Source organism: Rhodococcus sp. 05-340-2 (assembly GCF_002258915.1).
Taxonomy (GTDB): Bacteria; Actinomycetota; Actinomycetes; order Mycobacteriales; family Mycobacteriaceae; genus Rhodococcoides.
In genome coordinates this window covers 1-57,671 of record NZ_NOYU01000010.1, presented here as the reverse complement: position 1 = coordinate 57,671, position 57,671 = coordinate 1, and the positions used below count along the sequence as shown (strand labels likewise).

Annotated in this window: 52 protein-coding genes (1 of these 52 running past the window's edge); 33 read left to right on the top strand and 19 right to left on the bottom strand. The window is 65.0% G+C overall.

Annotated elements, in window-relative coordinates; all coding sequences use genetic code 11:
- Window positions 1-26, top strand: the 3' portion of a protein-coding gene (locus CH271_RS04610; RefSeq protein ID WP_094632827.1) for a pyridoxal phosphate-dependent aminotransferase. Its footprint begins 1,225 nt before the window's first position; the window shows 26 of its 1,251 coding nt (coding positions 1,226-1,251); its start codon lies off the left edge, out of view; its stop codon occupies window positions 24-26.
- Between the two features lie 230 nt (window positions 27-256).
- Window positions 257-1,615 carry a YibE/F family protein gene (locus CH271_RS04605; protein WP_094632826.1) on the top strand — a complete coding sequence of 453 codons (1,359 nt, stop codon included), beginning with the start codon at window positions 257-259 and terminating at the stop codon, window positions 1,613-1,615.
- Between the two features lie 15 nt (window positions 1,616-1,630).
- Here the strand turns inward: CH271_RS04605 and ald are convergent, their stop codons facing one another.
- Window positions 1,631-2,713, bottom strand: coding sequence for an alanine dehydrogenase (gene ald / locus CH271_RS04600; RefSeq protein WP_037194034.1), 1,083 nt, complete (start codon window positions 2,711-2,713; stop codon window positions 1,631-1,633).
- Window positions 2,714-2,829: 116 nt separating this feature from the next.
- Between ald and CH271_RS04595 the strand changes: the two genes are divergently transcribed.
- Window positions 2,830-3,354: an Lrp/AsnC family transcriptional regulator gene (locus tag CH271_RS04595; protein WP_170945762.1), complete on the top strand. Its 525-nt coding sequence runs from the start codon at window positions 2,830-2,832 to the stop codon at window positions 3,352-3,354.
- Window positions 3,355-3,360: 6 nt separating this feature from the next.
- Here the strand turns inward: CH271_RS04595 and CH271_RS04590 are convergent, their stop codons facing one another.
- Together CH271_RS04590 and CH271_RS04585 are read right to left on the bottom strand one after the other, a co-directional pair.
- Window positions 3,361-5,241: an Hsp70 family protein gene (locus tag CH271_RS04590; protein ID WP_094633157.1), complete on the bottom strand. Its 1,881-nt coding sequence runs from the start codon at window positions 5,239-5,241 to the stop codon at window positions 3,361-3,363.
- Between the two features lie 175 nt (window positions 5,242-5,416).
- A complete protein-coding gene (locus CH271_RS04585; protein WP_143546005.1) occupies window positions 5,417-6,853 on the bottom strand; it encodes a hypothetical protein in 1,437 nt (478 codons plus the stop codon).
- Window positions 6,854-7,121: 268 nt separating this feature from the next.
- On the opposite strand from CH271_RS04585, the gene CH271_RS04580 reads away from it, so the two are divergent.
- The 12 genes from CH271_RS04580 (at window position 7,122) to CH271_RS04525 (ending at window position 21,543) form a co-directional block, all read left to right on the top strand.
- On the top strand, window positions 7,122-7,379 hold the full coding sequence (locus CH271_RS04580; protein WP_037194242.1) for an acyl carrier protein: 258 nt from the start codon (window positions 7,122-7,124) through the stop codon (window positions 7,377-7,379).
- A 4-nt stretch (window positions 7,380-7,383) separates the two neighbouring features.
- Complete coding sequence (locus CH271_RS04575; protein WP_037194029.1) at window positions 7,384-8,538, top strand: acyl-CoA dehydrogenase family protein; 1,155 nt, start codon at window positions 7,384-7,386, stop codon at window positions 8,536-8,538.
- Window positions 8,538-9,485 carry an amino acid--[acyl-carrier-protein] ligase gene (locus CH271_RS04570; RefSeq protein ID WP_037194027.1) on the top strand — a complete coding sequence of 316 codons (948 nt, stop codon included), beginning with the start codon at window positions 8,538-8,540 and terminating at the stop codon, window positions 9,483-9,485. The genes CH271_RS04575 and CH271_RS04570 overlap by 1 nt, the downstream gene beginning before the upstream one ends.
- A 44-nt stretch (window positions 9,486-9,529) precedes the next feature.
- Window positions 9,530-11,302, top strand: coding sequence for an alpha/beta fold hydrolase (locus CH271_RS04565; protein WP_256986274.1), 1,773 nt, complete (start codon window positions 9,530-9,532; stop codon window positions 11,300-11,302).
- Window positions 11,299-12,999 (top strand): lipopolysaccharide biosynthesis protein, encoded by a 1,701-nt coding sequence (locus tag CH271_RS04560; protein ID WP_179274817.1) that lies wholly within the window; start codon window positions 11,299-11,301, stop codon window positions 12,997-12,999. The genes CH271_RS04565 and CH271_RS04560 overlap by 4 nt, the downstream gene beginning before the upstream one ends.
- The gene (locus CH271_RS04555) at window positions 12,996-14,276 is read left to right on the top strand and encodes a hypothetical protein (RefSeq protein WP_094632824.1); all 1,281 of its coding nucleotides are present in this window, start codon (window positions 12,996-12,998) and stop codon (window positions 14,274-14,276) included. Before CH271_RS04560 ends, CH271_RS04555 begins: the two co-directional genes overlap by 4 nt.
- Entirely contained in the window at window positions 14,273-14,977 is a 705-nt protein-coding gene (locus CH271_RS04550; RefSeq protein ID WP_052047957.1) for a DUF998 domain-containing protein, read from the top strand. Before CH271_RS04555 ends, CH271_RS04550 begins: the two co-directional genes overlap by 4 nt.
- Window positions 14,974-15,945, top strand: a complete 972-nt coding sequence (locus CH271_RS04545) for a glycoside hydrolase family 16 protein (RefSeq protein ID WP_230596395.1) — start codon at window positions 14,974-14,976, stop codon at window positions 15,943-15,945. The genes CH271_RS04550 and CH271_RS04545 overlap by 4 nt, the downstream gene beginning before the upstream one ends.
- Window positions 15,946-15,993: 48 nt before the next feature.
- On the top strand, window positions 15,994-17,280 hold the full coding sequence (locus CH271_RS04540; protein WP_094632823.1) for a glycosyltransferase family 2 protein: 1,287 nt from the start codon (window positions 15,994-15,996) through the stop codon (window positions 17,278-17,280).
- Window positions 17,261-19,513 (top strand): hypothetical protein, encoded by a 2,253-nt coding sequence (locus tag CH271_RS04535; protein WP_094632822.1) that lies wholly within the window; start codon window positions 17,261-17,263, stop codon window positions 19,511-19,513. Before CH271_RS04540 ends, CH271_RS04535 begins: the two co-directional genes overlap by 20 nt.
- Window positions 19,514-19,726: 213 nt before the next feature.
- Window positions 19,727-20,584 (top strand): glycosyltransferase family 2 protein, encoded by an 858-nt coding sequence (locus CH271_RS04530; RefSeq protein WP_094613278.1) that lies wholly within the window; start codon window positions 19,727-19,729, stop codon window positions 20,582-20,584.
- Window positions 20,581-21,543 carry a glycosyltransferase family 2 protein gene (locus CH271_RS04525; RefSeq protein ID WP_037194019.1) on the top strand — a complete coding sequence of 321 codons (963 nt, stop codon included), beginning with the start codon at window positions 20,581-20,583 and terminating at the stop codon, window positions 21,541-21,543. Before CH271_RS04530 ends, CH271_RS04525 begins: the two co-directional genes overlap by 4 nt.
- A 43-nt stretch (window positions 21,544-21,586) precedes the next feature.
- Here the strand turns inward: CH271_RS04525 and CH271_RS04520 are convergent, their stop codons facing one another.
- Together CH271_RS04520 and CH271_RS04515 are read right to left on the bottom strand one after the other, a co-directional pair.
- Window positions 21,587-24,007 carry a glycoside hydrolase family 2 protein gene (locus CH271_RS04520; protein ID WP_094632821.1) on the bottom strand — a complete coding sequence of 807 codons (2,421 nt, stop codon included), beginning with the start codon at window positions 24,005-24,007 and terminating at the stop codon, window positions 21,587-21,589.
- Window positions 24,004-25,008: a DUF1839 family protein gene (locus CH271_RS04515; RefSeq protein WP_094632820.1), complete on the bottom strand. Its 1,005-nt coding sequence runs from the start codon at window positions 25,006-25,008 to the stop codon at window positions 24,004-24,006. The genes CH271_RS04520 and CH271_RS04515 overlap by 4 nt, the downstream gene beginning before the upstream one ends.
- 358 nt (window positions 25,009-25,366) lie before the next feature.
- On the opposite strand from CH271_RS04515, the gene CH271_RS04510 reads away from it, so the two are divergent.
- Window positions 25,367-26,305 carry an endonuclease/exonuclease/phosphatase family protein gene (locus CH271_RS04510; RefSeq protein ID WP_094632819.1) on the top strand — a complete coding sequence of 313 codons (939 nt, stop codon included), beginning with the start codon at window positions 25,367-25,369 and terminating at the stop codon, window positions 26,303-26,305.
- Window positions 26,306-26,327: 22 nt separating this feature from the next.
- On the opposite strand, the gene CH271_RS04505 is transcribed toward CH271_RS04510, so the two are convergent.
- Window positions 26,328-27,686: an Hsp70 family protein gene (locus CH271_RS04505; protein WP_094632818.1), complete on the bottom strand. Its 1,359-nt coding sequence runs from the start codon at window positions 27,684-27,686 to the stop codon at window positions 26,328-26,330.
- Between the two features lie 144 nt (window positions 27,687-27,830).
- On the opposite strand from CH271_RS04505, the gene CH271_RS04500 reads away from it, so the two are divergent.
- Entirely contained in the window at window positions 27,831-28,340 is a 510-nt protein-coding gene (locus tag CH271_RS04500; protein WP_082323784.1) for an arsenate reductase/protein-tyrosine-phosphatase family protein, read from the top strand.
- A 90-nt stretch (window positions 28,341-28,430) separates the two neighbouring features.
- Complete coding sequence (locus CH271_RS04495) at window positions 28,431-28,811, top strand: hypothetical protein (RefSeq protein ID WP_094632817.1); 381 nt, start codon at window positions 28,431-28,433, stop codon at window positions 28,809-28,811.
- 23 nt (window positions 28,812-28,834) lie between these two features.
- On the opposite strand, the gene CH271_RS04490 is transcribed toward CH271_RS04495, so the two are convergent.
- Genes CH271_RS04490 through CH271_RS04480 form a run of 3 tightly spaced genes read right to left on the bottom strand, consistent with a single transcriptional unit; the run spans window position 28,835 to window position 31,474 of the window.
- The gene (locus tag CH271_RS04490; RefSeq protein WP_094632816.1) at window positions 28,835-30,622 is read right to left on the bottom strand and encodes an ABC transporter ATP-binding protein; all 1,788 of its coding nucleotides are present in this window, start codon (window positions 30,620-30,622) and stop codon (window positions 28,835-28,837) included.
- A 39-nt stretch (window positions 30,623-30,661) separates the two neighbouring features.
- A complete protein-coding gene (locus CH271_RS04485) occupies window positions 30,662-31,117 on the bottom strand; it encodes an ATP-binding protein (protein ID WP_094632815.1) in 456 nt (151 codons plus the stop codon).
- Window positions 31,118-31,138: 21 nt separating this feature from the next.
- Window positions 31,139-31,474, bottom strand: coding sequence for an STAS domain-containing protein (locus CH271_RS04480; protein WP_371828454.1), 336 nt, complete (start codon window positions 31,472-31,474; stop codon window positions 31,139-31,141).
- Between the two features lie 125 nt (window positions 31,475-31,599).
- On the opposite strand from CH271_RS04480, the gene CH271_RS04475 reads away from it, so the two are divergent.
- Both CH271_RS04475 and CH271_RS04470 read left to right on the top strand, forming a co-directional pair.
- Complete coding sequence (locus tag CH271_RS04475; protein ID WP_094632814.1) at window positions 31,600-32,004, top strand: fluoride efflux transporter FluC; 405 nt, start codon at window positions 31,600-31,602, stop codon at window positions 32,002-32,004.
- The gene (locus tag CH271_RS04470) at window positions 32,001-32,366 is read left to right on the top strand and encodes a CrcB family protein (protein ID WP_094632813.1); all 366 of its coding nucleotides are present in this window, start codon (window positions 32,001-32,003) and stop codon (window positions 32,364-32,366) included. The genes CH271_RS04475 and CH271_RS04470 overlap by 4 nt, the downstream gene beginning before the upstream one ends.
- 10 nt (window positions 32,367-32,376) lie before the next feature.
- Here CH271_RS04470 and CH271_RS04465 read toward each other — a convergent pair whose 3' ends face one another.
- The 7 genes from CH271_RS04465 to CH271_RS04435 all read right to left on the bottom strand — a co-directional run bounded on the left by CH271_RS04465 (window position 32,377) and on the right by CH271_RS04435 (window position 38,440).
- The gene (locus CH271_RS04465) at window positions 32,377-32,952 is read right to left on the bottom strand and encodes a YdcF family protein (protein WP_094632812.1); all 576 of its coding nucleotides are present in this window, start codon (window positions 32,950-32,952) and stop codon (window positions 32,377-32,379) included.
- A 50-nt stretch (window positions 32,953-33,002) separates the two neighbouring features.
- Window positions 33,003-33,209 (bottom strand): hypothetical protein, encoded by a 207-nt coding sequence (locus CH271_RS04460; protein WP_037194008.1) that lies wholly within the window; start codon window positions 33,207-33,209, stop codon window positions 33,003-33,005.
- Between the two features lie 76 nt (window positions 33,210-33,285).
- Window positions 33,286-34,023 (bottom strand): MerR family transcriptional regulator, encoded by a 738-nt coding sequence (locus CH271_RS04455; protein WP_037194220.1) that lies wholly within the window; start codon window positions 34,021-34,023, stop codon window positions 33,286-33,288.
- Window positions 34,024-34,103: 80 nt separating this feature from the next.
- A complete protein-coding gene (locus CH271_RS04450) occupies window positions 34,104-35,639 on the bottom strand; it encodes a flavin-containing monooxygenase (RefSeq protein WP_094632811.1) in 1,536 nt (511 codons plus the stop codon).
- Window positions 35,636-36,556 carry a hypothetical protein gene (locus CH271_RS04445; protein WP_037194003.1) on the bottom strand — a complete coding sequence of 307 codons (921 nt, stop codon included), beginning with the start codon at window positions 36,554-36,556 and terminating at the stop codon, window positions 35,636-35,638. Before CH271_RS04445 ends, CH271_RS04450 begins: the two co-directional genes overlap by 4 nt.
- A gap of 1 nt (window position 36,557) precedes the next feature.
- On the bottom strand, window positions 36,558-37,436 hold the full coding sequence (locus CH271_RS04440) for an SDR family NAD(P)-dependent oxidoreductase (protein ID WP_037194001.1): 879 nt from the start codon (window positions 37,434-37,436) through the stop codon (window positions 36,558-36,560).
- Entirely contained in the window at window positions 37,433-38,440 is a 1,008-nt protein-coding gene (locus CH271_RS04435) for an alpha/beta hydrolase (protein WP_306437404.1), read from the bottom strand. The genes CH271_RS04440 and CH271_RS04435 overlap by 4 nt, the downstream gene beginning before the upstream one ends.
- A 115-nt stretch (window positions 38,441-38,555) precedes the next feature.
- Here CH271_RS04435 and CH271_RS04430 point away from each other — a divergent pair, with 115 nt between their 5' ends.
- The 11 genes from CH271_RS04430 (at window position 38,556) to CH271_RS04380 (ending at window position 50,068) form a co-directional block, all read left to right on the top strand.
- A complete protein-coding gene (locus tag CH271_RS04430; RefSeq protein ID WP_094633154.1) occupies window positions 38,556-39,644 on the top strand; it encodes a ferredoxin--NADP reductase in 1,089 nt (362 codons plus the stop codon).
- Window positions 39,644-40,465, top strand: coding sequence for an MlaE family ABC transporter permease (locus CH271_RS04425; protein ID WP_094632810.1), 822 nt, complete (start codon window positions 39,644-39,646; stop codon window positions 40,463-40,465). The genes CH271_RS04430 and CH271_RS04425 overlap by 1 nt, the downstream gene beginning before the upstream one ends.
- Before the next feature lies 1 nt (window position 40,466).
- Window positions 40,467-41,333: an MlaE family ABC transporter permease gene (locus CH271_RS04420; protein ID WP_037193998.1), complete on the top strand. Its 867-nt coding sequence runs from the start codon at window positions 40,467-40,469 to the stop codon at window positions 41,331-41,333.
- Between the two features lie 8 nt (window positions 41,334-41,341).
- The gene (locus CH271_RS04415) at window positions 41,342-42,619 is read left to right on the top strand and encodes an MCE family protein (protein WP_094632809.1); all 1,278 of its coding nucleotides are present in this window, start codon (window positions 41,342-41,344) and stop codon (window positions 42,617-42,619) included.
- Window positions 42,616-43,641 (top strand): MCE family protein, encoded by a 1,026-nt coding sequence (locus CH271_RS04410; RefSeq protein ID WP_094632808.1) that lies wholly within the window; start codon window positions 42,616-42,618, stop codon window positions 43,639-43,641. Before CH271_RS04415 ends, CH271_RS04410 begins: the two co-directional genes overlap by 4 nt.
- A complete protein-coding gene (locus CH271_RS04405) occupies window positions 43,638-44,648 on the top strand; it encodes an MCE family protein (RefSeq protein ID WP_082898755.1) in 1,011 nt (336 codons plus the stop codon). Before CH271_RS04410 ends, CH271_RS04405 begins: the two co-directional genes overlap by 4 nt.
- Entirely contained in the window at window positions 44,645-45,745 is a 1,101-nt protein-coding gene (locus tag CH271_RS04400; protein WP_094632807.1) for an MCE family protein, read from the top strand. The genes CH271_RS04405 and CH271_RS04400 overlap by 4 nt, the downstream gene beginning before the upstream one ends.
- A gap of 11 nt (window positions 45,746-45,756) precedes the next feature.
- Window positions 45,757-46,890: an MCE family protein gene (locus CH271_RS04395; RefSeq protein WP_143546004.1), complete on the top strand. Its 1,134-nt coding sequence runs from the start codon at window positions 45,757-45,759 to the stop codon at window positions 46,888-46,890.
- Window positions 46,887-48,041 carry an MlaD family protein gene (locus CH271_RS04390; RefSeq protein ID WP_094632805.1) on the top strand — a complete coding sequence of 385 codons (1,155 nt, stop codon included), beginning with the start codon at window positions 46,887-46,889 and terminating at the stop codon, window positions 48,039-48,041. The genes CH271_RS04395 and CH271_RS04390 overlap by 4 nt, the downstream gene beginning before the upstream one ends.
- A gap of 37 nt (window positions 48,042-48,078) precedes the next feature.
- Window positions 48,079-48,657, top strand: coding sequence for a hypothetical protein (locus tag CH271_RS04385; protein WP_094632804.1), 579 nt, complete (start codon window positions 48,079-48,081; stop codon window positions 48,655-48,657).
- A 61-nt stretch (window positions 48,658-48,718) separates the two neighbouring features.
- Complete coding sequence (locus tag CH271_RS04380; protein ID WP_373453602.1) at window positions 48,719-50,068, top strand: ABC1 kinase family protein; 1,350 nt, start codon at window positions 48,719-48,721, stop codon at window positions 50,066-50,068.
- A gap of 6 nt (window positions 50,069-50,074) precedes the next feature.
- On the opposite strand, the gene CH271_RS04375 is transcribed toward CH271_RS04380, so the two are convergent.
- From CH271_RS04375 to CH271_RS04365, 3 genes are all read right to left on the bottom strand, one after another.
- On the bottom strand, window positions 50,075-50,842 hold the full coding sequence (locus CH271_RS04375) for an SDR family NAD(P)-dependent oxidoreductase (protein ID WP_094632803.1): 768 nt from the start codon (window positions 50,840-50,842) through the stop codon (window positions 50,075-50,077).
- Between the two features lie 32 nt (window positions 50,843-50,874).
- Window positions 50,875-52,611, bottom strand: coding sequence for a hypothetical protein (locus CH271_RS04370; protein WP_094632802.1), 1,737 nt, complete (start codon window positions 52,609-52,611; stop codon window positions 50,875-50,877).
- Window positions 52,612-52,814: 203 nt separating this feature from the next.
- Entirely contained in the window at window positions 52,815-53,966 is a 1,152-nt protein-coding gene (locus tag CH271_RS04365; protein ID WP_094632801.1) for a PucR family transcriptional regulator, read from the bottom strand.
- A gap of 160 nt (window positions 53,967-54,126) precedes the next feature.
- On the opposite strand from CH271_RS04365, the gene CH271_RS04360 reads away from it, so the two are divergent.
- Window positions 54,127-55,719, top strand: a complete 1,593-nt coding sequence (locus tag CH271_RS04360) for an AMP-binding protein (protein ID WP_094632800.1) — start codon at window positions 54,127-54,129, stop codon at window positions 55,717-55,719.
- Window positions 55,720-55,748: 29 nt separating this feature from the next.
- Window positions 55,749-57,560 carry a hypothetical protein gene (locus CH271_RS04355; RefSeq protein ID WP_143546003.1) on the top strand — a complete coding sequence of 604 codons (1,812 nt, stop codon included), beginning with the start codon at window positions 55,749-55,751 and terminating at the stop codon, window positions 57,558-57,560.
- Window positions 57,561-57,671: the final 111 nt, after the last annotated feature.

Here is a 57,671-nt window from a genome sequence, read left to right as displayed (position 1 = left end):
ACTTCCTCGCGTCGTACAAGCAATGAGACGCGAAGTTACCGCAAAGTAGTTGAAAGTGATGCACAAAACATCGGGGTGCTCACGCCTGAACGGCGAATGATCTGTACATTGGCGGACGGCACTTCGGTGCCCGCGAGCCCTGGTCGTACCCCTCCCCCCCGGGTCGGTCAGGTGGTGGCGGGGGACGCCCCCCCTGCTCCCCGCCACCGAGCTCCTCGCATCGGGCAACGGCCCGGCCCCGTACTAGCCTGGCACCGTGGAATCAACCGGCAATACTCCCGACGGCAGTAGGCCGAGCCTCGGATCTCATGTGGGTCACGGTCATGGGCACGGCCACAGCGACGCACCGGTGCCGTTGGGACCGGTGGCAGCCAAGGTCGTCGTCGGACTGTTGGTCGCCATAGCCATTGCCGTGATCGGCGGTGCCATCGCTCTGTGGCCCAGCCAGCAGAACGTCGATATCCCGCTGCCGTTCCAGACCTCCGGCGGAGGTGCGGTGTCCACCGAGGCAGGCACCATCACCTCGCAGAGCATAGGGACCTGCGGCAGCCCCGACGCCGGTCGAGCGTTCACCGGCAACCCGACACCCGCCGTCAACGACTCGTACGAATGTCAACGCAGCATCGTCGACATCACCACTGGCGAGGACGCAGGCAAACGGACGGTACTCGAGATCGCGCCGGGCCCCGGACAACCGACTCTGAGCGCAGGCGACGACATCCGGCTGGTCCTCCAGACCGATCCGTCCGGTGGTGTCCGCTACTCCTTCAACGACTACTCCCGCGGCCTGCCGCTGGCGTTGATCGTCGGTGTGTTCGCCGTGGTCATCTGCATCGTCGCCCGCTGGCGAGGGTTCCGCGCGCTGGTCGGTCTGCTCATCGCGTTCGCCGTGCTGGTGGTGTTCATGCTGCCCGCACTGCTCGACGGTGCACCCGCCATTCCGGTCGCCCTCGTCGCCGGCGCGGTGATCCTCTACGCCGTGCTGTATCTGGCGCACGGGGTGAATCTGCGCACCAGCTCGGCACTACTGGGCACTCTGACCTCGATGGCGGTGGCGGCAGTGCTGTCCTATGTCGCCATCCGCATGACCCACCTGACCGGGTTGTCCGAGGAACAGAACACCGCCGTCCAGACGTACATCGGCAACGTCAGCGTCACCGGTCTGTTGTTGGCCGGCTTCATCATCGGCTCGCTCGGCGTACTCAACGACGTGACGATCACCCAGGCGTCGGCGGCCTTCGAGCTCGCCTCGGTCGACCCGACTGCATCGAGACGCGAGATCTTCACCGCCACGATGCGGGTGGGGCGCGATCACATCGCCAGCACCGTCTACACCCTCGTGCTCGCCTACGCCGGTGGTGCGCTCCCACTGCTGTTGCTCTTCAGCGTCGCCGATCGGTCCATCCAGGACGTGCTCACCGGCGATTCGGTGGCCATCGAGATCGTCCGCTCCGCGGTGGGCGGCGTGGCGCTGGCGTTGTCGGTTCCGCTGACCACGGCGATCGCGGTGCTACTGGCGCGCCCCATCACCGTGACCGGAACCTCGAACCGCGCCGAGCGCCGGGCCGCGGTACCCACCCGCAAGACCCGGGGCTCCGGCCGCCACAGTGCGTAGAGCCGCTGCCGCTCGTCAGGCGAAGGCAGCGGCGACGGTCTCCGAGAGCAACGCACCGTTGTGCGTGCTCAGCCCGGCTTTGAGACCCGAGTCCGCCTCGCAGGCAGCTTCCCAACCCTTGTCGGCGAGTGCGACGACGTACGGCAGGGTCGCGTTGGTGAGCGCGTAGGTGGAGGTGCGCGGTACGGCACCGGGCATGTTGGCGACGCAGTAGAACACCGACTCGTGCACCTTGTAGGTGGGATCGGCATGGGTGGTGGCGTGCGAATCCTCGAAGCAGCCGCCTTGATCGATGGCGATGTCGACCAGAACCGAACCCGGCTTCATGCGCTGAACCAGGCTGTTGGACACGAGTTTCGGTGCCTTGGCTCCGGGCACCAGCACTGCGCCGATGACGAGATCTGCTGCGAGAACGGCCTGTTCGAGTTCGTACGCATTCGACACCAGAGTCTTGACGGCACCGCGGTACTGATCGTCGATGGCGCGCAGCGCCTTCACGTCGAGATCGAGCACGGTGACGTCGGCGTGCATGCCGAAAGCGATTGCGGTGGCGTTCTTTCCGGAGACTCCGGCTCCGATCACCACGACGTTGGCGGGTCGCACTCCGGGAACTCCGCCCATCAGAACTCCGCGGCCGCCCTCACTGGACATCAGGTGGTAGGCACCGGCCTGCGGGGCGAGTCGTCCGGCGACTTCACTCATCGGCGCGAGCAGCGGCAGCGAACCGTCCGGCGCAGTGACGGTCTCGTAGGCGATGGCGGTGGTACCCGACTCCAGGAGCGCATCGGTGCACGCCTTGGACGCCGCGAGATGCAGGTAGGTGAACAGCACCTGCCCCTTGCGCAGGCGTGAATACTCTTCGGCGATAGGTTCTTTGACCTTCAGCAGCAGCTCGGCCGATTCCCAGACCTCGGCGGCATCGGTGAGGATCTGCGCACCGGCGGCCTTGTAGTCGGTATCGGTGAACGACGAACCGGCTCCCGCTTCGGTTTCGATGATCACTTCGTGTCCTCGCGAGACCAGTTCGTGCACGCCCGCCGGGGTGATGGCTACCCGGTATTCGTGGTTCTTGATCTCGCGTGGAATTCCGATCTTCATGGCGGCCTCCTCGGTGGTGGGTGACGTGAAGCCGTGGCTCCATCCGTGTAGGCCAACTATGAATTATCTACGAAATACCTGCAACGGATGTGAACAAAATTCTGTACGATCGCCGAATGGCGAGCAATAGTTCATTCGAGACGGGTGGAGCGGGCACTCAGCCGAACGATGTTCGGTCGATTCCACTGGACCGGATCGACCACATCCTGCTCGACGAGCTCCGTCGCGACGCTCGCACACCCAACAACGCACTCGCCGCTGCGGCCGGTATTGCACCGTCGACCGCACTGGCGCGGGTTCGCGGGCTCGTCGAGCGCGGCGTCATCCGCGGCTTCCACGCCGAGATCGATCCCGAGGCACTCGGCCAGGGCATCCAGGCCATGATCTCGGTTCGGCTGCAAGCAGATGCTCGCCGACGCATCAGCGAATTCGGATCGAAGATCGCCTCACGGAAGGAAACGCTGAACATCTACTTCATTGCCGGTGCGGACGACTTCCTGGTGCATGTGGCGACCGTCGACACCGCCACGCTTCGTGATTTCGTCGTCGAGAATCTCAGCGCCGACCCCGCTGTGGCCGCCACCGAGACCATCCTGATCTTCGAGCACATCCGACCGCGAAACACACACGCGGACAAGTGAGTTCGATCAGGGTGCAGCAGGAGCGACCGGTGGGAACACCGGCAACGTGAAGTCCGGGAAACCCGGGATCAGAGGAGGCGGCTGCTGCGTCGTCGGAGGAACGCTCTCGACGGGCGGCGGAGCAGGCTCGGCCGTCGTCGTGGTCGGCTCCGGCGTCCACGGCTCCTGGTAGACCTCGGTCTCCGGCGGCACCGTGGTCGGTTCGACGGAAGTGGTCGGTGCCGGCGCGGGCGGCGGCAGGACAGGAGCGGGTGTGACCGACGTGGGCGGTGCCGTGGTGGTGACAGCAGGAGCTTGGGTCTGACTGCGACTGACCGAGGTGTCGACCACCTGCGGTGTGTTCTGCTGGGTGAGCATGAACGCCGAGACGCCCACCACCAGCGCGAGACCGAGCGCGAGAACGCCTCCGGTGCGGAGCTTGCGCCGAGCCCGGGTGCGATCGTCCTCGCCGTCGTCGTCGTCGTAATCGGCGTCGAGCCAGTAGACGTTCTTCAGCTGGAACGGAACCGGCTTGCCGTCGTCTTCTGCCTCGGTCCGGGCAGCAGAGCCCTCGGCAGACGGATCCCCCGTGTTCGCGCTCACCGCAACGACCTCCCCGTCGACCCGCGCCCCCTGCACGTGGTCGTCGAGAACATCTTCCACTACCGGTGACGTGTCCGGAACCGAATCGACTGCAACGGATTCGGCGGAGTCGGTGAATCTGGAGGATGCGAACCCTGCCGCCGTACCGGCGGGCTCGACCGGCATCTCGGAAACCGTGTCCCGAGAATGCGAGCCCTCGGTGAGCGGTGCCTCGACCTGCGCCGCCGCGATCCAGGGCCGGGCGGGGACAGGACGCGCTGCCGTGGGAGCCGGAACCGGTCGGACCGGCGCGGGTAGCGGAGGCGGCACTGGAGTGGACACCGGCTCCGAGCGCACCCGCGATGCGGGTTCGGCTGCGATCGACGTTGTGGACTCCACCGGCCGACCGGCGTCCGGTACGCGTCGCGTCACGGTGCGTGTGCGCGAATGCGGCCGAGCGGCCAGTGCCGCTCCACGTGCCGCGACGGTCTCGGGCTCGGTCGGCACGATCGACGGCAGTTCGAGCAGCGGTCCGACTCGTTTCTGCACGATCGGCATGCGGGCACCGCCGCCGATCAGGACGACGGCGTCGATGGGAACGTTGGCCCCGATCATCACCTCGCGCGCGAACTCGACGGCCTCGTCGAGCAGGTCGGTGATCAGCAGCTCGAAGTTCTCACGCGAGAGCAGGATCATGCCGCTCGCATCCGGCAGACACACGGCGTCCTGAGTGGACAGGCGTTCCTTGGCGATTCGGCATCGCTTCTCGAACAGGGAAATGTCGGGGTCGGTCGACTGCTTGCCGAGGCGTTGGAGCTGATTGTTGCGCACGTAGGCGTCGAACAGATCCCCGCTGTACTCACCGGATCGCTGCGAGGCGATGACGGTGCGTTGCACCAGGTCCACGACGCTGACGGTCAGTCCGGAACTTCCGAGGTCGAACAGGGCGACGGAGCTGCAGTTGCGCGCTTCGCCCGTTGCGGCCAGGTATTCGACGACAGCTTCCACCTCGTGGACCAGGTGGTAGTTGTGCAGGTGCGCCCCGGCGAGGGCAGCATGCAGCGCGTCGGCCTGGCGGGGGTCGCGGTACGCGACGCCGGTGGAGAGTTCGGGCTCGGTTTCGGCTGCAGCACCGATCGATTCGGCGGCCAGATGCGGAAGGTCTCCGCCGACGCTGTCGATGAGTTCGTTGCGGAAGAACAGAGGCCGGTCGATGTCGGTGACCAGGCCCGAAGGGTCGGCGACGGGTGCCCCGAACTGCTCGGCTCGGGGCTGCGCCGTGCGCACGGCCCGGGTCCCCATGGACACCCCAAGCAGCACAGTCACGGTCTTCGGCCTCACTTCGATCGGCAGTTGTCTTGGGACGCGAAACAGCTCGTCCAGAGCGCCAGGCTACCGCTTCGGCCGAATCGGCGGGGCGCGCGCCCCGGAGGCGGGCGCACCCGGACGTGACGAAACCCGTCTCGCTCCCCATAGGGCCGGCACGAACCGAACCCGCGGTCTATTCCGGCAGCTCCGCATCGACAGCCGGTAAGTACAACTCGCCGTCGTAGGTGAACACCCGCTCGTACAGGTCCGCGTCGGACAGTCGGGCCGGCCCCAGGACGGGCAACTCGGCGGGACCGGGAGCGGCCCCGTCGGCCGGACCGGCGGCGGCGGAGAGCTGCGCGGCGAACGTGGAATCCACGGGAACCTGCTGCTCGATCAAAGGAGTGGGCGGCGGCGTGTTTCCCCTGGTGAACACCAGTCCCACCACCGCAACGATCAACAGGCTCACGGCAGCGAGCACGGACGCATCACGCACCGACCAGGTGCGTGAGCCGCGGCGAACCGGCTCGGCGACGACACCGGGCTCGGGTGAGGGTTCGAGAACCGCGGGTTCGAGAACATCGGGCTGCAGGAGTGCAGGTTCGTCGAGGTCGACGGCTGCCGGGTCCGTATCGAAGGTGGTCGACGGGATCGTCAGATCCTCGGTCGCGAGCTGGTCGACGGTCAGGCCGTCGACCATCCACTCCTCGACGGTGTCGAGGCCGGTCGTCTCCGGTGCATCGAGTGTGTCGGGTGCGGCGAGGGTGTCTGGTGCGGCGAGCACCTCGGGCGCATCGAGCAGTTCCGACGCATCGTCCGGGACAGTGATGATTCCCACATCGGCGTCGAGGGGGGCTTCGACGGGTCTTTCGTCGAGTGCCGCCCCCTTGGCGACGGCCATCGCAGGCGCGTCGGGCACGTGGACGGGAACGTTCCACTTGTCTTCGATTATGGTGCGCACCGCGGGAATGCCTGCACCGCCGCCGATCAGCAGTACTGCGTCGGGGGCCTGCTTGGAGGCCCAGTCCAATGCATCGGAGACGAGCGGGGTGATCTCTCGCTCGAATTCTTTACGGCTGAGCAACATCGGACCGCGGTTGGGTGCCCGGACGCCAACCGACGAGCTGACCAACTCTTTGAGCTCACGGAAGAAGGCCTGATATTCCTGATCGCCCTCGGGTCCGACCGGAGCAGGGAGGATGCCCTTGGCCATCACGATGCCTCGAACCACTTCGTCGAAGCGGTCGCCACTGATGTCGACGGTGCGTGCGGTCCACTCGACGTACTCGCCCGCGACATCGAGTGCGGTTGCCGAGAGCCCCTTCTTGCCCAGGTCAACGACCAGCACGTAGTCCTTGTCGGCCAGTTCCGGAACGGTGCGGGCGTAGGCGAGCAGGGCGCGGGACTCCTCGACCATGCGGGCTTTCGGAACAGTGCCGTCGCCGAGGGTCTCCAGCAACGCCGTCACCGCTGCGGTGTCCCATCCGGCCAGCACGATGTCTTCGAACGGCCCGAGGTCGACGAGCTTGCCGGGCAGCAGGTCGTGTGCGCCCTCGGCATCGATGGAGTCCTCGAGGCGGCGGCCGTCGGCGATGTACGCGATGCGCACGGCACCGGTACCCACTGACACCCCGCAGACTCCACCCATCGACCAGACAGTCCTTCACAGATTGTGTTTCGACGCCCGATCCGGCGCCCGTACGAGCCCCCGCTCCACTCGAAGTGTACGGCGGTCCAGAAGCCCGATGCGGGCATCCCGGTAACGCTACTAAACAATCTACGATATTGTTTGGAGGGGTCTGGGGAGACTTTGGGTCGAAAAGGCGCACAGCCAGCCGACCCTGAGTCGACGACGAGGCCGTCCGGTCTCGTGGTTAACGCGATCGGTGGAGGTTTCGATGCAGACGCTCAATGCTCACGACGTGGTTCGAGTGCGAACCGTGCTGGAGAAATTCGGAAAGCTTCCGGTTCCCGTGGAGGGCATCGACGAGGCCGCCGATCTCTACGACAGCGGTCTCACCTCGCACGCCAGCGTCAACGTCATGATCGCGCTCGAGGACGAATTCGACGTCGAGTTCCCCGACACCATGCTGCAGAAGTCGACGTTCGGCAGCATCAGCGCGATCGCCGCGGCCATCGCCCAGCTGACGGACTGAGGCCATGACCACCGTCTACGAGAGCTCGATCGACCAGTCGATCACCGACGTGCTGGCCGTACTGCGGACCTATGCCGACGAGGTCGACCGCGATGCCCGTTTTCCCACCGAATCGGTGGATGCGCTGCGCGACGCCGGCCTGCTCGGGGTCGGAATTCCGCGGGAGTTCGGCGGAGGCGGGGCAACACTGACCGACATCGCCCGGATCTCGCGCGCCCTCGGTGCCGAGTGCGCATCGACGGCGATGATCTTCGTGATGCACCAGTCGCAGGTGCTCAGCATCGTCCGCCACGGCAAGTCCGACGCCATGGCAGACCTGCAGCGTCGCATTGTGACCGATCGCATACTGGTGGCGTCGGCCACCACCGAGATCAACATCGGTGGCGACGTCCGTTCGAGCAGCTGTGCGGTGGAGTACGACGGTGAGCAGATCACGCTCAGCAAGAACGCACCGGTCATCTCGTACGGCGAGTACGCACAGATCGTGTTGGCGACGGCGCGGCGCAGCGTCGACAGCCCGCCGAGCGATCAGGTGCTCGTGGTGTGCGAGAAGCCCGACGTGACGCTCGTCAAGACCGGCACCTGGGACACCCTCGGCTTCCGTGGCACCTGCAGCCCCGGCTTCATGCTGGACGCACGCACCACGACGTCGAACATCCTGGGCGACAACTACGGCGATATCTCCGCTCAGACCATGCTTCCGGTTGCGCACGTGCTGTGGGGATCGGCGTGGCTCGGCATTGCCGACGCGGCGGTCACCAAGGCCCGCAAGTCGGTACAGAAGGCCGCACGCAAGACTCCGGGAACGCCGCCGCCGAGCGCGCTTCGCCTCGCGGAGCTGATGGTGGTGCACGAGCAGTTGGTGGACACGGTGTTCGGTGCCGCAGCCAAGTTCGAGGCCGTCGCCGACAGTCCGGCCGAGCTCGGAGCCATCGGCTTCGCGCTCAAGATCAACAACGTCAAGGTCACCGCGTCGACGCTCGTCATCGACATCGTCGGCAAGGCACTGCAGATCTGCGGCATCTCCGGGTACCGACAGGACGGCGAGATGAGCATCGGCCGTCATCTTCGGGACGCGCACGGGTCCGCGATCATGGTCAGCAACGAACGCATCCTGGGGCACAACGCCCAGCTCTCCCTCGTCTACAAGGGAAAATAATGACCACCACACACTCCGCACCGGAGACAGACATCAGCGAACTCGACTCCGCCCGAGCGTCTTTTCGCGCCGAGCTGATCGACGCCGGCTTGCTGGTACCCAGCTCGATCCCCGGTTTGTACGGGCGCAGTGGCGAATTCGAGGACATCATCGAGTTCGTCGACGCCCGCGTCACCGAGGCCGGGGTCGCCGAGCACGGCCGTCAGGCCACGCGGTTCCGATTCGCTCCGGTCTTCCCCCGGGAAGCGTTCGAGCGCACCGACTACATCGCGTCGTTCCCCAACCTCACCGGTGCCATCAACACGTTCGAGGGCGACAACAAGGAACATGCAGCGTTGTTGGCGGAGAGGTCCGACGGAAAGGACTGGGATCACTTTCTGCATTCGGCGGGCACCATGCTGGTCTCGGCCGCCTGCCATCCGTCGTACTCGATGCTCACCGGCACGCTGCCCGAAGAGGGCACGCTGATGGACATCTACGGCTACTGCTTCCGGCACGAGCCCGCGGTGGATCCGGCTCGGATGCAGGCATTTCGGATGCACGAGTTCGTTCGAGTCGGCACTCCCGACGAGGCGGTCGCACACCGCGAACGCTGGGTACCGCGCGGCCTCCAGGTACTGGCAGATCTGGGACTGGAAGCCGAGGCGGTCATCGCCAACGACCCCTTCTTCGGTCGCGCCGGACGCATGCTCGCGGCGAACCAGCGCAACGAGAATCTCAAGACCGAGCTGGTCGTCAAGCTCTACGGAGATCTCGACGAGGGCACCGCGGTCGTCTCGTGCAACTGCCACCGTGATCACTTCGGGCACACCTTCGGCATCGAGACCGCCGACGGCGAACCCGCCCACAGCGCATGCGTCGGTTTCGGTATGGAGCGCATCGCACTGGCGATGCTCCGCACCCACGGACTCGATCGGTCGGGCTGGCCTGCCGCACTGCGCAACTGACCGACACCGCTTTACCCGTGTACGTACACGAAGGACTCATTGAAGTGAACTTCTCCCGCACCGCGCCCCGGCGCATCGGCTCAGTTCCCGCCGAGTCCTCTTCGCGTACGGCGGGCGGCAAGTACCCGATGTGGTTCGGCCCGTCCGACTCACCGCTGTTCGGCACCGTCCACGTGCCGTCCGGCGGTCGGGCACGCGGCGGGGTCGTCCTGTGCCCGCCGCTCGGCAAGGAGCAGGTCGACTCGTATCGCGGCATGACCCTGCTGGCGCAGAAGCTCTGTGCGCAGGGACTTCTGGTGCTGCGGTTCGACTACCGCGGTACCGGTGATTCGTGGGGCGATCAGGATCAGCCCGGCGCGGTCGCACACTGGCAGCGGAGCATCGTCGAGGCCGTCGACTACGTTCGCGGTTGCGGGGTGACCGAGGTCGGCCTCGTCGGTCTGCGCGTCGGTGCCTTGTTGGCGTGTTCGGTCGCCGCCGAGTGCGGGCCGCTCACCGCGATGACGCTGTGGGATCCGGTCGTCAAAGGACGGTCGTATCTGCACGAGCAGCGCGCACTGTATTCGGTGAGCGTGACCACCGACTCCGACGCAGATCCCAGGGTGTCGATCATCGGCGCTGTGCTGCATCCGGATTCGGCCGCGGACTTCTCCGCGCTCGATGCCGCGAAGACGAAGACGGATGCGCCGGTGCTGGTCGCCACCCGCGCCGAGCGAGGCGATACCAAGCCGGTACGCAAGCTCGTCGAGGCTCTCTCGGCTCAGGAGCACACGCTGACCGCGCACGACGACTTTCTCGAGCCGAGCGACTTCGAGGTCATCATCCCGACGTCCGACATCGCTCACCTCGCGACGTGGACGGCGTCCAAGTTCCCGGCGGTACCCGCCGCCGAGCTCGAGGTGAAGCGTCGGTCGCGGTTCGTGGTCGACGGAATTCACGAGAACATCGAATATCTGGGCGACCAACAGCTTTTCGCGATTCGGTCCACCTCGGATCGATGCCGGGCCGGTGGACCGACCGTGGTGCTGTACCCCACCGCCAACGAGCACCGCGTCGGTCCGGTGCGCATGTGGGTGGAACTGGCCCGGCTCCTGCCTCGATTCGGGGTCTCCACGGTGCGTTTCGATCGACGCGGCACCGGCGAGAGCGGCAGCGTCTGCGACGGCGAGTTGACCCGGCTCTACAGCGACGAGGGCAACGAGGACGCTCTCACTGCCGTCCGACAGTCCGGAACCACCCCGGACAACGTCCTGGTGGCCGGAATGTGCTCCGGCTCCTGGTATTCCAGCTTCGCCGCCCGGGAACTGGGGGTTCGTTCCGCGGTCTTGCTCAACACCCTCGACTGGACCACTCGTCGTCTCGAATTCGTCAAGCGCTCGTCGATGCACACAGAGGAGACGGGACTGCGGGCTCGCGCACTCGATCGTCTGCACCACTGGGGTGTGGCGACCAAGAATGCACTGCAGCCGCGGATTCCGTATGCCCTGTGGATCTGGCTCGGGCGACGCGGACTGATCCAGGTTCCCGAGATCTCGCTGCGCATTCTCAGCGACCGTCAGGTGCAGACGCGAGTTCTGCTCTCCCCCAGCGACACCGCCTGGTTCGAGACCAACCGCGGCCCGGAGGGAATGCGCCGGCTCCAGCGCCGATCGTCCGTACCCACCGTCACCTCCTTCGAGTCCGGTGATCACTCGCTCTACGGTCGCGATCTGCGAGAGAACGTGCGCGCCGAACTTCTCGCGGCCACTGCTGCTGCCTTCGACATCGAGATCGCCGCACCGTCGCCTCCCGTGCCGGTGGGGAAGGTTCGATTGTGAAGCACCGCGCTCCCAGGATCCTGCCGCCCAAGCACGAACAGCTCGAACAGCTTCGGTGGTATCCGGTCGAGCCGGCTCGGTTCGACCTGGGTCTGATGAACAGCCCGACGATGCCGGTGCAGACCGTGCCTCGGCACGATGCCGTGCACTCGGTCGACGTATCTCCGGTCGCCGAGGAGGCCACCCGGCACCCGGCACCCGAGACGGGGCCGGGATCGAAGGCGTCCGATCGCAACCTCGCGCTCAATTCGATGGCCCTGATGCTCTCGACGGCCATCACCGGCGCACTCGGCCTGCTGTTCTGGGCTGCGGCCGGCCGGCTCTATCCCGTGGCGGAGGTGGGCAGCGCGTCGGCGGTCATCACCTCCGCGGTGATGCTCTCGACGCTGTCCAATCTGAGCCTCGGTTCGATGTACGAGCGGTTCCTGCCGATCTCGGGCCGGTTGGCCAAGACGTTCATCGTGCGCGGCTACCTCACCGTCACCGCGTTCGCGTTCGTGCTCGGCGGCGGCTTCCTGCTGGTTGCGCCGGTAGACGAGATGTTCACCAACACCGCGGAGATCGTCTCGTTCCCGTTCTTCGTCGCCGTGCTCGCGGTGTTCGCGCTGCAGGATCAGACGTCGTCCGGCCTGGGCGTCGCTCGCTGGGCGGCTGCCAAGAACGTCTTCCACGCCGTCTTCAAGTTCGTCATGCTGTTGGCGCTCTTCGCAACCGAGCGCAGTACCTCGATCATTTCTGCCTGGGCGGTCCCCGCGATCGTGGCGTCGATCTTCGTCCTGCGCGCGATCATGAAGAACGTCCGCACCGAACAGCGGTACGCCGGCAAGCCGGATCTGCCGCCCCGGCGTGAGATGTGGGCCTACTTCGGCTCGGCGTACGGCATCACCGCGCTGGGATCGCTCGCTCCGCTGCTGGTGCCGATGATCGTCGTCGCCACCCTCGGCGCCGAGCAGAACGCCTACTTCTCGCTCACCTGGTCGATCGTCAGCGCTCTGTACATTCTGATCAGCGTGTTGATCGGACCGTACGTGGCCGAGGTCGCCGCCCACCCCGAACAGTTCCACCGCCTGACCAAGCGGTTCATGACCCTGGTGTGCATCGTCGCGGTGGGTGGGTCGATCTTCCTGGCCTTCTTCGCACCGTTCGGTCTGGGGTTGATCGGCCAGGGCTACCGCGACCAGGGCACCATAATCGTGCAACTGGCCGCGCTGACCATCCCGCTCTCGGTTGTCGGTTCCCTCTACGACGGTTTGGCGCGGGTCCGTCGACGCATGCGATTGGCCGTGATCGTGCAGGTCGTGGCCACCTCGATCATCATCGGCGGATCGATCGGCCTGTCGTCGTCGATGGGCATCGCGGCCGTCGGCTGGGCGTACCTCGCCGCAGAGGCGTTCGGTGCCGTCGTGCTGATCGTGCCGCTCGTGCGCTGGATCCGCGAGCTGTCCGCAGGCAGCTCCGGCGAGTCCGGTGACGACCAGGGCCCGTCGGGCTCCCCCGGACCCCGCGGGCCGATCGACGACAGCGACGCCCGTGCACCTCGATCGCGTCATCGAGAGCCCCGCCACGGCGAGCCCCGACACGCCGAACCTCGACACCGTGAACCGCCTCGCCGCGAGCCACAGGACGGTCCGCCGCCCCTCGACGAATCGTCACCGCGTCGTATCCCTGTCCACGCCCAGCACAGGACGGCACCATGACTCAGACATATCGCGCCAGTTCGTTGGACATGCTGCGGTCCGATTCGCGCATCGTGACCGTGCTGGGACCCGCCGACTTCGGCGATCTCGCACGAGTGCAGAGCCGGGTACTGGCCCTGGCCTCGATCGGTCCTGCGACGCGGCTGGGTCTGCGCGCCGACCAATCTTCGGCGGGCTGGGTCTACGAGCCGGAGCGGGTACTCGAGCACATCGCCGAGGGACCCGCCGTCGGTCACGAGCAGTTGGCCAAGGAACTCACCGTGTTCTCGCACGCGTCCGTGCCCGAAATTCCTCTTCGACTTCGTCTGGCGGGCCGCTACCTGTTCCTCGATCTCAATCACGGTCTCGGCGACGCTCTGTTGCCGGTCGATCTGTTCGCGTACCTGGCCGACGCACGCCCCGACGCACCGCTTCCGACGTGGGCAGACAGTGCCGTCGACGGCCACCCACTTCGAAAAGCACTGCTGCGCTGGATCATTCGAAATCCCAGGAACGTCGTCGACACGCTCTACGACCGCGTACGTCCCGGCTCGAAGCGCGAATCCACGGTCATGGCCGCCGCACCCGACACCGCATCGCCGACGGCTTTTCGGCCGTGGGCACCGTCCGCTGCGGTGGCCACCGTGGTAACGCCGTCGGGTACCACCGATGCGATCCGGCAGTGGCGAGAATCCCACCTGCCCGGCGCGAGTGTCAGCGCGGTGATGTGCGCGGCCGTGGCCGCGGCGTTCGCGCGCACATCGTTCTCGCTCGATCGTTCCGCAGCTTTTCTCTTCGACTGCCGCCGCTACCTTCCGCTGTCGGCGGTCGTGCTCGGTAACTTCGCTGCCGGGATCCGGTTCTCGGACATCGATCCCACCTCGGCCGGGGAGGTGCACGGGGCACTGTCCGGTGCCATCGCCAAGGGCCGTCCGATCGCATCCGCGACGATCAGCACCATCAAGTACAAGCGCGAACACAAGGCCGTCTCCGGGGTGTTCGGCGACCGCGTCCCGGTGGATCCGAAGGTCCAGCTCATGTACTCCGATCTCGGTAGAGTCAGGCAGTTGGAGCAGATCTCCTGGGTTGCCGAGCCCGCCGACCGCGCCTTCTTCGTGATCGCCGATCCGGGCCAACCGGAGTCGGTGATGATCACGATGGAGACCATCGATTCGGTCGTGTTCGTCTCGGCGTCGTTCCACGACAATGTTTTCGACAGCCACACCGTGCAATCCGCACTCGATCTCGTAGCAGCGAACCCCCTCGCATTGCTGGCCCCTCAGGAGAAGACTGCATGACCACCGAAGCGAAGCGCCCCACGAAACCCGAAGCGAACCGGCCATCGTCGAGCACGCAGGCACCGGTGCGATCGGGCTTCGTCGCCCATGTCGCTCGTTGGGCAGGGTTGTCGGTGGTGCAGTTCGTCCTCGTCGAGTACATCGTCTCGGCCACGTGGCGCGGGCTCTACAGCTACCGGAACAACTACATCAGCGAACTCGGAATCCCGTTCTGCGGTCCCACCGGCAACTGGCCGTGCAGCCAGCTCTACGTCTTGCTCAACGCCTCGATGGTGCTGTTCGGTGTGGCGATCGCGGCAGTGGGCGCATCCTGGTACATCGTCCGCCGGATCGACGGTAGAGCCGCGTCGTTCTTCCTCGTCGCAGGCGTGGGTGCCATCACCGCAGGCGTCGTCAACCAGGGCGTGAACTACCCGATCCATTCGTTCGGTGCCACCGCGTTCTTCGTCTTCGGAAACTTCGGCCTCGTCATCGCCGGCGGGCATCGGAGTCTGCGACGCAGCATTCGCACCGTCGTGACCGCACTCGGTGCCGTCGGTCTGGCCGGATACTTCGCCTACATGAGCGGTCACGAATTCGGCCTCGGCATCGGCACCATGGAACGCATCGCCACCTATGCCCTTCTCGTGGGCATAGTCGTGCTGTCGGTCTCGCAGTTCAACGCGACGCGAGTACCGAAGAACGTCGACGAGACCGCGTGAGTCGTCACGCCGCATCGAGCCGAGAGTCCGGAGCGGGGACCGTCGAGGTTTCGCGGCTACCCGGAACCGGGCTCATCGTCGAGCCTCCACGACGGCGCTGGCCGTCCGTTCTGGCGTTCCTCATCGTCCTGGGATTGGTTGTGACCGGCACCGTGTACGGGATGACGCACCGCTCCGATCCCGGCGGCACTGCGCAGGGCACAGTCGACGCCACCTCCACGACGTCGGCGTCCAACACTGCAGCCACCAAGCCCGGATTCACCGTCTACGACGACTTCTCGGGGACGGCGGGCGATGCGGTGGCGGACGACCGGTGGAGTCACGATGTCGGACAGACCGGTTGGGGCAACAACGAGAAGCAGGACTACACCGATTCGACCGAGAATTCGTCTCTCGACGGCGACGGCAACATGGTCATCAAGGCCATGCGCAACGGTGATGGGTACACCTCGGCCCGAGTGACCACCAAGGACAAGTTCGAGTTCACCTACGGCCGCATCGAAGCTCGGATCAAGATGCCCGCCGGAGCAGGCCTGCATCCGGCGTTCTGGATGCTTGGTACCGACCTGGACTCCGTCGGCTGGCCGCTCTCGGGCGAGATCGACGTCATGGAGACGCTGAACCAGGCCGATCAGTACCACACCGGAATCCATGCCCCCCAACCCGATTCGTTGACGAGTCAGAAGGTCGACGCGGGCGGAATCCCGCCGGAGCCGCTGTCCGAGAACTTCCACACCTACTGGGTCGAGCGTTCACCGGGTCGCGTGACCACCGGTATCGACGGCACCACCTTGGCCACCGTCACTCCGGACGACCTGATCGGCGGCGACGACTACTGGGTCTTCGACAAGCCGTTCTTCCTGCTGTTCAACGTCGCCGTCGCCGGCGACTGGCCCGGTCCAACCGACAACTCCACGCCGTTCCCGGCGACCATGACGGTCGACTGGGTGCGGTATCGCGCCGACTGAGACTCCGCTCCACCTGCCCGTACGTGTCACCCCGAAAGGACCCTCCCCGTGTTACCTCCCGCGCTCCCCAGACTCCAGTCTCCCGAATGGGACGGTGCCGTGTGGATCGGTGACATCGACCTGGAGCAGGATCTGCCGGAGTCTCTCGCCCTCGACGATTCCGACGGTTACCGCCGCGCCCGGTTGTTGATCCGACGCGGACTGGACCCGCTGGGCTTCGTCGAACTCGATGTCGTCGACGGCGCGATCGCGGCAGAAGACGCGCGACGGGCAGCCATGTCGCTCGCCCAGGTTCCGATGCCCGACGCTCTGCCCGACCCCGATCGGGCGCTGCCGCCGATCACCGTGGTGATCTGCACTCGCGACCGAGTCGGCCATCTGAAGGGTGCGCTCGCGTCGGTGTCCGCTCTGGACTACCCCGACTTCGAGGTGGTCGTCGTCGACAATGCATCCCCGACCGATGCCACACAGCAGTACGTTCGCGGGCTGGGCGACCCCCGTGTTCGCGTCGTGTCCGAGCCGACGGCAGGTCTGTCCAGGGCGAGGAACACGGGGTTGCGGGCGGCCCGACACGACATCGTCGCCTTCACCGACGACGACGTCGCCGTCGACGCGAGGTGGTTGCGCAGCATCGCGCGTGGCTTCGGGCGGGCCGATCGGGTCACGTGTGTGTCCGGCATCGTGCCGAGTGGGGAGATCAGAACTCAGGCGCAGGCGTATTTCGATCGTCGTGTCGGGTGGGCGAGTTCGGTGACGCCTCGGGTCTACGACTTGAAGAATCCTCCGGCCGACGTGCCGCTGTTTCCGTTCCAGGTCGGGATGTACGGAACCGGAGCCAATTTTGCGGTCGACCGCGGCCGGATGTTCGATCTGGGAGGATTCGACGAGGCACTGGGAGTGGGATCCCCGACCAACGGCGGTGAGGACCTCGACATGTTCTTCCGCGTCCTGATGGCCGGCGACAAGCTCGTGTACGAACCTGCGGCAATCGTGTGGCACCGTCACCGCGCCGATTCCGAGGCGTTGGCGGTGCAGGCGCGCGGGTACGGGCTCGGGCTCGGTGCGTGGCTGTACACGGTCGCCACCGACCGCAGATCGGCGACGCTGGCCGCCACGGTGGCCGTCCGCCGACTCGGCAGCGCAATTCGGTTGTCGGCCAAGATGAGCAAGGTCGCCTCCCCTCCCGACGATCTCGCTGCCGACCTGCCCGACGGCATCGGCCGGATGGAACTGCTGTCCATCGCCAAGGGCCCCGCGGCCATCCGGCGCAGCAGACGCGAAGGGCGCGAGCGCACTCCTCTGGCGGGGGTGAGCCGTGAACCTGTCCTCGACTGATTCCGGATACCGATCCATCGCGGATCTGCGGCACAAGCTGTTCGTCCCGTCCGACTGGACCGTCGACTGGCCCGTCGGCACCACCGACTCCGCTGCAGGCACTCGGCGGCGTGCGGGTAGCCGATTGCGCTACTCCGACATCAGCGTTCTCGCCGCCCTGTCCGGTCTGGCCTCGATGATCGCGCTGCCGACGCTGGTTCGCGTCGTGCTTCTGACGGTCCTGCTGTTCTTCGGACCCGGTGCCGCGATCCTGTCGTGGGTGCGTATCCCGCGCACCGCGGTTCCTGCGGCCCTGCCGATCCTGAGCATCTCGGTGGTGACACTGATGGTGTCGGTGGCGATGTGGGGATACCGCTGGTCGCCCCGGATGTGGACGTTGTGGCTGTGTGTGGCCCTGATCGGCTCGTCGGTGTTGTGGTACCGCAAGCACGGCCGTCCCGACCTGCCGGTGTGGCTCTCGCGGGCCCGTGAGGTCGTCTCACCGTCGTCGCGAACGTCCGCCCTCGCCGCCGTGAAATTCGTCCTGACCGACCGCGAGACGTTGCGACGCAACGTTGCCGGCCTGATTCTGGCGCTGGCGTTCTTTCTGTGGCTACCGCTGTTGCCGGGTCTCGAGCGCGCGACGTACTCGCAGTTCGGACTGTTGACCGCCGGAACCGGCCCGGGACTGGTGCTGTGCATGGTTCTGATCATGGCGGCGTTCCTGATCGCGTTGCGACGTCATCAGCTGCGCACCATGCTGGTCGCCATCGGGCTGGCCATCGCGGTACAGCGATTCACCGTCACCCTCGTCACCTCCGCTCCGATCTACGACTGGACGTACAAGCACGTCGCCGTCACCGAGTTCGTGCTCGATCTGAACCGGCTGGCTCCGAGCGGCGTCGACATCTACAGCGAGTGGCCCAGTTTCTTCCTCGTCTCGGCCTGGTTCCAACACGTCACCGGATACGACACGCTGTCTCTGGCGCACGTGTTCGCGCCGATGATCCACGTCGTGCTCGCGGCAGCCGTGTACGGACTGGCGCGGGTCATGAAGTTCGACAGACGCGCAGCGATCACGGCGGCGATGCTGGCCGAGGTCATCAACTGGGTCGGCCAGGACTACTACTCACCGCAGGCCTGGGCCCTACTGCTCGCCGTGGGCTTCCTGGCGCTGCTGATGTCCTCGTCGCTCACCCGAGCCGCGGCGTTCCTGTCGATCGTTCCGTTCGCGGCCCTGGTCCCCACGCACCAGCTGACGCCGTACTGGCTGATGGCCGTCGCCGGCGTACTGCTGGTGACGCGACGAGCCAAGCCGTGGTGGTTGATGATTCCGCTCGGCATCATCTTGCTGGGATACCTGTATCCGCGACTGCCGATCGTGGCGCCGTACGGACTTTTCCAGGGGTTCGACCCCGTGCAGAACGCCGCGAGCAACGTCGAGGCGGAGGGCGTGCTCGGCAAACAGATCACGTCACTGGTATGCCGCGCACTGTCCGGCGGGGTGTTCGTGTTGGCGTTCGCCTCGGCGATCTACGCCTGGCGCACCAAGAAGACGTTCTGGGCACCGATGGTGATGGCGTTCGGGTCGATCATGCTGCTCGCAGGGCAGAGCTACGGCGGCGAGGCGATCTTCCGGGTGTATCTCTACGCGATCCCCGGCTGCGTACTGCTGATCACGCCGATGTTCCTCGCACTGTTCGATCGCACACCGTCCCAGGATCGCCCGTCCCGAGCCCGCAGGCTCACCGCACGGACATCGGTTGCGGTCGCCACGGCCGGGGCCCTCGGCTCCGCCGTGCTGGGCCTGCAGAGCTACTTCGGCCTGTGGCCGATCGTGCTCGAACATCGCGAACAGATCGACGACGCCCGAGCGGTGGCCGCGGCGTCGCCGTCCGGCACCTCGATCACGATGCTGTACTCCTCGGGCTACCCGGCCCGGTCGACGTCGGACTACGGACGGCTGACCGAGGCGAACGAGTACTGGGACGTACCGCTCTACGCGCTGGGCCCCGAGTACATGGAAGGCTTCCCGACGCCCGAGAAGCTGGGCCAGATCGACTACAACGCGTCGATCAGCGACACACCCACCTACATGGTCCTCACCCGTCAGTCGCTCGAGGCGATGCAGTACTACGGGTTCGTCGCCGACGATGCGGTCGCTCGTTTCCGCCAGTGGCTCGCGACCAATTCAGCGTGGTCGGTGCGGTATCAGGACGTCAACACGATCGTCTACCAGTACCGATCTCGTTGATTCGCGTCACAAACTATGACGTGAATCTCCAAACAATCTCCCAGTTGGTTTGTTTGCAGCTTGACAAACCAGTCGCATCTTTTAAGCTTACTTTCAGTCAAAGGAAACAGGTTCTTGCGCTTCAGAACGATCGCGAGGCACTGTCTGTGGATGCGGCGGGGGTCGTTTCACGGAGCTCGGAGACATCTGCCCATCGCACTCGACCCATGTGGAATGGATATGTTGAATCGTCAGAATCCCCGCGTCAGTGTCGTCATCCCGACGCTCAACGAGGCCGCGAACCTTCGTCACGTCCTCCCCCTGCTCTCACACGACTACGAGCTCGTGCTGGTCGATGGTGGATCCGTCGACGGCACCATCGACGCCGCTCGCGAGATCCGCGGTGACATTCGCATCATCAAGCAGACCCGCAAGGGCAAGGGCAACGCGCTCGCCTGCGGCTTCGAGGCCGCTACCGGCGACATCATCGTGATGTTCGACGCCGATGGCTCAGCCGATGCTGCCGAGATCCCGCGCTTCGTCGACGCCTTGATCGCCGGTGCCGACTTCGCCAAGGGCAGCCGGTTCTGCGAAGGCGGCGGAAGCCACGACATCACGCCGCTGCGCCGCGCAGGCAACGGTGGACTGCACCTCGTGGCCAACACGCTCTTCGGAACTCGCTTCTCGGATCTCTGCTACGGCTACAACGCCTTCTGGCGCGATCTGGTGCCGGTCCTCGACCTGCCCGTCGTCGATCAGCCGGGTGCCGAGGGCATGATGCTCTGGGGCGACGGTTTCGAGATCGAGACCATCATCAACTGCCGCTTCGCCGAGGCGTCCGTGCGCATCGAAGAGGTGCCGAGCGTCGAGTTGGCTCGCATCTACGGCCAGAGCAACCTGCGGACCTTCTCCGACGGCTTCCGGGTGCTGCGCACTCTGATGACCGAACGCATGCGTGCCCGCAGGATCAAGCGCAAGTCCATCGTTCGCCCGTTGCGGGAGTCGATCGACGCCCGTACCGACATGGACCTCGAGTTCGAGGCTCTGGAGTCGTACAACGAGGTTCTCGAACTTCGCGAGAAGACGGCGTGAGTCTGCCGACTTCCTCGGTAGTCATCTGCGCATACACGTTGGCTCGATGGTCCGAACTCCGGACCGCCGTGACGGCCGTCCTCGACCAGGATGTGCCTGCCGACGAACTGATCATCGTCATCGATCACAACGCGCAACTGGCGGAGCGGGCACACGACGAGTTCTCGCCGCTGCACCGGACCGTGAACGTGGTGGAGAACAACCACCCTCGCGGCCTCTCCGGAGCGCGCAACACCTCGCTCGATCTCGCGACCGGTGAGATCGTCGTCTTCCTGGACGACGACGCCTCACCGCGCACCACGGAATGGCTCGGAGCCATTCTGTCCCATTACTCGGATGATGCCGTGTACGCCGTTGGGGGCTCTGCATACCCGGTATGGCCGGACAAGCGTCCGGCCTTCTTACCGGCCGAGGTAGTGGGTGAACCCGGCGAACTCGATTGGGTCGTCGGGTGCACCTACCGCGGGCAGCCGACGGAAACCGCTCAGGTCCGCAATCTCATGGGCGCGAACATGTCGTTCCGCCGTGAGCCCGTCGTCGCACTCGGCGGATTCGTCTCCGGCATCGGCCGGATCGGACGCGTCCCGCTCGGCTGCGAGGAGACGGAGCTGTGCATCCGTCTGCGCCAGACGCATCCCGATGCGCAGATCGTGTTCGATCCCTCGATCGTCGTCGATCACACGGTCAGTGCAGACCGCACTCGTCCGCGCTACCTCATCACGCGCAGCTACGCCGAGGGCGTGTCCAAGGCCGCCATCGCCCGGTTGATCGGGTCCGAGGACGCACTGTCCTCGGAGCGGGCCTACACCGCCAAGATTCTGCCTCGCGCGGTCGGCAGGGAGACCAGCGCCGCTGCGCGCGGCAACCCGGTGCGTGCCTGGGGCGCGATGGCCGTGGTGGCAAGTGTTGGCGCGGCCGGAATCGGCTATGCCCGAGGAAAACTCAGCACGAGCCGCTAGCGGCACGTGCACGGCGTGGGCCATGGACTGAATTCGTAGTCCACTACGAGCTTCCGCTCACGACCTTCGGCGCCACCGAGGCCCGCTCCATGGAGTTCAGCGCGCGCACATGTCCCCGCGGTGCACTCGCGCCACGACTGACGAGAGTCAGCGTACGAGGTTCGTTCGGTGCCAGGTGGAACCACGAGTCGGACACCTCGAAGCCGTCGATGTCGACGCAGACGTACTGCGCCGGCCAGTCGGACCGGACGGTCAGTTCCCATGTCCCAGAATCCGTTTCGACGACATCCACGGTCAATCCCACCGTGTTCTGACGGCTCTGCGCGCCGACGAGTGCGGTGGTTCGCGTCACCTCGACGCCGTTGTCGTCCAGGAACAGGACGGTGACGGCGGAGTAGGTTCGGCTGCCGAAGCGGTAGGCATGGTTGACGTCGGTGAAGGTGCCGACGATGGAATCCACCGTCAGTGCGATGGATCCATTCGCCGGGGCGTTCACCGTGCGCTCGAACTCGTGGCTGCCGCGCAAGGCGTGCAACACCACTCGAATACTGCCCGAGCGCGCCGGTCCGTCGTTGACCAGTTCCACCGAGTAGCCGTCGAGTCCGTTGTCGGACAACAGCAGTGCCACCGGGGCGCTGGACCGCGCCAACGCGTAGAAGGGTGCCTTGGGCACGCCGCCGGTGTCGACGATGCCCCAGCCTGCGCCGGGCACGGTGTCTCGTAACGTCAGCACGAGGGCTCCGGCGCACCCCGAGGATGCTCGACGCCAGTGGCCGAACGCTTCGGTGAATGCTTCGACGATCGCCGCCCTACCGTAATCGAGGTACAGCTCGGCGTCGTCCCGCCGGATCAGGTGTGGATCGACGCCGAAGATCGTACGTACGTAGTGATCTCGCACGTCTTCGAAGTCCCAGGACGAGCCACGGTCACGTGGGACGGCGGTCTTCCAGTCCGGGTGGTGCCCGGCGACGGCCGCGGACCCGAAGAACTTCTCCACCTGCGCCCGTTCCGGGGGAACGGCAAAGGCCAGGCACTCTGCCGCGAAACGCACTCCGGCAGTTCGGATATCGGACAGTGGGCGCAGGTATCCGCCCACCCCGAAGTAGTGCGCGATGCCGTCACCCACATGGGTGTGCAATTCCCCCTGAGCGCTGGACGGGCTCGATGTCACATACGCCACAGCGGGCAGGCGATCTGCCAGAAAATCAGGAACAATGCTGTCCAGCATCTCCATTCGTTGATCCTCGGCTGCGAGACCCAACATCGTGGGTTGCTGCTGAGTCTCACTTCCGCCGCTGACGACCATCAGGGCGGGGTTGGCGGAGACGATGTCGGCGAACGCGTCGAGCTCGCGGGTGACTGCCGCGGTGTACGTGTCGTCGGTGGGCGGGTCGATGGTGCCGAACATGACGTCCTGCCACACCATGATGCCCAGTTCTGCACACAGGGACCAGAATTCGGGCTGCTCGTACACCAGGGTGCCGACGATGCGCACCATGTTCAGGCCCGCCGATCGGAGCTGCTCGAGAGCAGCCCGCAGGTCGGCCTCCGGCGACCACAGCCGCACCGGGTCCAGCGGGGTCCACGTTCCTCCGCGGCAGAAGATGTTCTCGCCGTTGACCGTCAGCACTGCGCCGCCTGCAGTACGGTCCAGCTCGATCGTGCGAAACCCGACGAATCCCATGGGATGGACGATGCCGTCCACCTCGAGTGCGACGCGGTACGTTCGCGGTCGGCCGTGCGTGTGCGGCCACCAGAGTTCGACGCCGGGCAACGTCACCGCCCGGTCGATGCGCTCGACGGTTCCGAGCTCGAAGGCCCTGTCGTCGATCAGAATTCGAGCCACCCCGGGAGCATCCAGGTCGGCGCGCAGTGTGACGACGCCGTCCGTACCCGATACCGCCGTCCTCAGGTCGACGCGACGAACGTCCGGGATCACCGTCATGGACACCGGACGCCACGGCCCGACGGGTACCGGAAGGGGCCCGTACACGGGTGCGCGACCGAGCATCGTCGTCCGTTCGTGTCGCAGCCCCTGCGCGGCGATCAGCGACGATCGCCACCGACCGCGGGGGCGTCGAGACTTCAGATGTGCTGCCAGCGATTCGACGTGGACGGCGATAGCGACGGTGTCACCGCAGTCCGTCAGATCGAGAGTCTCGGGAACGAACATCGACGCCACGGTTCTGCGCTGGACACCATCGATCCAGATCTGCGCACGGGTCGCGATGCCATCGAATCTCACTCGAACCCGGCGATGGCCACCGGTGGGGACGTCGGCGACGAACCACCAGTCGTGATCGTCCGGATTCACCGCGAGTGAGTCTCCGAGCGCGCCGGCAACCGTGCCCGGCACCACTGCGTCGACCCAGTCGAGATCCTCGCGTAGGTCCTCGGGGTGAAGAACGGAACCGGCGTCGGTTCGGGCCAGCCGCCACCGAGCGCCGTCGAGCAGATCGATCACGCGCCCAATGCACCTGCAACGATGTCCATGGCGGCCGTCCAGTTCTTGCTCATCTCGATCAGCGGCTCGTCGAGCACCACATCCCGGCCACGTGCGGCGCGCGCCATCCGGAATTGAACGGCCTTGGCACCGGAGGCGGCGTCGAGGAAGTGCGGCGCTGCGGCGGCGGCTCCCGTCACGCCACGACCTTCGAGGTAGTGCACGTAGTTCGCCGCCAGTTCTGCCGTGGCACCGAACTGCCGGAGCAGGCCGAACGACCACAGGTGGAATGCGTCGGGCCCTGCGGTCTGCACGAGCGGGATGTCGGCGATGATGCGGCGAGCCAGCGCGTCGACGGGGTTGCCCGGAGCGCGGCGTGCCAGGTGTGCGCGAGCGACATCGAGGTCACGATCACCGAAACCGGCGTCGAGAACCGTGGAGTCCACCTTGATCTGCTCGACGTACGGCAGCAACACCTCGGCGTGCGGTTCCGGAGCGAGATTGAAGATCCCGTCGAAATCGGCCCCGGTGAGCTCGAAGTAGCCGCGATTGTGGAAGTAGCCCATCACCTTGCCGTCGCGATCGACGAGGTTCGGCACGATGGTGGTCTTGGTGTGCTGGTTGCGGTAGCTGGTCCCCGCGGTGTCGGGCAGCCAGAAGCCGTCGACCTCCACGGTGACGTGGATGCCGTCTTCCAGGCCTTCGACGACATGCTCGAGCACAGGACGCCACACGTTCATCTCGGCGACGCCGATGCCGTACAGGGTGCGCAGGTCCTCGGGCGCGATCTTCACGAAGTCCCACTGTCGCCCGTCACAGCCGGCGCTCAGCACGAAGGCGAGAGCGGGTGTGGGATCTGCACCGAACGAGTGCAGAACTTCGATCCACAGGTCGACGTAACAGTTGGTTTCGGTCCAGATGCGGTCGTGATTGTGTATCGGGTGTGGTCGGTAACTGATGGGGTCGAGTTCCAGGACTCGTAGGCTGGTCCCGAGCCTGTCCAGCACTGCATCGTTCGACATGAAGCCTCTCCTACCGGATCGAATGTCGGACGGTCCCCGAGCCGCATTTGTCCGTATTGCCTGTATCCAGGCCCCTAATCCTAACGAATCGGTTTGTTCTTCGCACTCGATCGGACGGTAGGATTGTTTTTGCCCGCACGAACTACTTCCAGGGCCACCATCTCGACAGCAGCGACATCCGCCCCCGGTAACGGGGGCAGTCACAGAGCGAGCAGTCGGTTCCGCGCCGGTAATGCTGGTGCGCAGCCTGTTCGTGATGACACTTGCATACTGGCTCTGAGCTGGGCACATGCCGAGTGTAGACAACACCTGACACATCCACGCCCAACTCGGGCACGCAATAGGAGGCACGAGCACGATGCGCCGATTCGCATCCAGCGCAGCGCTGGTCATCGGCTGGGCTCTGCTCGCCGTCGTCTTCGGAATGTTCCTCGTTCGCCAGGTTGGTGTGACGGAGATCACTTTCGTTGCGTTCGTCGTCGGGGCTCCGTACCTCGGTGTCGCCTCGATCGCCGCCGTGATCCTGTTCGCCGCAGCGCGCTCCCGCATCGGGTCGGCCGTCGCAATACTGATCACCGTCGCCGTCGTCGGCGTTCAGGTGCCGATGTACCTGTCCGACGGCCCGGACAACACCGGACCCGAATTGTCGGTCCTGACGATCAACGTCGCACACGGCGACGCCGACGCAGCGTCCATCGTCGACGCGGTGCGCACCCACGACGTCGACATTCTCGCGGTCCAGGAACTGACCCCGGAAGAAGTGACCGATCTGCAGGCCGCGGGCATCGACGACCTCCTGCCGTTCTCCTTCACTGCTGCCCTACCGGTGGCCGATGGCACCGGACTGTGGAGCCGCACCCCGCTGACCGACGGCACCCGCCTCGACAACTTCGGATTCGTACCGGTCCAGGCGAAGACCACCGTCGACGGGCAGGATCTGACCGTCGTCTCCTTCCACGCGATGTCGCCTGCCACACCGCGCCACACCACCGAGTGGGACGCCGACCTGGCCAGGATGCGGTCCATCATGGAGACCTATCAGGGCACGGTGCTCGTCGCGGGCGACTTCAACGCCACCAACGACCACCGGCAGTTCCGCACCTTGGCATCGTCCCCGTTCTCCGACGCGGCAGACGGGGCAGGCGCGGGCCTGTTCCGCACGTTCCCGTCGGAGCGTCCGCTCGCGCGGCTGGACCATGTGGTGACGAGCGAGAACGTCCGCGCTCGGTCGGTCGAGCCGTTGGCGATCCCGGACAGCGATCACCTGGCGGTTCTCGCGGAGTTGCAGCTGCCCTGATCCGGGCGGGCACCGACGCGAGCTAGAAGCGCGGCAACTCGATCACCGGCGCCGGAGGCAGTTGGATCTGCGGCAGCTGAATCTGCGGCAGGCCGGGGATCAGCGGCACCGGGGCGGGAGCAGGCGCGGGTTCAGCGGGCGGCACGTATTCCGGCTCGGAGTAGGTGCGAGCCGGGGCCTGAGCGGCCTCGGTGGTCGGCGGCACGGTGGTGGTCGGCGGCGCTGTGGTGGGTGGCGCGGTCGTCCTCGGCGTCGTGGGCACTGCAGTGGCAGGTGCGCTCGTCTCGGCCGGTGCACTCGTCGGTTCCGTCGAACTGCCGCCGTACCCGAGGGACAACCCGAGTGCAGCGATGGCGACGAGGCCACCTGCGACGAGCACTGCGCCGCGGACCTTGCGCTTGGAGTCGGCAGGCTTGTCGGCAGCGGGCTCCGGGCTCAACCAATCGGGAGCCCCGGTCAGCGATGCGGGGTCGGACGGAGACTGCCGAACGCCCGGTTGTTGGCTCGGTCGACGCGGTGCGTCGGCCACCGGAGTCGCGAGCAGCGCCGCACCGCGTGCGGCCACCGATTCCGGGTTCGCCGGGGTGACGACGGGAAGGCCGATCCACGCACTGAGAATCGACTCCACCAGTGGGATGCGTGCCCCGCCGCCGATGAGGAAGAGGGCGTCGACATGCTTGGGTGAACGACCGATCACGTCACGTACCAACCGAGCCGAGTACTCGATGGGAACGGTCACCAGAGACTCGAACGACTCACGCGAGATCAGGATCACGCCGCCGTCACCGGGCAGGCACACCGCGCCGCTGGTCGAGAGCTGTTCCTTGGCCACGCGGCACCGCGCGGTGAACTCGCTCAGTTCCTGGTTGTCGGCAATGTCGACGCCCTGCTTGGCGAGCTGATTGTCCGAGATGAGCCGATCGAAGTCGTCGCCGCTGATGTCGATGGTGCGCTCGGCGAGCAGAACCTGCCCGGTACCGCGATCGATCACGCTGATCGTCAATCCGGAGCTGCCGAGATCGTAGAGAGCGATGGTGCCGAAGTGCCCCAGCTCGCCCGACGCCTCGAGGTACTGCAAGGCCGCGCGCGCCTCGGGAACCAGTCGGTAGTTGTAGAGGCGCTGACTCGCCATCGCCTGCTGGATCTCGCCGAACTGCTGCTGGTCCCGATACGCGACGCCTGTCGCTTGCACCGGTCCGCCGTCGCCCGGCTGCGAGAGCACGACGCCGATCGATTCGGCGGCCAATTCCTCCGCGCGGTCCCAGTAGGCGTCGACGGTGTCGTGGTGGAAATCGAGGCGACCCGAATCCTGAGGGCGCGCGTCGGGACGAGCCATGCGCACGGCACTGGCCCCCACCGACACACCGAGAACTTCGGTCATTACCCGCCTTCGGTCGACTTCCCCGTGAACACACGCCGAGACTCGATGTCACGAACGAGTCTCGATCCCCCCTACCAATGGCTCACTGTAGCGCGTCCCGCGGTGCACAGTGCGGGACCCGACCACAGCACTAAGGTTGCGGGCATGCGCGTTCTGTTCGTCTGCACCGGGAACATCTGTCGATCGCCCACAGCCGAGCGACTTGCGGCCGCATTCGCGCGCGAGGGTGGCTTCGAGCTGACCGCGAGCAGCGCCGGAACGCAGGGCTTGACCGGACACGCCATGGACCCGACGGCCGCGACGGTGCTGACGCAGCTCGGCGGCGATCCGGACGGTTTTGTTGCCCGACGCCTCACGCCTGCGATCGCTGCCGACGCCGACCTGGTTCTGACGATGACGGCGGCCCATCGCGATGCCGTCCTGGCACTTGCGCCGCGGCAGATGCGTCGCACCTTCACGCTGCTCGAGGCGTCCGGTCTCGCGGCCGCGTCGGGTGCGCAGTCCATCGCGACCCTGGCCGACGCACGGGCGGTGCACCGGGTCGACACCCTCGACATCGGCGATCCGTATCGGCGCGATCACTCGGTGTACGAGCAGGCCGGGGAGTTGATCGCGCAGACACTGCCCCATGTTCTGCGGTTGTCGACGCAGTGAACGTCCACCTCTCACCGTGTCGCTCCCTGAGGTAACGTTCTCGCATCATTGCCGACCATCCGGGTCCGGCCACGGCGTTAGGGTCTGTGCATGCGCGACAAGGTCATCGCGTCGGCAGCAGTGGCGAGCGCCGGAGTGGCAGTCGCAGTCGGCTTGACCATCGGCGCTCTCGGCGGCGCGTTCGACGACACGAGCCAGACCGTTCGCCCTCCCGCCCTGAAGTCGGACAGCCTGAGTTCGGTCGAGGCGACGCCGACCTCGACGATCGTCATCGTCCCGCCGTCGCCCACCTGGCAGGTCGCAGTACCCACCACCGCTCGCCCCACGACGACCACTCCGGATCGCCCCGAGACCACGACGCGAAGCCCGCGCCGAACCCCGTCCTCGGACCGGACGACCACCACCACCGCCGAGAACGATTCGGACGACGAGAGCACCACCACCGAGTCCGAATCCGACTCCGGGCGTTAGACACCGACCGGGCGTTCTTGTTCTCAGCCGGACTTCGTCAGTGTCGTGTTGTCCCCGATTCGCAACGCGGCCACCAGCTCTCGGTAGAGCGAGTCGGTGTTCATGAGTTCGGAGTGCGTACCCCTGGCGCGGACCACTCCGTCCTCCATCACGAGGATCGTGTCGGCGTCGAGCACGGTGGACAACCTGTGCGCGATGGTCACGACGGCGGAGTCGGTCGCGATCGATCGGATCACCTCGTGGATTGCCGCCTCGGTTCGGCCGTCGACCTGAGCCGTGGCCTCGTCGAGCAGAAGGATCTCCGGACGACGAACGATCGCCCTGGCCAACGCAATTCGTTGACGCTGCCCACCGGAGACGGTCGATCCGATCAGGTCGGTGTCCAACCCTTCGTCCAGGGCGCGGATCGCCGAGTCCAGATGTACCGACTCGAGCGCCGACCAGATGTCGTCTTCGCTGGCATCGGGATGGCTGAACAGTAGGTTCTCGCGGATCGATCCGGGGAGCACCGGCGTCTCCTGCTCCACGTACGACAACCGGGCTCGCACCTCGTCGATGGTCAGCTCGTCGTATGGAGTGCCGCCGAGCCGGATCTCGCCGGCCTCGGGCGTCAGGAAACGCAGGATCAACGAGAAGACGCTGGTTTTGCCTGCTCCCGACGGGCCGACGATCGCGGTGTGCCCACGCGCGGGCACCTCGAGGTCCATACCGCGCACGGCCGGCTCCCTGCCCGGCGCGTATCGGGCTGTGACGCTGCGGAATTCGAGAGCCGGAGCGGGCGCTTCGGTCTTCACCGAACGCGTGGGACCCGTCTCGCCTTTTTCGGTGACCAGGTCGTCGATCTGGCGAATACGGGCAGCCGCCGCCATTCCGGCCTGCAGTGCGGTGATGTTCGTGGCCAGCGTGGACACCGGCCCCATCACCTGGAATGCGTACAGCAGAAACGCGATCAGGCTGGACACGGCCAATGCCCCGGTACTGACGCGGTAGCCGCCGAGACCGAGGATGCCGATGATCGCCAACTGCACTCCGCCCCCGGCGAACGTCCATGCCAGCGCGGAGATCTTGACCGCCCTGACGCTGTGCTGGGCGGAGATTCGCGCCTCGGCGATGACTCGCTCCGATTCGCGGGCCTCGGCTCTGCTGGACTTGACGGTGCGAATCGCTCGCAGCGTGCCGTCGAGAATTCCGCCGAGGCGGCCCACCGCTTCCTGGGATTGCCGCTGTGCGACGGCGATAGGAGGCATCAGTCGCGCGAACAACACCGCGATCGCGATGATGGCCGAGGCGATCGCGCCGAGCAGCACCAGATCGAGCACGGCCATGAGAATCAGTGCACCGACGAGGCCGACGACACTGTTGACTGTGGCCACCAACGCATTCGACGTGGCCTCGCGCAGCAGCACGGTGTCGGAGGTGACCCGGGTGACGAGTTCTCCGGTGGGCCGAGTGCCGAGACTTCCCACCGTGGCACCGAAATACTTGCGCACTATCAATTTGCGGGCGTCCAGGACCACACGTTCGGCCAGCACCCCCAGCACGATCCACTGCAGATACAGAACCAGCGAACCCACCACGAGCAGACTCACCAGGATCAGCACCGGCTGTATCAGTGACGCGTCGGTTCCTAGGCCGTCGAGCACTCCTTTGGCCACCATCGGAGTAGCCAGAGCAGCTCCGGTTCCGATCAGGCCGAGTGTCAGCCCCAGCGACAGTGTCCGACGGTGCGGCCGGACGAACTGCCACAGCACGCGCAGATTCGGGACAGTTATCTTCTTCTTCTCCGCTGTAGCGATCTGCACGTCGACCATGGCACCAGTGTGCCGGACAGGGAGGTCAGGGCGGTCGTTCTAGGTCGCGTCCCAGATCATGTGCACGGTCGTACCGTTCTGGTCCGAGGTCACTGCGGCGCTGTCGGCAAGCGCCCGCATCAGAGGCACACCCCGACCGCGGTTGGGGTCGGAGTTGTGCGACGCCCAATCCCCGCGATCGGTCACCTTCACCTCTAATCGACCCTCCGCGGCACGCGAGACCCGGATGTCGAGTGTTCCGCGATCGGTGTGGTCTCGGTACGCATGTTCGACGCTGTTCGCTATTGCCTCGTACGTGGCCAACACCACGTCGTACGCACGATCGGGGTCGACGCCCACTTTGCCCAACCAGTCACCGAGCTCACGACGAAGCTCCGACGCTCGATCGGCGTCGGCAGGTTCGCCGGTGAACAGCAGTTCTTCCATTCGCGCACCTGCCGTCGAGATCGAACTGTCGGTACGTGAGTCGTCACCTCCGAAGAGAGTCGCCATCATGAATCCCGTCTACCCAAAAGTTCAGGATCTACCCTTACGAAGTGCAACGAATGCTTCGTCGACCGTTGCATAGATTCCGAACACCTCGTCCAGACCGACGAGAGTGAGGGGACGACCGGTGGCCGGACCATCCGCGACCACCGCAAACCCGGCGTCGCCGCCGAGTTGCTGATGTGTCGACGCCAACAGAGACATGCCGGCGGAGGCGAGAAATCCCACATCACTGAGGTCGATCACCACAGCCGAAGGCGATTTCTCGAGGACGAGAGCAACCGACTCGGACAGATCGGGAGCAGTCACCAGATCCAGTTCACCGGACACCGCCAGAACCACGTCCTGATCACGCCATTCCACAATCACATCGAAGTGCTGGGGCCCGAGGCCCGTGTCGTCCGCAGTCACATGCCGACTTTACCCCGGCCCACCCCGGCCGCCTTTCTTCCACTCGGCCGAGTTGCTCGACTCCCACTAGGCTCGCTCCGGTGATCGAGGGACTGCAGCAAGCGGACCGTCGTCGTTCGGTCGGCGAATACGTCGCGGTCACGGTCGGCGGCGCTGTCGGTGCGGCGTTGCGGTACGAGGTCTGGACGTGGCGGGCTTCGCCGAGGTGGCTGTTGATGAGCACATTCGGCGTCAATGTGTTCGGTTGTCTTGTCGTCGGCGCTGCCCTGGGCTACCTGTGGGGACGGCACGCCCCGGTTGCCCGCGCCGGACTCTTCGGGCTGGCGTGCGGTTTCACCACGTTCGGCCTGTACGCGTTCCAGGCCGTGACGCATCGCGGTGCCTGGAATTCGGTGATGTATCTGGTGGGAACGCCGGTGATCGCGTTGATCGCCATGGCACTCGGCGCGGCGATCACCACGCCGAGATCGAGCAGCGCTCGATGACGACCATGCTCCTGGTGGCCGCCGGAGGCGGACTCGCTGCGCTCGGGCAGTTCGTGTTCTCGCACGCGATCAGGTCTCGGCGACGGTTGTCCGCGCTCAACCTGGTGGCGTGCGCGGCGTTGGGGTTGGTGTTCGCTCTCGATCCACCGGACCGGTTTCGTTCGCTCGTAGGCATCGGATTTCTGGCCTCGGTGGCTCCGTTGGCCACGGTCGTGCTGGCTACGCTTCGGCTCACTCGGAACCAGCAGTACCGCAGCGCAGCAACGTTCTTCGCTGCGAACGTGGTGGGCGGTATCGCCGCGGTGATGTTCGGATTCCTGGCGTGGAAATCCGGCATCACGCTCTATCACAAGATTTTCTGACTCGGCTCCGTCAGTCGCTCGCCGAGTCCTCGCACGGCCCCTGCACTCCGGCCTTGACGAATCCCGCGATCTGATAGAGGTAGGTGAATTCCCATTCGACGAGGGAGAAGTCGTAGGTGCGTGGCGTCGGACGCATGGTGACGGTTCCGTCGAAGCATTGATCGAAGATGTAGCGGGCGCGCGGTAGGTGATAGCGCCACGTGACGACGATGACGTGGTTCCAGCCGCGTTCGCGGGCGAGTTTCTGGGTGAAGATCGCCTCTCCACGCGTGGTCGACGGCACCGGCGGAATGCACAGCACCTCGAACTTCTGTGACGATGTGGCGCACGCCTTCTTCATCGTCGAGTCACCGGACCCGTAGGGATCGGAGAGCACCACCGTCTTCGCCAGACCCTGCTCGGCGAGCGAGATTCCGTAGGCCTCGCGGCCGTCGTGTTCGCCGCCCAGTACGACGATGGCGTCGGCCGTGGTCAGCGGATCGACGCGGGCCTTGGTGAATGCGACATAGCCACCGACACCGATCGCGGACACCAGGACAACGGGGATCGCGAAGGCCAGAAACAGCAGTAAGCGTCCGCGGAACACCTCACCAGGTTAGGGAAGGTGTACCGCGGGCGCGCGGTCAGAGACTCGAATCACTCACTCGGCTGCGGCACGTTGACGTTGCAGTCCGTGACCTCCGGGTTGACTCCGAAGTAGTTGAGCGGTCCTGCGACGACGGTGAGGGCGATGGTGCCCGCTCCGGCGCAGTTCTCGGGTGCGCTCTCGAAGTCTCCGCGCTGGTACGACGCGAATGCGCCGATGATCAGCCAGACGAGAACGATCAACGTTACGAACCTCATGGTGCCCCCTCGATCGGTCAGCCGCCGTTCGGCTGTCGGGAGCCAGGTATGTCCGATTGTTGCAGTCTTCAAACCATCATTGGTCGTTCTGCCTGGACAGAGTCTGCGACAGATAGTCACTGAGCGCCTGTTCCTGGACGCGATCGAGGGCGCGGGCCAGCTCCGCCTGCGCAGATTTCATCGCCAGGCTGCGCATCTTCTCGAACATCTCGGTGGTCTCGGCCACCTCCCCCGACTTGGGGAGCCAACCCGGGCCGTGTTGCGCGATCAAGTGGTCGGTCACGCTCCCCACCATCGACTCGGCGATGGCGTTCATCTTGGACGCGGTCCTCTCGTGTTGATCGAGCAGTTGCTCCAGCGTGAAGCCGTACTGGCTCAGATCGACGAAGACTTCGAGGAGAGTGGGGTCGAGAATCTCGCACTGGTCGCCGTCGATCCTGATCAGTTTCGCCTCGATCAGTCGGGCAACGATGGCGTCGTTGTCCTCGCCGAGAAATTGGGCGATCAGTTCGAGGGGAATGACCGTGGTCTCTTCCGACGACCATTTGCGGGTCACGATCTCCTGGAGGCCCAGGATCTCACCGAGGTCCTTGCCCTGCTCCCAGCCCGAGAGGAAATCGGCGATGTGCACCGAGGTGAAACCTCTCTGCAGCAGCGAATCGATCACCTTCAGCCGCGTCAGGTGATCGTCGCCGTAGATACCGACTCGGCCGCGGAGTGTGGGCGGCGGAAGCAGTCCACGCTCCTGGTACGCCCGCACGTTACGAGTGGTCGTCTTGGCCTCTCGAGCCAAGTCGTCGATTCGATACTCCACCGATCTCCCTACCTCCGCCGCGCGTCGACCCACAGGATATACGTCGACGACGCGACGGAAGGTGGACCCGAACCCGAACGTCATCGCGACGGGAGCATGCTCTCGGCGGCCCGTAGCGGTTCCCGCGGACGTTCGACGCGGCGCGGGACCATCGTGAAATCGTCCTGCTCGACGCCTCTGAGCTGGTTGACGTACTGGGTGGCGAAACCGGGGAACATGGTTGCGTTGAAGCCGTCCTCGGTGAGATACCAACTGCTGCAACCCGAATTCCAGGTCGTCTTGGCCAGCTTGCGCTGCATCTCCTCGTTGTACGCATCCTGAACGTCCTGGCGCACGTCGGCGCTGTGCAGATTGCCGTCGAGAACCAAGGAGATCGCCTCGACGAGGTAGTCGATCTGGGCCTCCATGTACACCAGGGCAGAGCTGTGCCCCGGTCCGGAGTTCGGGCCGAAGGTGAAGTACATGTTCGGGTAGCCCGACACAGCGATGCTCTTGTACGCCTTGGCCCCTGCGCTCCACTCGTCGGCCAGCACCCGACCGTCGCGCCCGGTGATCGGGATCGGCGTCCCGGTGTTGGACACGTCGAATCCGGTGGCGAACACGATGGCGTCGAACTGATGCTCGATGCCTTCCACGGTGCGAATGCCCTTGGGCGAGAGCGTTGCGATCGGCCACGTGACCAGCGTGCAGTTCGGCTTCTGCAACGCCGGGTAGTAATCGCTGGTCATCAACAGTCGCTTGCAGCCGGCCCTGAACCGCGGAGTCAGCTGACGCCGCAGCCATGGATCGCGAACCTGACGCCGCAGATGGGCGCGACCGACCAGTTCGACGATGCGGGTCAACGGGGTCTTCCAGACGACACCGAGGGCGACGGACTCGTGGCCCCAGAACCACAGCGAACGCGCCATGGTCTGGGCCTGCGGATACCGAGCGTACCGACGCTTGGTGCCGCCCTGTGTCTTTCGGTTCACTCTCGGCAGCGTCCAACCGGGCGTGCGCTGGAACACCTTGACCGTGTCGGCGATCTTCACCAGTTCCGGAACGATCTGCACCGCGCTCGCCCCGGTTCCGACCACGGCGACCTTCTTACCCTCGAAGTCGTAGTCGTGATCCCACCGAGCACTGTGGATCTTGTGCCCCTCGTAGGTGTCGATGCCCCGGATGTTCGGCAGGCTGGCATTGGCGAGCGGCCCCGACGCCATCACCACCGTGCGCGCTCGAACATCGGGGTACCCGTCGATGCTCAGGTGCCAATGCCCGGCCGCCTCGTTCCAGATGATGTCGACCACATTGTGCCCGAATCGAATACGCGACTCGATGTCGAACTCGTCCACCATCGTGTGGATGTAGTCGAGAATCTCACCGCTACCGGAGTAGGTGTGCGACCAGTTCGGATTCGGCGCGAAGCTGTACGAGTACAACCTGGACGGGATGTCGCAGGCTGCGCCCGGATAGGTGTTGTCGCGCCAGGTCCCCCCGACCGCACTACCGCGTTCGAGGATGACGAAGTTGTCGATACCTTTGTTGCGCAGTCGGATAGCGGAACCTATTCCGGCGAAGCCTGCACCGACGATCACCGCGTCGAGGACACCTTCGCGCGCATCGAGCTCGCTCATGCGACGGGCTCGTAGGTCAGTTCCTTGGCCCAGGTCGGCTCGGAATTGAGAGTCTTGCTCGGGTACCGGCGAGTGAGCTTCACCAGGCCGTCCGCCAGGAGGTGATACGGGTGCTTGCGATTGATGACGATGCTGCCGTGCCACTGCACTATTCGGTACATCGGCACACGCAGTGCCTCGGGGCTACGCTGCCCGACACTGCGGAATCGCTTCATCGCGGTGTACAGGCGCTCCTCGTCGACGCCCATCTCGACGATGTTGTCGCGCATCTTGTTCAGCAGCGGGATGTACCGCAGCGTGCCGACGATGAGGGCCGGGTTCATCCATGCGCCGACGGTGTCGACCAGAATCTTGCGCATCCGCGAATGCCCGAGAAGCTCGATCACGGCGAAATCGACTGCCAGATGTCGTGATTCGTCGGAGTTGATCTTCTTGAAGACTGCCTGACACACCGGATCGTCGATCTCGTCCATGATGAACTTGACCAATGCACCGTCCAGCGCGACCTCGAGCATGGGAATCACGGTTCCCAGCACGGCCAGAGACAACCCGTCCGAGTGCTTGTCGAGCCAGTCGATGACGAGCTTGACGTTGATGTTGGGCTCGGGCATCTCGTCACCGTCGAGCATGCCCCAGCGTCGCATGAGAGCGAGCTCGGCATTGGCGTGCTTCTGTTCTTCGGCGTGGAAGTAGCGGTAGATCTCTGCCAGCGTCTCGTTCGGGGCCTTGAGCGCCATGGCCGCGAAGCCCCGAGCGCCGACGTTCTCGATCCACATCAGATCGGACATGAAGGGCTTGAGCTTGGCGTGCAGTTCCGGACTGATGGTCTCCGCACCCGGACCGTCCCAGTCGATGTCGGCCAGCGCCCATTGACGGTCCTTGATCTTGGTCAACATGTCTTCGAAATCCATTGCCATGTCAGGCTCCTGTGGTTGTCGAGGTGAGGGATTCGTTCTTCGCCGGCTCCTGCTCGGCGGGCATCACACGATTGAGCAACCCGAGAAAACGCACGTACACCGCGGGCAGCAGTCTCTTGAATCGCCAGACGGCCTTGGCGTCGAACTGGGGAACGACGTAGAGCCGACCCTTGTCGAAGGCATCGAGTGTTCGGGCAGCGATCTTGTCCGGTGAGCGTCCGGTCCAGCGCATCGCGAACTCGGCCAGCCGGGACGAACTCGCGGTGATCCGGCCGTCGACGGCAACGTTGGTCTTGACGAACGTGGGGCACAGAACCGATATCCGCACACCGGTACCCGACAATTCCGCTGCCATTGTCTCCGACAGCGACATCACCGCGGATTTGCCGACGTTGTAGGGACCCATCAGCGGCGCGGCGGCAAAGCCTGCGGCGGAGGCGACGTTGATGATTCCGCCCTCACCGGCTGCCCGCAGCGCAGGCGTGAACACCTCGCAGCCGTGGATCACGCCCCACAGGTTGATCCCCAGAGCCCAGTTCCAATCTTCGAAACCGATGTCTCCGACGGGCTTTCCGCCGATTCCGACGCCTGCGTTGTTGATGAGCACCGTGGTGGGTCCGTCGAATTCGACGCCGGCACGAAGCGCCAGTTCCTCGACGTTCTCGCGTACCGACACATCGCACTCGACGGCGTATCCGGTGGCACCGAGGGCGTTCACCATCGCTACCGTCTCCTGTGCGCGCGGCAACGAGATATCGGCGCACATGACGGCTCCTCCGCGTCGAGCCAGCTCGAGGGCGAAGGCCCGGCCGATGCCGCTGCCTGCGCCGGTCACTACCGCTCTCGACCCGTACGAGGGTTTTCCGGTCTTGCTTCTCATCGACCTACCTGTTCCTTCGAATCATGGTGCACTACTTGGTTGTCGAGTGTGTGGGCGATGAACTCGGCTGCATGCTCGAGCGCGTGAGCGGCCTCGGGGATCAGCCGCGGGAGAGCTTGGAACACGTGCATCTGGTCGGGCCAGATCTCGAGTTCGCTTTGTCCGCCCGCCGCCTCGATCATCGTGTGCAGGTGCCGCGCATCGCCTCGCAGCATCTCGGTTCCGCCCACCTGGATGAGCGTGGGTGGCAGATCGCGCATGCGGGCGAGATCGAGCCGTAACCGCGGGAGGCTCGAGTCGTGACCGTCCGTGTAGAGCGCCACGAGTCCTCGCGCTGCCTTCGCCGAGATCATCGGATCCTTGCGCGTGCGCTCCATCCGCGCCGAGAGCTCGAAGTCGAGATCCACCAGCGGCGAGAACAACACCATCGCGCCGGGCTGCGGCGTTCCGGTCCGGTCGTTCTCGATGAGCAGGTCGGCGGCGAGGTGACCGCCGGCGGAGTCCCCGGCGATGACGATGTTCGCCGCGTCGTACCCCTGGCCGAGCAGCCAGCGGTAGGCGGCTTCGAGGTCGTCGGCGGCGGCGGGAAACGGGTGTTCCGGGGCCAACCGGTAGTCGACCGTGAACACGGGCAGGCCGGTCGAGCTGGACAATCGCGCGGTCAGGCCACGATGGGTCCGTGCCGAACAGATGACGTATGCACTGCCGTGGATGTAGAGAATCACCCGGGGTCCCGGGGCCAGTCCGGGCGCGCGTACCCATTCCCCGCGCACCGGGCCGTCGGCGACGAGGTCCACTCTCGTTCCCTTCGGAACGGGACCGAAGAGGTTCATCGAGGTGGCGACGAGGCGTCGGGAGAACTCTATGCCGCCTCGGGACGTCGGCAGCAGGTTGGTGATCGGACGCAGAGTCAGCCGAGTCGTCAAGGCAGCCAGCCGAGTTCGTCGGGAACCCGCCGCGAAGGCACCGCGAGGCAGGTAGTCGTGGTTTGTGGTGGAAGTCACCTCGTCACCTTCACTGGCTATTCGCCATTTGTCAATGGCCTATTAATTAGTGGTCCAGTGTGCAAGAGTGACGACCGACACAACAAAGCAAGCCGGAAGGAGGGAGTACGTGACGATGTTCGGGAACGCAGCACCGGCAGACCTCGATGCGTCTGCCGTCGGTCACGAGGACAGAATCTTCGAGTTGGAGATCGCCGAGGTGACCCACGAAACCGAGGATGCGATCTCCCTCGGCTTTGCGGTTCCCGCGCACCGGGAACCGCACTTTCGGTACGAGCCCGGGCAATTTCTCACCCTCGAGATTCCGTGCACCGACGGCGGCTCGGTTGCCCGCTGCTATTCCTTCTCCAGCTCCCCGGTACGCGACCCGTACCCCACCGTGACCGTGAAGCGAATCCAGGACGGGGTAGCGTCACACTGGTTGCACGACAATGCTGTTCGCGGGATGCGGCTCAAGGCATTGAAGCCGTCGGGCATGTTCGGACCCGAGAACTGGGACGTCGACTTCGTCCTTCTGGCCGCAGGCAGCGGAATCACCCCGATGATGTCGATCATCAAGACCGCCCTGTTGCGGCACGAGAACCGGATCACCCTCGTCTATGCCAATCAGAACCGCGACTCGGTGATCTTCGCGGAGCAACTGACCGAACTGCAGTCTCGCTTTCCCGAACGACTCGAGGTACACCACTGGTACACCTCGGAATCGGGGTTGCCCACCGCTGCAGGACTGGCCTCGACGGGCGCGACCGTTCCGGCCGACTGCGAGGCCTTCCTGTGCGGTCCCCCGCAGTACATGAACGTCGCCGAGGAATGGCTCGCCCGCACCGGCACGGTCGCACGTAGAACACATCGAGAGGTCTTTTCCTCCTTCGACTCCAACCCGTTTCGGGACGACAGGACCGCAACTGCTCACGAATCGGGTGCGAACTCCGTCACCGCTCGGGTCGAGATCGACGGGACCGAGACCGAGTTCGCCTGGAGTGCGGGCACCAAGCTTCTCGACCGCCTCCTCGAACTCGGTCTCGACGCGCCGTACGTCTGCCGCGAAGGAACCTGCGGCGGCTGCGCGTACACGCTCACCGAAGGCACCGTGACGATGCTCGCGAACGAGACGCTCGACGAGCACGAGATGGAACACGGGGTGCGATTGGCATGTCAGTCCGTGCCAGAGTCCCAGACGGTCCGCGCGGTGTTCGACCGCTGATGCCCAACGCGATGGGCCGGATGGCCTCGAATTACCTTCGGCAGCACCCCGTTGTCGCGATCTCCACTTTCGGCCGCCAGATGGGGATGGGTGTCAGGGCCGGGAGATCACTGACCTCGGACATCGTCCACCGGACGTTTCCCTTCTCCGAATTCATCCGCCAATGTGCGTTCATGGCAAGCACATCGGTCATCCCGACCTTGCTGGTCGCGATCCCCTTCGGAGTCATCGTGTCGGTTCAGGTCGGTGCCATCGCAGGCCAGGTCGGTGCCACCTCGTTCGCCGGTGCCGCGAACGGTCTCGGCATCATCCGTCAGGGCGCGCCGTTGGTGACCGCGCTGCTGATGGCCGGGGCGGTCGGGTCGGCGGTGTGCGCGGACCTGGGTTCTCGCACGATCAGGGACGAGATCGACGCGATGGAAGTCATGGCCATCTCGCCGCTGCAACGACTCGTCGTGCCACGATTGGCCGCCGCAATGCTGGTCAGTGTGTTGCTCTGCGGCAGCGTCTGCTTCGTCGGATTCATCACCGGCTACATGTTCAACGTGTTCGTTCAGTCCGGTACACCGGGTAGCTATCTGGGTACTTTCGCGGCCTTCGCCACCATCGGTGATCTGGTGCTGGCTCTGATCAAGTCCGTCGTCTTCGGCGCGATCGTGGCAATAGTGGCCTGCGACAAGGGGTTGACCACTCGCGGTGGACCCGGTGGTGTGGCCAACTCGGTCAACGCGGCCGTGGTCAGTTCGGTGATCCTGCTCTTCGCTGTCAACGTCCTGTTCACCCAGCTCTACACCATCGTGTTCCCGGCTCGGTTGATCTGACATGGCCACTCGCTACACACCGCCGCTGCTACGCCCCCTCGTCGGCGCGGCGAACGCCGCGGTCGCCGCACCGACGCGCGCCCTGGCCACGTTGGGCCACCAGGCGACCTTCCTGAGCCGATCCGTTGGATCGATGCCCTACACGGTGCGGCGGTACCGGCCCGAGCTGTGGCGTCTGCTCTCGGACGTGAGCTGGGGAAACGGTGCCATCGTCGTCGGTGGCGGCACCATCGGAGTGATCGTTCTCCTCGGAGCCTTCGCCGGAGCCACCGTCGGCATCGAGGGCTACACCGCACTGAATCTTCTGGGCATGGGCCCGTTGACCGGGGCAGTGTCCGCGTTCGGCACCACCCGAGAACTTGCTCCTCTGATCGCTGCCATCGGGTTCGCCGCCCAGGCCGGTTGTCGCTTCACCGCACAACTGGGTTCGATGCGAATCGGTGAGGAGATCGACGCGCTCGAGTCACTCGCGATCGACCCCTTGGCGTATCTGGTCAGCACCCGAATGATGGCCGCCGTCATCGCAATTCTGCCGCTGTACGTTCTCGGACTGAGCGCGAGCTACCTCACGGCTCAAATCGTGGTCGGGGTGCAGAGCGGCCAATCCGCGGGCACGTACCTGCACTACTTCCATTCGTTCCTGTCCGTCCAGGACGTCCTGTACTCGGTGACCAAAGCTGTTGTCTTCGTTCTTCTCACGACGATAATCCAGTGCTACTACGGGTACTACGCGTCCGGCGGCCCCGAAGGAGTCGGGGTGGCGGCAGGCAAGGCGATTCGCACCAGCATCATCGTCGTCATCTTCGTCAATACGTTGATGACCCTTGCGATGTGGGGATCCGATCCCGGCATCAGGATCTCGGGATAGGGGCCGGGATGTTCGATGTGGGAGGGCGCGCACCGTCGATGTCCGCGCTCGTGATCCGGGGCCTGTGCGTGTTCCTGCTGTTCAGCACCATCGCAGGGCTTCTGCTGGCGCGCTACACGGGTGTCTGGCGCAACACCGTCGACGTCGTCGCGTCGATGTCCACACTCGGAGACGGTCTGCCGCAGAATGCGGACGTCAAGTTCCGCGGAGTTCTGGTCGGCGCGGTTGCCGGGGTGGACAGCGATCCCACCGGCAACAGCACCGTGGAAATTCGGTTGAATCCCGCACGCGCCAAGACGATCCCGGACACCGTCACCGCACGGGTCGTGCCCAGCAACATCTTCGCCGTTTCCTCGATCGAACTGGTGGACACCGGCGGCGGACGGAGCATCGAGGCGGGCGCAACCATTCCTGGCGACGCCTCACAGGAAACGCTGGAACTGCAGACCGCGATGACGAGTCTGCGCAACGTGCTGACCGCAGTCGACCCCGAGAAGTCGAGTTCGGTGCTGTCCACGCTCGCCGACGCTCTGGACGGCCGCGGTGAATCGATCGGCTCCACCATCTCGACAGCCAGTGAGTACCTGACCACACTCCGAGCCGAAATGCCGGATCTCACCTCCGATATCGACCTGCTCGACACCTCGATCGGCAGCCTGAGCAGAACGGCACCGCTGTTGTTGGACACCTTGGAAAGTTCGCTGATTCCCGCGGCGACCATTGCGGAGAAGCGCGATCAGCTGACGCAATTCCTGACCAGCGCGGCCGGTTCCACGTCGAGTCTCGACGCGGCGCTGGCACCCAACCTGTCCGGGGCGATTTCGTTGGTTCGAGACCTGGACCCGGTCATGGGAGCTCTGGCCGTCAACGGAGACGACCTTCCTGCCGGTGTGCGGGAGTTCGGCCGAACGTTGGAAGGCTTCAACCGCGCCTTCACCGGCCCCAACGGGCGACTGATCTGGTCGATCGACATCACCGCCACCCCATTCACCCCGTACACCCGGGAAGATTGCCCCCGCTACGGCGACATGGCCGGAGCCAGCTGCTCCACTGCACCGCCGTCGCGAGCCTCGGGCGGCGACGCGCTGGGCGGCACGACTGTTCCGGCGCAGGGAATCTCGTACTCGCCGGGCAACATCGGATCCGTCGGCAGCGACGAGCCGAAGGCCGCAATCGGCGATGTGCTCGGTAGGCCGGCCGATCCCACCTCGATCATTCTCCTCGGGCCGCTGCTGCGCGGGCAGACCATCGCGATCGACAACGCCGATCCGGTCGGTGCACCATGACGTCGATTCGCAGGCCCCTCATCGGATTCGGCATCTTCATGGTCTTGGCCATCGCGGTGACCACGCTGATCTGGACCACCCTCGGCCGTTCGGTGGCAGGTGAAACCGAGACGTACGCTGCGCTTTTCGAGGATGCATCAGGCCTACAGAGCGGCGACGACGTCCGGATCGCCGGTGTGCGCGTGGGCAAAGTGGAGGATGTGTCGCTCGACGGAAACACCGCACGAGCGCAATTCGTCCTCGAGCGCGGCCAGACCGTGTACGAGAACACGGCGATCTCGATCAAGTACCAGAATCTGATCGGTCAGCGCTACCTCGCCCTCGACACCACCGGGCAATCCACCGGTACGGTCGAGCCGGGTGCAACCATCGGGATCGAGCGCACCGAGCCGTCGTTCGACGTCTCCGCTCTCCTCAACGGCTTCCAACCACTGTTCAGCGTGCTCGACCCCCAGCAGGTCAACTCGTTGTCCGAGTCCATCGTTGCCACCCTGCAGGGAGACGGCGTCTCGATCAGCACTCTGGTGGTGCAAAGTGCCTCGCTGGCAGCAGAATTCGCGGAGAAGGACGAAATACTCGGTCTGATCGTAGCCAACCTGGGCGAGGTACTGGCCGAGGTGGCCGATCGCGGTGACGATACGACGGCTCTCATCGAATCCACGCAGAGATTGGTGACCGATCTCAATGCGCAAGCAGAACCTCTGGCCACCGCGGTGCGCACGATCGGAGATTCCGCCGGTCCCGTCGCCGAGATGGTGGACGACGTACGGCCGACGCTCTCGGGCACCATCGATCGACTCGGTGCGACCACCGATCTGGTGAACCGCGACGGCGCGCAACTGAGCACGTCCATCGGGATGCTGCCCTCGGTGCTCTCGTCGTTCTCGCGCATCACCGAGAACGGAAGCTTCATCAACATGTACGTCTGCAATCTGGACGTCAGTTTCGCCGGACTTCTTTTCCCACCAGGTGTTTTCAGTCGAGTCGGCGGCACCGCACAGTCGGAGGTCTGCCTCGAATGACGTCGCTATCGGCTCGCGTTCGAGCCTCGACCCGGGCGATGCCCCGTGACTTCTGGCGCGGTATCGCCGGATGCGTGGCAATCGTCCTGATCTTCGGTGCGGTGCTCGGCTATCAGCATGCAGGCATCGGCGATCGGACCGTCGACGTTCTCTTCGCTCAGTCCGCCGGGCTGCGGAGCGGTGACGACGTCCGCATCGCCGGAGTCTCCGCCGGGAAGGTCGATTCTCTGGCGCTGGCAGGCGATCACGTTCACGTCGTGCTCGATGTGGACGACTCCGTCGAGTTGGGTTCCGAGACGAAAGCCGAGATCAAATTGTCCACCATTCTGGGGTCGCGCTACGTCTCACTCACACCGGACGGCGACGCCCCGCTGGGTGATCGTCCGATCGAGCTGTCGCACAGCACAGTTCCCTTCGATCTGCAGAAGGCGATCCAGACCGGTACACCGGTGATCGAGCAGATCGATGCGAGAACGATGCGCGAGTCACTGACCACGGTCGCCGATCAACTCGAAGGCACTCCCGAACTGACCGGTCAGGCACTGGACAGCATCTCGGCCCTGTCGAGGGTGATCGCCGATCGAGAGGATCAGATAGCGGCGCTGCTCGACGATGCAGATCGGGTGACGGCGCGATTGTCGGACAACAGTGCCGCCCTGATGTCGATGCTGGGCCAAGGTGCGGCTCTCGCAAACACCATCGCCGCGCAGCGGGGCGCGGTGGCGAACTTGCTTGCCTCGACCGATGCGCTCACCGCCCAGCTCGACACCGTGTTCGCCGAGAACCGTGCTGCGATAGACCCGTTGATCGGGCAATTGACTGCGCTGAGTCAGGGTCTGGCCAACAACGACGACACGCTGCGGCGGGTGTACGAAAGTCTGCCGGTCACCGTGCGGCAGATGACGAACGCCTTCGGCAACGGTCCCTACGTCGACATCGCCACTCCGTGGTCGCTGCTGCCGGACAACTGGTTGTGTTCGGCCCACGTGGTTCAGGGTTGCCGATGAGAGCCGGGATTCGGGTCGCCACGGCCGTATGCGCGTCGGCTGTGCTGCTGACGAGCACCGGCTGCGGCATGCCTCGACCGCTCTCCTCGGCGACCGGTTCGACCATCACCATCACCGCCGATCTGGAGAACGCGGCCGGACTCTACGAGGGAAACGAGGTTGCGGTGTTGGGCATGTCGGTCGGAACAGTCGACAGCATCGAGGCGCAGGGTTCGCACGTACGCATCAGCATGACGGTCGACGAATCGGTGCAGCTACCAGCCGATCTGGACGTGGCGACCATCTCGACGTCGGTGGTGACCGATCGGCATGTCGAGTTGACGCCACCGTATTCGGGAGACGGGCCGGTTCTCGAGGACGGGGCGCATGTGCCCCTCTCCCGAACGCACGTACCCGTCGAGATCGACAGGGTGCTCGACGCCGTCACCGAGCTGTCGGCCACTCTCGCGGACAGCGGCGACGGCAATCGGCCGATCGCAGATCTACTGGCGGTGACGAACGAGGGATTGACGGGAAACGGGGCCAAGATCCGGTCCACTCTCGACGATCTGTCCGCAGCGTTGGCGGTCGGGGTGGACAACAAGGACTCCTTGACCCGCCTGATCACCTCGGTCAGTGAGCTGACCCGCGTTGCGGCAGAGAACGATACGCAGATTCGTGGTTTCTCGACGGACATGGCGCAGGTGATCGGTGAAGCAGGTGATCAGTCGGCCGCGCTCGGAGATACCGTCGCACAGATCAATCGGCTGACGAGTCGACTGACGGGCCTGATCGACGCGAACCGAGAGTCCTTCCCTGCACTGTTCGCCAACTTGGAGACCACGGTCGCGGGGCTGACCGACCACAGCCGTGAACTGTCGGAGACGATCGACACGGCACCGACGCTGTTCCGCAATCTCGAGAACGCCACCGATCCGGTCTCCAGAGCTCTGCGCGTCCACTTCCTCACCGACAGAACGCTGTTCGATACCGAACTGGTCAACGAGTTCTGCCAGCGAATCCAGTCGAAGTCGGAGGGTTGCCGTACCGGCCGCGTGTACGACTTCGGACCGGACTTCGGCATCTCGGCGGCGCTGCTGGGGCTGAGTCAGCCGTGAAGTACTGGACGATGCCGATCGCAGCGATCTCGGCGACGGCGGTTCTCACCGGCTGCAGTACCACCCTCGAGGACCTGCCGCTGCCGAGCCCAGGGGTCGGCGCCGACTCGTACCGCATCGACGCCGTTTTCACCGATGCACTCAACCTGCCTCAGCAGGCGAAGGTCAAACTCGGCGGGGTCGACATCGGTCAGGTCCAGGAGATCGACGCCGAGAACTACACGGCGCGGGTACAGATGGCCATTCGGTCGGGCGTGAACCTTCCGAGCGACGTACGGGCAGAACTGCGCCAGGCGACTCCGCTGGGAGATGTCTTCGTCTCTCTGTCGTCGCCCGGCACAGGACCCGATACCCCTCGGCTGCAACCCGATTCGACCATCGATATCACCTCCACCTCCGCGGGTGCCAGTGTCGAGGAACTGCTCGCCTCGGCGTCGCTCGTCGTCAACGGCGGTGGGGTCAGCAGACTGCAGACCATCATCGCAGAACTGGACACGGCGATCGACGGTCGGAGCGCCGACGCGTCGAACATTCTCACCGAGCTCACCGCCACAGTGACGGACCTGAACGAGCGCACCGATCGCATCGATTCGATGCTGGACCGAACGCAGGAGCTCAGTTCGATTCTCGGTGCCAGAACCGACGCGATAGACGCGATCGCACAGCAGCTACCCGAACTCACCCAGACGCTGGCCGACAACAGCAAAGGCATCACCGACGTCATCGCCGCCGCGGGAGGTGCGGCAGGCAAGCTCGCAACCTTCACCGACGAAACAGGTCCGGCGCTGCGTGATCTGTTGGTCGGCACCGAGCAGACGCTCTCGTCGGTCGCTGCGATCGGCGACGACCTCGACGTGGCCATGAAGCAACTCGAGCAGCTCGCACCGAAACTGGCCTCGAACACCAAGGGTAATTCCGTTGCGATCTATGTTCGGCTCTCCTGGCTGAGCCTGGCTGTGCTGGACGATCCGGAGAGCCATTGGCCGGGGGCCCAGGACGGCGAGGACTTCGTCGGCAGCCTCACCGACACGTTGAACCGTGTGTACGGTCGGGTGACCGGACAGGGACTCACTCCCGCGCCGACCGTCGAACTGCCGACCCCCACCGGCACCCCGTCTCCCGACGACACGGGGGCCGGCCGATGACACTGCGCCACTGGGTGACTCGGCATCCTGTACTCGTCTCGAACACAGCACTCGCGCTCGTCCTTCTCGTGGGGGCGGCATACCTGACCGTCGGAGCGCTGCGCATCGATCCGCTCTCGGACGATTACCGCGTCACCGTGCGGCTCGACGGATCCGGTGGGGTGCAGGCGAACGGAGATGTCTCCGTGCGCGGGCAACGAATCGGGCGAGTAGCTGCTGTCGACATCACCGTCGACGGTGTCGAAGCGCAACTGGACATCTCGGCCGGGCACCGCGTTCCGGCCGACGGCACCGTCGTGGTGGCAGCGCTGTCCGCTGCGGGCGAGCAGTACATCGACTTCCGCCCCGATTCCGACGATGCTCCGTACCTGGCCGACGGCGACGTGGTCGAACAGGATCGAACGGACACCCCGGTCCCCTTCGCCACGATGCTCGTGAGTGTCACCGATCTGGTGAGCCAGATCGACCCCGCGCAGCTGTCCTCGATCATCGACGAGCTCGATGCTGCGACGGCGGGTGGGCCCGCGGAACTGCAAGCGATCATCGACGGCGGCGGCGCACTGCTCACCGGTCTGGATTCCGTTCTTCCCGAAACGATCACCCTGATTCGCACCGGTCGGACGCTGCTGCAGACCGTCGGCGACATCGAACCCGATCTGACCCGACTCTCGATCGGCGGCACGGCGTTGGCAGAGCAGTTGTCTGCGTCGGATGCCGAGATCCGCGCTCTGCTCGACGACACCCCTGCTCGACTCGATTCCGCCAAGGCGGTCATCGGGGAGAATCGCGATGCCGGCGGGGATCTTCTGAAGAACCTCGCCCGCATCGCCAGGGCCGCTCGCCTGCACACACCCGCGATCGAGGCCCTGTTCCCGGCGATGTCGGCCGGCGCAGGCGCGTTCGGACTCGCCGGCCACGACAACCAACTCAATGTCGTCGCCGACCCGTATCCGAGACCCACCTGCGACTACCTCAACCCCACTGTCTCGCCGTCCATCGCCGCGATGACTCCGCCGCTGAAGTACATGTACTGCAACAGCACCGACCCGGGGCTGCAGGTTCGGGGCGCGCAGAACGTTCCTCGTCCACCAGGCGACGACTCCGGCGGTCCCCCCGCCGGCGCTACCGGGCAGGAGCGGACGGGCGGCTGACCGACCCCTCGACCGTCTTCCCAACGAAGGAGTACACATGACCGACCTGAGAACCGACGACCCGATACCCGACGAAAAACTGGACGAGACCCCCGAGGAGCCCGCGGTGCAGGCTCGCGCACGTCGGCGGCCGTCGGCAGTGGTGTCTGCTCTGGCGCTGACGTTGATCGCCGCGATCGCCTGTGCGGGCGTCTTCGCGTACCAGCTCGAACACCGACGCTCGCTCGACACCTCCCGCGCCGAGGCCGTCGATACCGCTCGTACCTTCGCGATCACCTTGTTCACCTACAGTGCAGATACGTTCGACACCTACGTCGACGACGTATTATCTGGTGCCACTGGGTCATTGGCTGATACGTTTACCGAGACCAGCAGCGATTTGCAGGCGACTCTGGTGGAGGCCGGTGCCACATCGACGGCGCAGGTCCTCGACATCGCTGCGAAGTCCACGGCGGTCGACCGGGTTGAAGTATTGGTGATCATCGATCAGACGGCCTCGAACGCCACGGTCACCGAACCCCGTGAGGCGGTGAATGCAGTGGTCATGACGCTCGAAAAGCAGGAAGACGGTAGGTGGTTGACCAGTGACGTCGCCAATCCCAGCTCCGCGCAGTAGTTCGGGCGACGCGTTCTCCACGGGACCGTACTCGGACGGCCCGCCTCCCGAAGCCCTCGACATCGAATACCCGGACCTCACGCATTTCGGACTCGAGGAGTTGGGCCGCGCCGCCTGGATCACCGTGGTCCTCGTCGCGGCCGCTGCCATAGCCGTCATCCGATGGCCGGTGTCCTGGCTCGCCAAACGCCGTCGCTTCACGGTTGCTCTCGCCGAAGGTGTGGTGAAGGGGTTCGAGGCGCTGGGGCCGACGTTCGTCAAACTGGGCCAGTTCATGGCCTCGTCACCCGGCGTGTTTCCCCCGGTTCTGGCCGATGCATGTCTACGACTGCTCGACGGTGTCCCACCCGTCCCGGCGCACAAGGCTCGCCGCGCGGTCGAGCGCGACCTGGGCGGCAGCATTGCTGAGCTGTTTCGGTCGTTCGACGACGTACCTCTCTCGGCTGCATCTGTGGCGCAGGTACACGCCTGCGTGCTACCCGACGGCCGCGAGGCGGTGGTGAAGGTGCAACGGCCGGAAATTCGACGTCGCATGCGGGTCGATCTCCGGGTCGCATACACCGGAGCCGCGTTGCTGGAGAGATTCTTCGAGTTCTTCCGTATAACGAATGCGACGGCCGTCGTCCGCGACCTCAACGACCTGACGGCCCAGGAACTCAACAGCGCAGCAGAAGCGCTGCGCCAGGAACGTTTTCGCGACAATCTGTACGTGTTCGGGGACAATTCCCACGTGATGGTTCCGGAGATCTTCTGGAGCCATTGCGGACCTCGGGTGATCTGTATGGAGCGAGTTCGCGGCACTCCGGTCGGCCGCATCATGTCGGACGGTCTGGCCACGGTCGACTCGGAGCTACAGCTTCGTCGTGGCGTGAAGGTCTGGCTGGAAGCCGTTGTGCTGCACGGGCCGTTCCACGGAGATGTGCACGCGGGCAATCTGTGGGAGCTGGACGACGGACGGGTCGGGTTCCTCGACTTCGGGATCGTCGGTGAGTTGCCCGAAGAGTGGCGCGACGTGTTGCGCGAAATGTTCCGTGCATCTCTGTTCGACGGTAATTACACCGAGGCTGCGCGACGCATCCGCATGCTGGGCATCACCGAGGGAACGACGTTGGGCGACAAACTGATCGGCCTCCAGTTGCGAAAGCTGTTCGAGCCGGTTCTCGGCCGAGGTGCCGGCCGACTGGATCTGAGCAGGCTCGTGGGGTCGCTCGTCGAGACCGGTAGGCGCTGGGGCGTCGCGACGCCGGAAGAGTTGGTCTTGTTCGGCAAACAACTGGGCTACTTCGAAAGATACTCGGCCACACTGGCTCCCGACTGGATACTGGGCCGAGATCTCTTCCTCTTCCGAAACATACTGCCCAACGAGGTCGCGGCCGCCGCCCTCGCGCGAAACATCACGCTGCCCGACTGACCGCCCTCACCTGGGTGCCATTCGGATCGCACCGTCCATTCGAGTCGTCTCCCCGTTGATGTAGTCGTGCTCGACCAACATCTGCACCAGCTGTGCGAACTCTTCCGGTCGCCCCAGTCGTGAGGGGAACGGCACGCTTGCCTCCAACGCGGCTCGATAACCGGCGTCCATACTCGCGAGCATCGGTGTGTCGACGGTGCCGGGGGCGATGGTGTTGACACGAATACCGAACTGCGCCAGATCACGTGCCGCCACGACGGTCATTGCATGGATGCCGCCCTTGGATGCGGCGTACGCGATCTGACCTACCTGTCCCTCGAATGCAGCGACCGAGGCAGTGTTGACGATCAGTCCTCGCTGTCCGTCGTCGTTCACGGGGTCGAGTGACTGCATCCGATCCGCTGTCAGCCGCATGACGTTGAAGGTCCCGAGCAGATTGACCGTCATCACCGTGCGAAAGATCTCGAGATCGTGGGGCCCGTTCTTCGACACGATGCGACCGGCCCACCCCACTCCCGCACAATTGACCACCACCCGTAGCGGAGGGGCAGAACCGGTCAGCACGCTCAGCGCCGCCTGCACCTCCGCCTCACTGGTGACGTCTGCTGCGACCAAGGTGATGCCGTCGGGCACGCGGTCTCCGGCGCGTTCGATCGAGTAGGGCACATCGAGCCCCAGCACCTGTGCTCCGCCGTCGACGAGCCGGCGAGCAACCGCCGCACCGAGTCCCGACGCCGCCCCTGTCACCACTGCTGTCGTTCCTGCGATATCCATGAAAACCCTGCTCTTTCAGTCGCTTCGCAACGTCAGCCGGCTGTCTGACGCGCAACGAATTCGGCCAGATATTGTCCGCTGTAGTCCCGGTGACCGTCGTTCTGTATTTCCGCTGCCCCGATGGTGTCTGCGTGCGTGTAGCCGGGCAGCAGTCGTTCATCGGTGAGGGAAGGGGCGGGGAAGAATGTTCCCGCTGATTTCCGGACCGGACTGTCACCGGCGAACGCGACGAAATTCGGTTTGGTTCGGCTCATGCCGGCCGTGGCCAGGTTCGACAGTTCTCCCATCCGTGATCCGCCGTAGGCACCGCCGATGTCTTTGAGCAGTTCCAACGGGAAGTAGGTCTCCCAGTAGCCGTTCGGACTACCCGTCGACAGGAGCTGCGCCAGCTGATCGATGTCGGTCACCTCGCGTTCGGGCGACGTGTACGGCACTCCGGCGACGCTTCGATAGTCGAGCCAGGTGTAGAGCACGGACGGGTCCACGGGCGCGACACGTGTCTGCTTGCCCGCCGCCAACTCGAGGAACCCGCCCAGGATCGGCACCTGGGTGGTCGAGCCGGGGATGGGGAACGTCTTCTCCTGAACCGGGCCGCCGGTGATCGTCCCCAGGCTCAGCTGGAACAGCGCGAAGTTGACCGAGTTGTCGTCGAGAAGCGTTCCGAGCAGTGCCTCGTTGGTGAATCTAAAGTCGCGAATCGACGGCTGGGTCACCAGATCCTGCGCGAAGTCGGCCGCGTTGGGGGCGAACAGAAAGTTGAGCGAGAGCTCCAATCCCGCGTCTCGCGGAATATGTTGCAGCAGCTGACTTTCACCGTCCGGATCCAGGTGCGCGGCCAAGCCTGCCAAGCGAAGCAACAGGAACGTCTCGGTCCCGAGTATGGGTGCATCTCCGAAGGTGCGAGGGATGACACCGGCCGTCAGCCCGGCGTCGAGTACGGCTGCGGCACTACCGGTGACCAGATTTGTCAGGCCGGCGAGCACGGGAGTGTTCTGCAGCGCAGCGGGATCCGAGCTGATCAGCGAATCCTGTGCCGCAAAGGACTGGCACTGGTTGTAGCCTGCATCGGCCGAGGTCCGCGCATCTCCGTCGAAGTCCCAGTCCGAGAACAGCCCGGTGACGAGTCCGCCCAACGAGATTCCGGTGCAGATCGCCTTGCTCTGCCGGACTTTCTGATCGGGCAGCTCGTGCAACATCACCTCGTATTGGTCGCGCACCACCCGCGGTAGCCCCATGGCGTCGAGTACGCGCAGATTCTCGCCGCTGCGAACTCCTGGGAAGGTCTTGCCGTCGATCGCCTTGTTGCCGAAGTAGTAGTCGACGGCATCGAGGTAGTTTCCGGTGCGCAATGCCTCGTCGAAGCCGGTCGTTTCGTCGAGGCATGTTGCGCGGCGGGCGAGCGACCAGAACTCGATGTGCCTGCCCTCGTCCAGGGCCGAGAGCACGGTGTTGCGGGCCACCGGTTCGGAATGGACGGCGCCTGCACCGAGTCCCTGCTGCTGCACCACCACGGCGTCTGCGGCCGAGGAGTCCGTCGGACCGTCCACGGGTCGGTACCGCCAATATCCCACGCGATCACACGCAGCCGGATACGGAACTCCCTGCACCGTCAACGGGAGCGACAGGGACACATAGGAAACCGCTATCCCGCCACTCTCCCGAATCGGGGTTTCCTGGCGGTCGGTCGCGGACGTGACCGGTGCCGGATCGGCCGTCGCGTACGGAGCCGTGCCGAGGGCGAGGGCAGTTGCCACGGTCGCAATCGTCATGGCTCGAATGAAGGTTGACATCGTTCCCCTGTGTGCTCGTGAGTATTTCGGGGGTGCGATGCGCATGTATGGCAGAACTGTGCGATCCGATTGCGGATGACTCGACGCGCCCCGATGTGATCAGTGCAACACGGGTCGATCAGAGGGTCCAGGGGCAAAGCGTACGGTCTGGCATCGGCTTGTTGTGCACTTCGACAACGAGGTCAGAGCATGCCGCGAGCGACGAGGGCTGCATGCAGTGACGCTGCCTCGGTGAACATCATCGGGTTCAAGCCGGTCAAGGTCTGCACTTTGCCCAACCGATAGGTGACCGAGTTCCGGTGCACGTGCATGCGACGGGCCGTGGCGAGTTGGTTGCAGTTCTCGTCCAGGAAGATTCGCAGAGTCTGCTCGAAAATCGGATCTGCATTCGCCAGTGGCTCCACGAGTTCTGCGACGGCAGGAAGATCGGGCCCCGATGCGGCACCCAGATATTCGACGGTCAGGTGCGCCAGATCGGCGACGAATTCGGGCCTGTCCAGTTTGTGTGCCGCGCCGGAAAGGCCTCGCGCCACGCGGTACGCGTCGGGCACACCGTGGGCGGTGGTCGACGCTGCGATACCTGCCCAGCACCGCACTGCCGCGGCGTCGTGCGCGAGTTCGAGCGCGTTCCTGAAATCGACTGTGGCAGACTCACGTCCCTGCGCCGACCAGTGGACCACCACCCATCCGTTGAGGTCGAGTCGAATTCGTACGTCGGGAATCGATTCGATTCCGGACTTGAGTGCAGCGACCGACGAGCCGGCACCCGGTGAACCTGCGAGCGTGAACACGGCGATCACGAAGCACGGGTGATCGATTTCGAATGGCCCCGTCGCCTCACCGGTGGCGAGCAGAGCATCGACGGCCGCGCGGTCCCGCTCGCGTGCCTCGGAGCGAGGATCGGCCGACCGGTGCGCAGCTTCGGTGGCGATGAGGGTGACGACGTTGAAGATGTAGTCGGTGACCTTCGGCATCAGTTCGAGCAGGCCTTCGCGCTCGGACGGGTCGGATTCGGAGATGAACCGACGCCAGAGGTCGGCGGACACCACTTGGTAGGACCCGATCACCTCCTGCAGACTTGCCCCGTTGGCCATGCGCGCCATAGCGAGTTCGGTCACCGGCCGAAGCTCGTGCGCGGTCGGCATCTTTCCGCTCTCGATGAACGCCAACAGTGCTTTGACGTTCAGCTCGATTCCGTCGAAGAATTCGTGTGCCACCAGCTCACTGGGCACACGACGATACGACGGTCCGCCTTGGCTTGCGTACCAACCGATGACTGCCGCAACGCGCTCGCTGACTGTCGACTCCGAACCTGGCACCGAATCGCCGTCCATCCGTTCACACTTCCACCCATTGGCAATGTGCACAACAGTGGATGTTCAACATCGTCGGATCGTCACTGTGCGGACGGTTCGAGCTGCTGTGTGATCGGTAGCACACCGATTTCACCCGTCTCGTCGATGCGACGGGAACACCGAGGGGGCTCACGTTTCGATGTCCACATACCCAGCCTTCGAGTCCGCAGTGCTGCGCGCTCGACAGATCGCAGTGATGCAGCGCAGCGGAATGATCGACCTGAAGCGTCCGCTGCGCGTTCGGCAGAAGTCCAGAGCCGTAAGCACTCTCGGACCGATCGCCAGTGGGATCGCCACCGGTGCCGCGTGGCACGCAGACCACGTCGCGATCGTCGACGATGCCGGTCCGTTGACCTATCGGGAGGTCGACCGAGCCACGAACGCCATCGCCCACAACTGGCATGCATGTGGCCTGAGAGAAGAATCGACCATTGCCGTGCTGTGCCGTGATCACCGTGGACTGGTGCTGGCGATGATTGCGGCAGCCAAACTCGGAGCCAGGCTGGTGCTGATGAACACCGGATTCAGCGCTCGGCAGTTTGCCGATGTCGCAGTGCGAGAACGTGTTTCTGCCGTGGTGAACGACGAGGAATTCGATGATCTCGCGGGCGAACTGGCACCGCACATCACCAGACTCGGAAGCGCCCTCGACGGTCTCGACCAAGGCGGGGTGGACACTGCACTACCGTTGCCCACACGCCAAGGGCAGTTCGTCCTGCTGACCGGCGGTACGACGGGAACCCCCAAGGGCGCACCGCGTGAGGTCGGCTCGGCCTTCGCCTCGGCGCAGTTTCTCGACCGAGTACCCCTCGAGACCGGTCAGACCGTGCTCCTGTGCGCTCCCCTCTTCCATGGAACTGCTTTGTCTCAGTTCATCATTGCCATCAATTTGGGATGCACCGTAGTACTTCACGGGCGTTTCGATGCCGCGAAGGCTCTGCGCCAGATCGAATCTCACCGATGTGAGGCCGTCGTCCTGGTGCCGACGATGCTGCACCGCATTCTCCGCTCCCCCGACATCGACACTCACGACACCTCGAGCGTGCGCATCATTTTCACTGCAGGAGCAGCTCTCGCTCCGAGTCTGGGCAACCGCGCCATCGAGAAGTTCGGCCCCGTCATCTACAACTACTACGGCTGTACCGAGACCGGAACGGCAACTGTCGCCACTCCGGCAGATTGGCTGGCGGGTCCTGGAACCGTGGGCCGTCCACCCCTCGGCATCGTCGTGAAATTGGTGGACAGCGATGGTGAACTGGTATCCGAGCCAGGCCGCCGAGGCACGATCCACGTCGGAAATTCCATCTCGTTCCACGGTTACTCGTCCGGTGGAAGCAAAAATTTCGCGCATGGTCTGATGTCGACCGGCGATGTAGGACATTGGGATTCGACCGGCCTGTTGTTCGTCGACGGCAGGGACGACGACATGATCGTCTCCGGCGGCGAGAACGTGTTTCCCGGCGAAATCGAAGCAACGTTGTACGCGCATCCCGACATCGAAGAAGCGGCCGTGACAGGCGTACCCGACGAAGAGTTCGGGCAGCGCTTGTCTGCGGTCATCGTGCGATCGAATCCGACTCTGACTGCGGAGACCGTACGAATGTACATCCGAACCGAACTCGCCCGCTTCAAGGCTCCGCGCGACGTGGTGTTCGTCGACCACCTCCCTCGCACCACCACGGGCAAGATCGACCGCCGCGTCATGACTGCTCTCACTGCGGGTGTCGAATGATGCCGACTACGAACACGACACTGCGACGCTTGGCCCGATCGACTGTTGTCTGCGGTTCGGTACTCGGTGTCGTGTTGACGAACTCCGCTGTCGCTCCCGCGCAGCCGATCGCCCTGCCTGCTACCGGCGTCACCGAAGTCGTGACCGAACCCGTCGTCGGCGACCCGGCTCTGGGCTCGGACATAGAGGAAACCTATGTGCGAGTCCACTATCGGAGTCCCTACCTCGCCGGCACCGACGTTCCGCCGGAGTGTGAGTGGTTGAGCTATCTGCGATATCGGCACAAGGACGGTCCACAGAACAGTGCCGACGCCGACGCTGTCATCACCGTCCAGCCCGGCACGTTCTCGGGCGCAACCAACATGGCACCGCAAGCACCGCAGGTGGTGCGCAAGGCCGCAGAACGAGGAAAGTTCGTCGAGTACATCTCTCTGGACCGCCGGGCCAACTGCGCAGAGGACAACTCCGGTTGGGATGCCGCAGCTCGCGACGGTGACTACCACCGCGCAGCCGAGTACTACTTCCAGAATCAGGAGCTCGACGGCAAGCGGTACGAGAAGCCGACTCCGCAATCCCTTTCCTACCTAAGAGAATTCGGCCTGGCACTGGCGATGGACGACTGGCGGGCGGTGATCGAGCAGGTGCTGCCCGATCCTGCGTCGCGCAGCAAGTCCTACTGCGGTGGGCACTCCCTCGGCGCGTTCATGGTGGGGCCGATGCTGGCGTGGGATTTCGACACCGACTCCAGCACGGTCGACGACGCCGGGTTCTCGCTCTGCGGCGGTGGCGGTATCGCACTGGACGGTTTGGCCATGACGGACCCCGTCGGCTTTGCCGGCACCGGTCTGATCGACGATCTGCTCTCCGACACCCTCGGCGGTCTACGCGACGTCGCCGGGGCCGTGACCGATCTGCTGCCCGCGGCGGAAACACCGATTCTCAGTGCTGCGAATATTCTGAACACCTACAGCTTGGCTGCGATGGCAGCGCATCAGGACCCCGAGGCCGAGAGCGACCTGCCGCAGGTTGCACCACGCGATCTGACGACCGAAGCCTGGATGCGCCTCTTCTATGCCCGTGACTACATCGATCTGGTTGTGCCGCAATCATTACCGGATCAGCAGCGGCTGACCAACCAGGCCGCGCTGGGAATGTACTTCGATCAGAACTCATCGGAGTACGTCCTGCAGGCGGGTACGGGCTTCTACGATTGCGACGTGGTCGGCAAGACGTACCCGGTTCCGAACGGCCTGACGTCGATCCCCATCATCGGCCAGCTGCTGGTCATTCCCCACCGTGTGGGCTTCGGCCAGAACTACACTCCCGCCGATCCGAACACGGTGTGCGGGTGGCGCAATTACGACGAGGTGTGGCCGTCGTCGATCGAGCTCCCGGGTTCGCCCAACGGCACCCCGACCGACGCGGATCACGAAGTGACCGACATGAATCAGCTGGCTCGGGCCATGACCCCGGGTATCGCGCCGGTCGATTTCTTCGAGCGGTTCACCCCGCTTCGATTGATCACCGACACCGCATTCGCGCTCGGCGGCATTCGCAACGGTGAACTCGCCGGTCTGCAGAACCGTGAGGGCGGGATTCTCGAGCACCTCCTACACGGAAAGCGTTGGCAGAGCACGCCGTCGACGGTGCCGATCCTGACGTTGCTGTCCGGTGATTCACCGGTGCAGAACACCAAGTACGGTGGCCTGGTTCCGGCCAACGCCGAGTACATTCCCGGTTATCGACACTACGACGTCGTCACCGCGGCCGAGAAGCAGAACAACGGCCGGCCCGAGGCTGCGAGTGCAGCCATCGCTGCGTTCGTCACCACCGGTCGATGACGAACGCAGCACCTCGCGAAACGGAGGTAACCGATGGTCGGTAAGAAGAAGGCCCGTCCGGCTCCCCCTGCTTCAGGGGTGGGCGGGCCTTCTTCTTACCGACCATCGGTT

What these genes read in the sequence shown, in the direction of transcription:
- CH271_RS04460 (WP_037194008.1), bottom strand. Translation starts at nt 33,209, where the DNA reads ATGAGGTTCGTAACGTTGATCGTTCTCGTCTGGCTGATCATCGGCGCA.
- CH271_RS04470 (WP_094632813.1), top strand. Translation starts at nt 32,001, where the DNA reads ATGACGACCATGCTCCTGGTGGCCGCCGGAGGCGGACTCGCTGCGCTC.
- CH271_RS04420 (WP_037193998.1), top strand. Translation starts at nt 40,467, where the DNA reads ATGGCCACTCGCTACACACCGCCGCTGCTACGCCCCCTCGTCGGCGCG.
- CH271_RS04515 (WP_094632820.1), bottom strand. Translation starts at nt 25,008, where the DNA reads ATGTCGAACGATGCAGTGCTGGACAGGCTCGGGACCAGCCTACGAGTC.
- CH271_RS04500 (WP_082323784.1), top strand. Translation starts at nt 27,831, where the DNA reads ATGCGCGTTCTGTTCGTCTGCACCGGGAACATCTGTCGATCGCCCACA.
- CH271_RS04580 (WP_037194242.1), top strand. Translation starts at nt 7,122, where the DNA reads ATGCAGACGCTCAATGCTCACGACGTGGTTCGAGTGCGAACCGTGCTG.
- CH271_RS04375 (WP_094632803.1), bottom strand. Translation starts at nt 50,842, where the DNA reads ATGGATATCGCAGGAACGACAGCAGTGGTGACAGGGGCGGCGTCGGGA.
- CH271_RS04555 (WP_094632824.1), top strand. Translation starts at nt 12,996, where the DNA reads ATGACTCAGACATATCGCGCCAGTTCGTTGGACATGCTGCGGTCCGAT.
- CH271_RS04360 (WP_094632800.1), top strand. Translation starts at nt 54,127, where the DNA reads ATGTCCACATACCCAGCCTTCGAGTCCGCAGTGCTGCGCGCTCGACAG.
- CH271_RS04405 (WP_082898755.1), top strand. Translation starts at nt 43,638, where the DNA reads ATGACGTCGCTATCGGCTCGCGTTCGAGCCTCGACCCGGGCGATGCCC.
- CH271_RS04550 (WP_052047957.1), top strand. Translation starts at nt 14,273, where the DNA reads ATGACCACCGAAGCGAAGCGCCCCACGAAACCCGAAGCGAACCGGCCA.
- CH271_RS04445 (WP_037194003.1), bottom strand. Translation starts at nt 36,556, where the DNA reads ATGGCAATGGATTTCGAAGACATGTTGACCAAGATCAAGGACCGTCAA.
- CH271_RS04425 (WP_094632810.1), top strand. Translation starts at nt 39,644, where the DNA reads ATGCCCAACGCGATGGGCCGGATGGCCTCGAATTACCTTCGGCAGCAC.
- ald (WP_037194034.1), bottom strand. Translation starts at nt 2,713, where the DNA reads ATGAAGATCGGAATTCCACGCGAGATCAAGAACCACGAATACCGGGTA.
- CH271_RS04495 (WP_094632817.1), top strand. Translation starts at nt 28,431, where the DNA reads ATGCGCGACAAGGTCATCGCGTCGGCAGCAGTGGCGAGCGCCGGAGTG.
- CH271_RS04575 (WP_037194029.1), top strand. Translation starts at nt 7,384, where the DNA reads ATGACCACCGTCTACGAGAGCTCGATCGACCAGTCGATCACCGACGTG.
- CH271_RS04440 (WP_037194001.1), bottom strand. Translation starts at nt 37,436, where the DNA reads ATGAGAAGCAAGACCGGAAAACCCTCGTACGGGTCGAGAGCGGTAGTG.
- CH271_RS04450 (WP_094632811.1), bottom strand. Translation starts at nt 35,639, where the DNA reads ATGAGCGAGCTCGATGCGCGCGAAGGTGTCCTCGACGCGGTGATCGTC.
- CH271_RS04385 (WP_094632804.1), top strand. Translation starts at nt 48,079, where the DNA reads ATGACCGACCTGAGAACCGACGACCCGATACCCGACGAAAAACTGGAC.
- CH271_RS04485 (WP_094632815.1), bottom strand. Translation starts at nt 31,117, where the DNA reads ATGATGGCGACTCTCTTCGGAGGTGACGACTCACGTACCGACAGTTCG.
- CH271_RS04390 (WP_094632805.1), top strand. Translation starts at nt 46,887, where the DNA reads ATGACACTGCGCCACTGGGTGACTCGGCATCCTGTACTCGTCTCGAAC.
- CH271_RS04510 (WP_094632819.1), top strand. Translation starts at nt 25,367, where the DNA reads ATGCGCCGATTCGCATCCAGCGCAGCGCTGGTCATCGGCTGGGCTCTG.
- CH271_RS04365 (WP_094632801.1), bottom strand. Translation starts at nt 53,966, where the DNA reads ATGGACGGCGATTCGGTGCCAGGTTCGGAGTCGACAGTCAGCGAGCGC.
- CH271_RS04505 (WP_094632818.1), bottom strand. Translation starts at nt 27,686, where the DNA reads ATGACCGAAGTTCTCGGTGTGTCGGTGGGGGCCAGTGCCGTGCGCATG.
- CH271_RS04410 (WP_094632808.1), top strand. Translation starts at nt 42,616, where the DNA reads ATGACGTCGATTCGCAGGCCCCTCATCGGATTCGGCATCTTCATGGTC.
- CH271_RS04530 (WP_094613278.1), top strand. Translation starts at nt 19,727, where the DNA reads ATGGATATGTTGAATCGTCAGAATCCCCGCGTCAGTGTCGTCATCCCG.
- CH271_RS04370 (WP_094632802.1), bottom strand. Translation starts at nt 52,611, where the DNA reads ATGACGATTGCGACCGTGGCAACTGCCCTCGCCCTCGGCACGGCTCCG.
- CH271_RS04570 (WP_037194027.1), top strand. Translation starts at nt 8,538, where the DNA reads ATGACCACCACACACTCCGCACCGGAGACAGACATCAGCGAACTCGAC.
- CH271_RS04595 (WP_170945762.1), top strand. Translation starts at nt 2,830, where the DNA reads ATGGCGAGCAATAGTTCATTCGAGACGGGTGGAGCGGGCACTCAGCCG.
- CH271_RS04395 (WP_143546004.1), top strand. Translation starts at nt 45,757, where the DNA reads ATGCCGATCGCAGCGATCTCGGCGACGGCGGTTCTCACCGGCTGCAGT.
- CH271_RS04490 (WP_094632816.1), bottom strand. Translation starts at nt 30,622, where the DNA reads ATGGTCGACGTGCAGATCGCTACAGCGGAGAAGAAGAAGATAACTGTC.
- CH271_RS04415 (WP_094632809.1), top strand. Translation starts at nt 41,342, where the DNA reads ATGTTCGATGTGGGAGGGCGCGCACCGTCGATGTCCGCGCTCGTGATC.
- CH271_RS04430 (WP_094633154.1), top strand. Translation starts at nt 38,556, where the DNA reads ATGTTCGGGAACGCAGCACCGGCAGACCTCGATGCGTCTGCCGTCGGT.
- CH271_RS04400 (WP_094632807.1), top strand. Translation starts at nt 44,645, where the DNA reads ATGAGAGCCGGGATTCGGGTCGCCACGGCCGTATGCGCGTCGGCTGTG.